Genomic DNA, 56,363 nt, shown 5'->3' on the forward strand with positions numbered 1-56,363 from the left:
CACGTACTCGTCGAGCTGGGCGATCCGCGCCCGGGAGGCGTCCACGGCACCGGCCTTCACCTTGCTCGCCAGCGCCTCGTAGATGGGCAGCGGGGTCGAGCCGGTGGCCACGCCCAGCAGGGCGTCGGGCTTGTGCCTGAGCAGCCGTGCCATGGCCTCGGCGATCAGTTCGCCGCCTGCCTGGGCGTCCGGGACGATGACAACTTCCACGCTGGGCCTGCCGATCTGGAAGAGGGGACTCAACTGGGGGACCCGTAGGGCATATGTGGTTTAGACCAATCTAGCAGAGCAGTCCCTGCCGGGCGCGGGCATTCGCACGCGCGCACGGGCCGGGCGGGCTAGGCTTCGCGGTGAGTGCGAAGTGTGTGGGCGGATGTGCGACCGAGGGGTCCGAAACAAACATCCACCGACGCATGGACACACGCGCGCGGATGCACGAGCATGGTCTAGTCCACCATGCGCAGGTAAAGCATCTCGGTACCATCGCACGTGACAAGCCTCCGCCTTCCCCGCACAGGAAGGCGGATCGAGGAACCGGCGCTCTCTGCCCTGACTGCTCCGGGTCCTCTCCTTCGGCCGACCGGGACCGCACACCCCGCGGCCGTTGTTGCTCCGGGCTGCGGTGCCGGGAGGGTTGAGGGTCCCTCCCAGGCGCCGCGGCCCGCGGGTGTTTCCGGGGCCTTCCTCGCGGGATGTTCCGCTCGGACCGGGCACGGAGCCGGGCGGTGTCCACAGCGGTCCGCGGGCCGCGCGGAGGAACGTTTCGGGTAGGACCCCCGCCCGCGGGTACGCTCGCACACGTGCCCTCCATGAACGACCTCGTACGCCAGCACACCGCTCTCGGTGACTCCGACCTCGAGTGGCTGCACCTGCTGGTCTCGGAGTGGCAGCTGCTCTCCGACCTCTCCTTCGCCGACCTCGTGCTGTGGGTGCCCACCCGCGACGGCACCCGCTACGTCTCCGTCGCCCAGATGCGGCCCAACACCGGCCCCACCTCGTACCAGGACGACATGGTCGGCCATCTCGTGCCGCGCGGCCGCAGGCCCATGCTGGACGCCGCGCTCGACGAGGGCCGGATCGTGCGCGAGGGCGACCCGGAGTGGCGCGAGGAGGTCCCGGTCCGGGTCGAGTCCATCCCCGTGCGCAGGGAGGGCCGCGTCCTCGGGGTGATCGCCCGCAACACCAACCTGCTGACCGTGCGGACACCGAGCCGGCTGGAGCTGACCTATCTCCAGAGTGCCTCCGACCTCGCCCAGATGATCGCCGCGGGCTCGTTCCCGTTCCCCGACCAGCAGGTCGACATGGACGCCTCGCCCCGGGTGGGTGACGGCCTGATCCGGGTGGACGCGGACGGCATCGTCCAGTACGCGTCCCCGAACGCCCTCTCCGCGTACCACCGGCTGGGTCTCGCCGCCGACCTGGTCGGCCACAACCTCGGACTGACCACCGCCGAACTCGCCCCGTCCCGGGGCCCGGTGGACGAGGCGCTCGCCAAGGTCGCCAGCGGCTGGGCGCCCCGGGAGTTCGAGATCGAGAGCAACGACGGGGTCATCCAGCTGCGCGCGATCCCGCTCAAGCCGAAGGGCACCCGCGTCGGTTCGCTCGTCCTGCTGCGCGACGTCACCGAACTGCGCCGGCGCGAGCGCGAGTTGATCACCAAGGACGCCACCATCCGGGAGATCCACCACCGGGTGAAGAACAACCTCCAGACGGTGGCCGCCCTGCTGCGCCTCCAGGCCCGCCGGATCGACTCGGACAAGGGCAGGGAGGCCCTGGAGGAGGCGGTGCGCCGGGTCGGTTCCATCGCGATCGTGCACGAGACGCTGTCCCAGAATCTGGACGAGCGGGTCGAGTTCGACGAGATCGCCGACCGGGTGCTGGCGATGGTCGCCGAGATCTCACCCGGCAAGGTCACCGGCCGGCGCACCGGCCGCTTCGGCATCCTGGACGCGGAGGTCGCGACCCCGCTGTCCATGGTCCTCACCGAGATCCTGCAGAACGCCCTGGAGCACGGCTTCCGGGAGGGCGACCGGGGCACGGTCGAGGTCGCGGCGGTCCGGGGCGGCACCAGCAAGGAGGCCCGCCTCCTGGTGACCGTCCAGGACGACGGGGTCGGCCTGCCCGAGGGCTTCGACCCGCACCGCTCGGGCAACCTGGGCCTGCAGATCGTACGGACCCTGGTTGAGGGCGAGTTGGGCGGCTCCTTCGACATGGTGCCGGCCCCCGGGCGCGGCACCCAGGTCCTTCTCGACATCCCGGTGGTGACCCAGAAGTGACGAGGCGTCGGCGGCGCCCCGCCGGCCGCCGACGGCCCGCGCGGGCGCACAGCGATGAGCCCCGGACCACTGGGTGGTCCGGGGCTCATCGCTCACGTTGCTCTGCGCATCGGGGGTACTGCGCGCTGCGGCTCGGGGGCGGGAGATGCGTACTCGCCGTACGCGCCGCCGGGCTCAGGCTGTTGCGGGGTGGAGCGTCAGGCGGAGGCCTGACGGGCTCGGTTGCGGGCGGCGCGGCGCTTCATCGCGCGGCGCTCGTCCTCGCTGAGGCCACCCCAGACGCCGGAGTCCTGACCGGACTCGAGCGCCCACTGCAGGCACTGCTCCATGACGGGGCAGCGGCGGCAGACGGCCTTGGCTTCCTCGATCTGCAGCAGCGCAGGACCGGTGTTGCCGATGGGGAAGAAGAGCTCGGGGTCTTCCTCGCGGCAAACGGCGTTGTGACGCCAGTCCATGGCTGCTACCTCTCCTTGGTATTACATTCAGGGTGCTTGTGAATGTGAACGCTTTCACGAATCCCTCAACAAGTGAAGGGCCGACAGCCAGGTGACCTGACGTGGTCCTGTGATGTGAGGAGGGGTTCCGGCGCTCTGTGGGGGCCGATGTTGCGGGCCGTCCCGAGCGCCACGTAGAGACTCGCAAACCTCGGCGGCGGATACAACCCCTTCAAGAAAGTTTTTTTTGATTCCTCGGTGTCGGCTAGCTCACAGCCGTACTTCCATGGGGTGGATGCTGGCCTAAACGTTCGAGTGCAAGGACTTTGGCGTCTTCCACTCACACAATCACACGCAGTGCACGGCGTACGCCTGTGAACGAGACGCTCGTACGCAGCCCCAGGTGGTCACCGTCCATCTGCAGGGGCAGTGGCACCTTCGAATGCAAGGTGAAGTCCGTCAGGTCGTGCAGGCACAGAGCGTGCTTGCCGTGCGGCCCGCGCTCGGGGGACGAAGTGAGCAACTGGGTGCCATATCGGGCGACGGCGGCCGTGGACATACGGCTGAGGCCGAGTACGTCGAGCCCGGTGTCGAACGAGGCTTTAGGGGACGCGTACACCGGGCGATTGCCCAGATAGGTCCACGGGGCGGTGTTGCAGACTATGGACAGCACCAGACCGGTCACCGGGTCGGCGCCGGCCCGCTCCAGCGTGATCGTGCCCTGCCTGCGGTGCGGCTCGCCGAAGAACTGGCGCAGCGCCTGCCGCACATAGAGGGAGTGCGTGGAGCGCTTGCCGCGCTCGCGGTGCTGTTCGACCCGGCCGACCACACCCGCGTCGAAGCCGAGGCCCGCGTTGAAGGTGAACCAGCGTCCCGGGACGGCCTCGTCCTCGGTGCCCGGGGTGCCGGAGGCGATCCCCAGACCGACCGTGCGTTCCCGGCCCTCGCGCAACGCGTCCAGCAGGGCGCCGGTGGCCTCGACGGCGTCGTTCGGCAGCCCCAGGGCGCGCGCGAAGACATTGGTGGAGCCGCCGGGCACCACGGCGAGGCGCGGCAGTCTGTCCGGATCGGGGCCGTCGTGCAGCAGTCCGTTGACGACCTCGTTGACCGTGCCGTCGCCGCCGAGGGCCACGACCAGCTCGATCTCCTTGCCCTCCGCCGCCTGCCGCCCGAGGTCCCTGGCGTGCCCGCGGTACTCGGTGGTGACCGCGTCGAGCTTCATCTCGCTCGCCAGCGCGTGGATCAGCACATCGCGCGTGCGTGCGCTCGTGGTGGTAGCTGCCGGATTGACCACGAGAAGTGCACGCATGGGAAGCAGACTACCTACCGGGCGGTACTCGTCCCAGCGCGAGGTGGAGATCCACCGGTTTCACCCCGCACCCGTGATGCCGCACCCGGGACCCCGCGCCCGGCCGCCGCGCCATCGCCCGCACCCCGGCCGCTACCCTGCAGGGGTGAGCCCTGAGCAGACCCCCACCCCGGACACCGCGGACCGTACGGACGCCATGGACGCCGGCCCCCGGCCCAGCCGCCTGACCGGCGCCGCCGCCCTGGCCGGACTGGAGGGCGCCGCCCTCGTCGTGGGCGGGATCTACATGCTCGTCATGGGACTCACCGGCACCCCGGACGACCGCGGCCAGGCAGTCACCGGCGGAGTCACCCTCGCCGTGCTCGCGCTGCTCCCGCTGCTCGCCGCCCGCGGGCTCCTGCTGCGCCGCTCGTGGAGCCGGGGCCCGGCGGTCGTCACCCAGATCATGGCGCTGCCCGTCGCGTACAGCCTGCTCCAGGCCGACAGCGTCGCGATCCCCGGGGGGATCGCCCTGGCGGCCGTCTCCGTCACGGCGCTCGTCCTGCTGCTCCACCCCACGACGACCCGGGCCCTCGGCATCCGGGGTCCCGGCGCCGCCCAGGACGGGAAGCGGTCCTAGCCCGTCCCCTCCGGGACCCTCACTCCTCGACGAGGAGCTTCTCCCGAAGCTGCGCCAGCGTGCGGGCCAGCAGCCGGGAGACGTGCATCTGGGAGATGCCGACCTCCTGCGCGATCTGCGACTGGGTCATGTTGCCGAAGAAGCGCAGCAGCAGGATCCGCTTCTCCCGCGGCGGGAGGTCCTCCAGCAGCGGCTTGAGGGACTCGCGGTACTCGACGCCCTCCAGGGCCTCGTCCTCCGCGCCCAGCGTGTCCGCGACCGCGGGGGACTCGTCGTCGGTGTCCGGGACGTCCAGAGACAGCGTGGAGTAGGCGTTGGCCGACTCCAGGCCCTCCAGGACCTCCTCCTCGGAGATGGCCAGCTTCTCGGCCAGCTCGTGCACCGTGGGCGAACGCCCGTGCTGCTGCGAGAGCTCCGCGGTCGCCGTGGTGAGCGCGAGCCGCAGCTCCTGCAGGCGGCGCGGGACGCGCACCGCCCAGCCCTTGTCGCGGAAGTGCCGCTTGATCTCGCCCACGACCGTCGGTGTCGCGTACGTCGAGAACTCGACTCCGCGCTCCGGGTCGAAGCGGTCCACCGACTTGATCAGACCGATCGTCGCGACCTGGGTGAGGTCGTCGAGCGGCTCGCCCCGGTTGCGGAAGCGGCGTGCGAGATGCTCGACGAGCGGCAGATGCATCCGGACCAGCTGATTGCGCAGCTGGGCGTACTCGGCGGTGTCGGCGCCCAGCGCGCGCAGCTCGACGAACATGGCCCGCGCGCTGCTGCGGTCGCGCGGGTCGTACCGCGCGTGCTGGGTGTGCTGGGCGCTCGGCCCGTGCCGCGTGCCGCGCACGCTCTGCTCCGCGTCTCGCTCGTGCTCGCTCATGTTCCCGCCCGTCACCCTTCCCCGAGCTCTGCGCTCCTCACCCGCTCCCGGTGTCGCTGGAGCGGGTGGACCCCCGTGGGCGGGGGAGGCCCCGTCCCGGCCCGGCGGCACGTCCTGCGGATGCGGCCGGGCCTGCTCGGGGATGCCGTCGACGCCGGCCGCCGGCTCCGGGAGCCCGCCCGGAGCCCCGGAGCCTTCCGGTCCCCGGCCGCGCCCGGACCGGGGAGACCCCGCCGAGCCGGCAGCGGTCCCGTCACCGGCGGGAAGCTCCCGTGTGCCGCGCTCTTCGTCACGCACCGGCCCGTCCCCGTTCCTCACGCCGGCCCGGGTCCCGCGCCGCGCTTCTTGTAGAGACTGATCGAAACGGTCTTGTCCTCGGAGACGGTGGAGTCGACCTGGCCCGCGAGGGCGGACAGGACCGTCCACGCGAAGGTGTCACGCGAAGGGGCGTGACCGTCCGTGGTCGGCGCCGAGACGGTGACTTCGAGGGAGTCCTCGATGAGCCGGAAGACACAGCTGAGCACCGAGCCGGGGACGGCCTGCTGCAGCAGGATCGCGCAGGCCTCGTCGACGGCGATGCGCAGGTCCTCGATCTCGTCGAGGGTGAAGTCCAAACGCGCCGCGAGACCGGCCGTGGCCGTGCGCAGCACCGACAGGTAGGCACCCGCAGCCGGCAGCCGGACTTCGACGAAGTCCTGGGTCGCGGGCTCGCCTGCGATCTGGGACACCCTCACCTCCAAGGTGGTACATGCTCTTTCGGGGCCGGGGGTCGCCCCCCGGTGACGCGCTACTGGTGCAGCGGTGACGCTATCGCGCTCCCGGTGTCCGTGTCCCGGGGGCCCCGGCCCCTGCTGTCACTCATAGTAAGCACATGAATACGGAAAGTGGCTAGGGGTCTGCGAGCCCAATTCGGAAGAGGGCGCGCCGGGTTGACGTACCCAGGCGTCCGACTGTCGAACCGTCGGGATCCGGCGGGACGCGTGCGCGTGCCCGCCCGCCGCGTTCCGCACGGAGTCTCGCCCCGCGGGGCCCCGTCACGCGAGCCCCGTCCCGTTGGCCCCCGCCCCGCGTGACCTCGTCCCGCGTGCCCCGTCATGCGAGGACGTGGTCCACGAAGCACCAGCGCCAGCTCTCACCCGGTTCGAACGAACGCATGACCGGGTGACCGGAGTCCTTGTGGTGCTCCGTCGCGTGCCGCAGCGGCGAGGAGTCGCAGCAGCCGACATGCCCGCACGTCAGGCACAGCCGAAGCTGCACGGGGTGGGTACCGGCCGCGAGGCACTCCGTACAGGTGTCGCTGAGCGGTTCCGGTTCGGGGTGCGGCAGCGCGTCGGCGTGCGTGCACTGTTTCATGATTGCCAGGTTACGTCGGGCGTGCGGGAAGCCGCGCGGAATTCGAGGGCGGGCGGGAACACGATGGACATATTGCCACTGCTGTTGCTGGTGGCGGGCAGCGCGGCGGTCGCCGGCGCGGGCCGCCGGGTCCCGGTGCCCGCGCCCCTGCTCCTCGTCGCCGCCGGGCTCCTGGTCTCGTACGTCCCGGGTGTGCCCGACTACACCCTCGACCCCGAGGTGGTGCTGCCCCTGCTGCTCCCCCCGCTGCTGTACACGGCCGCCACCGACAGCTCGTACCTCGACCTCCGCGCGCAGCTGCGGCCCGTCGCCCTGCTGTCGGTCGGCTACGTGCTCTTCGCGACGCTGGCCGTCGGCTGGGCCGTCTACCTGATCGTGCCGGGACTGCCGCTCACGGCGGCGCTGGTGCTCGGCGCGGTGGTGGCGCCGCCGGACGCGGTCGCCGCCACGGCCGTCGCCCGCCGCGTGGGGCTGCCGTCCCGGATCACCACGATCCTGCAGGGCGAGTCGCTGGTGAACGACGCGACGGCGATCACCGCCTACCGGGTGGCCCTGGCCGCCGCCGTCGGCGAGGGGGCGACCTGGTCGGCCGGTGTCGGCGAGTTCCTGCTCGCCGCGGTCGGCGGCGTCCTGGCCGGCCTCGTCCTGATGGTGCCGCTGCACTGGCTGCGCACCCGTCTGAACGAGGCGCTGCTGCAGAACACGCTCTCCCTGCTGATCCCCTTCGTCGCCTACGGGGTCGCCGAGCAGGTGCACGCCTCCGGCGTGCTCGCCGTGGTCGTCGTCGCCCTCTACCTCGGGCACCGCGCGTGGGAGGTCGACTTCGCGACCCGGCTCCAGGAGGAGGCCGTGTGGAAGATGGTCGCCTTCCTCCTGGAGTCGGCGGTCTTCGCCCTCATCGGGCTCCAGCTGCCCGTCGTCCTCAGAGGGCTCGGCGCGTACGAGGGGATCAGCGCCGCCTGGTACGCGGTGGCCCTCTTCGTGATCGTGGTCGTCACCCGGTTCGTGTGGGTGTATCCCGCCACCTTCCTGCCGCGCCTGCTGTCGGCGCGGATCCGGGCACGGGAGGACGACCCCTCCTGGAAGGGACCGTTCGTCATCGCCTGGGCCGGGATGCGCGGGGTGGTCTCGCTCGCCATCGCCTTCTCGATCCCGCTGACCGTGCACGGCCAAGACCCGTTCCCCGAGCGCAACCTGATCCTGTTCCTGACCTTCACCACGGTCATCGGGACACTCGTCGTCCAGGGGCTCACCCTGCCCCCGCTGATCAGGATGCTGCGGCTGCCGGGGCGTGACGCGCAGGCCGAGACGCTCGCCGAGGCGAACGCCCAGGCACAGGCCTCCCGTGCCGCGGAGGAGCGGCTGGAGGAACTGCTCGCCGACGAGCGCAACGTGCTGCCCCCGCCGCTCGCCGAACGGCTGCGCACCGTGCTGGAGCGCCGCCGCAACGCGGTCTGGGAGCGGCTCGGCGCGGTGAACCCGGTGACCGGCGAGAGCGCCGACGACACCTACCGGCGGCTGTCCCGCGAGATGATCGGCGCGGAGCGCGCGGTCTTCGTGCGGCTGCGTGACCACCGGTACATCGACGACGAGATGCTGCGGGCACTGCTGCGCCGGCTCGACCTGGAGGAGGCGGCGGTCTACCGGGAGGCGGCCTGATCCGGCCGGCCGGTGATGACGGCGGTGACCGTGGTGCCGGCCGGGAAGGCGCCCTCGTCCGCGAGGGTGACGAGGCCGTGGAGCATCTTGGCGACGTAGAGCCGCTCGACGGGCAGCCCGTGGCGGTCCTCGAAGTCCGCCGCGAAGGACTCCAGTCCGGGTGTGGTGCGGGCGTAACCGCCGAAGGCGAAGCGGTCGTCGACGGACCAGTCGCCGCGCCGGCCGCCGAACGCCTCCCTCTGCAGGGCTTCGGTCGCCGCGTCCAGGAAGCCGCCCCCGACGACGGCGATGCCGACGGCCCGCTGGCCGGGGGAGAGCCCGGCGGCCAGCCCCGCGAGCGTCCCGCCGGTGCCGCAGGCCAGGGCGACCACGTCGGTGCGGCCGCGCAGCTCCTCGCCGAGGGCCACGCAGCCGCGTACCGCGAGGGAGTTGCTGCCGCCCTCGGGCACCACATGGGCGTCGGTGGCCTCCACGGAGCGCAGGATCCCGGCCAAGGTGTCCGGTTCGGCCTTGCGGCGGTACGTCGCCCTGTCCACGAAGCACAGCCGCATGCCGTCGGCCGCGCAGCGGGCCAGAGACGGGTTGAGCGGGCGGCCGGCGAGTTCCTGGCCGCGCACCACGCCGATGGTCGGCAGGCCCAGCAGACGGCCCGCGGCGGCCGTGGCCCGCAGATGGTTCGAGTAGGCGCCGCCGAAGGTCACCACCGCCCGGCCCCGCGCCGCCCGCAGGTTCGGGGCCAGCTTGCGCCACTTGTTGCCGACCAGCTCCGGATGGATCAGGTCGTCGCGCTTCAGCAGCAGCCGTACGCCGTGGCGCGTGAAGCGCTCGTCCGCGACCGCCCGCGACGGCGAGGGCAGCCGCGGCCGCAACATGGCCGGATCACGCGCCTCGGGAACGTCGGAGGTGTCGGGGCTGGTCACTCGGCCATTGTCGGACAGCGGCCCCGGCCGGAGCGCGGCCGGGTGCCCGGCCCGGCCCGGCCCGGCCCGGCCGGGACCGGGACCGGGCGGGGCCGGCCGGGACAGCCCGCCGCGGACGTGTCATTTCAGCCGCTCGTGGATCCGCTCCCGCATCGAGGCCATGGAGAAGCCCTTGGGGTCGACCTTGCCCGGCTGCCACTCCCGGTGCCCGATGACCGAGCGCTCCGTCCATCCGTGGTGACGGCAGATCGCCGCGCAGGCACGGGCGACGGCGTCCAGCTGGGCCTCGGGCCACGGGTCCTCCCCGTCGCCGAGGTTCTCGCACTCGAAGCCGTAGAAGTGACGGTTGCCGTCGGTGTTCGCCTCGTTGTCCCTGGGCGGGGCCTTCTCCGCGATGACCGCGCGCAGCACGTCGTCGTCCCCCGAGCCCGCGTGGTTGGCCCTGCCGTATCCGACGAGGTGGATCCTGCCGTCCTTGGTGACGACCCCGTGGCACAGCGGGCCGGGCAGGTGGGGGTGGCCGTCGCGGCAGACCTTCACGGTCCGCGCGGAACCCGAGGTCGCCGTGTGATGGATCATGACGCCGTGCACCGGCCCCCAGGGGCCCTGCCGGTCGCGGTTGTGGTGCTTCCAGTCACCGACCTCGACGACGGTGACGCCTTCTTCCTCCAGCCGGTCCAGGAACCGTGCCGCGGACATGGGTGGGGCCATGACCGCCTCCTTCGTGCCGCGCGACGGCCACCGGTCGTGACCGCCTCGTACGCGGCTTGTCCCCCGCCGCGGTGGCCGGGACGCGTCGTTCGCACGGCGTGCGAGCCGATCCGGTCAGCGAACGGCGGACGGACGGGAAAAGAACGGCTTTCTGCCCATTCCCCCGTGATCCAACCCCGCTCATTCGTGTAATAGCACCGGCACGCACGGTGATGGAAAGCTGGTTTCCGCAGATCAGCGCACGACCGGGAGGACACATTTCATGTCGGTAGGCGAAGAGGTCCGCGCCGAGCAGGGCAAGCCGCAGCAGAGTCTCGGCACATCGGCCGCGCGGAACCTGGCCACCACCACCAAGTCGGCACCGCAGATGCAGGAGATCAGCTCACGCTGGCTGCTGCGGACGCTGCCCTGGGTGAACGTGCAGGGTGGCACGTACCGAGTGAACCGGCGGCTCAGCTACTCCGTGGGCGACGGCCGCGTGACGTTCGTGAAGACCGGTGACCGTGTGCAGGTCATCCCCGCGGAGCTCGGCGAGCTGCCGATGCTGCGGGACTACGAGGACCAGGACGTGCTGGGCGAGCTCGCCCAGCGCTGCCGGCAGCGGGAGTTCGCGCCGGGCCAGGTGCTCGCCTCGTTCGGCAGCCAGGCCGACGAGGTCTTCCTGCTCGCGCACGGCAAGGTCGAGAAGGTCGGCACCGGCCCCTACGGGGACGACGCGGTCCTCGGAGTCCTGGCGGACGGCGCGTACTTCGGCGAGCAGGCACTCATCGACCCGGACGCCATCTGGGAATACACCGCCCGCGCCGTCACCGCCTGCACCGTCCTCACCCTGCCCCGCCGGGACCTCGAACAGATCGCGGAGCGCGCCGACTCGCTGCGCGACCACCTCCAGCGGCTGCGCACCATTCCGGCGCAGCGGACCAACAAGTACGGCGAGAAGGCGATCGAGCTGGCGGCGGGACACACCGGGGAGCCGGACATCCCCGGCACCTTCGTGGACTACGAGTCGGCGCCCCGCGAGTACGAGCTGAGCGTCGCCCAGACCGTGCTGCGCATCCACACGCGCGTGGCCGACCTCTACAACCAGCCGATGAACCAGACGGAACAGCAGCTGCGGCTCACCGTCGAGGCGCTGAAGGAGCGCCAGGAGCACGAGCTCATCAACAACCGCGAGTTCGGGCTGCTCAACAACTGCGAGTACGAGCAGCGGCTGCAGCCGCACGACGGCGTCCCCGGCCCGGACGACATGGACGAACTGCTCAGCCGCAGGCGCGGGTCCAAACTGTTCCTCGCCCATCCGCGCGCGATCGCCGCGTTCGGCCGCGAGTGCAACAGGCGCGGTCTCGTCCCCGAGAGCGTCGAGATCGCGGGCAACCGCATCCCGACCTGGCGGGGCGTGCCGATCTACCCGTGCAACAAGATCCCGGTGAGCGACGCCAGGACGACGTCGATCATCTGCATGCGTACCGGAGAGGCCGAGCAGGGCGTCATCGGACTGCAGCAGGCCGGGATCCCCGACGAGATCGAGCCGAGCCTGTCGGTGCGCTTCATGGGCATCAACGAGCAGTCGATCATCAAGTACCTCGTGACGGCCTACTACTCGGCGGCCGTCCTGGTGCCCGACGCCCTCGGAGTCCTGGAGAACGTCGAGATCGGCCGCTGGCGGTGACGCTCCGCACGCCCGGCGTCTTGTGCCCGCCCGCCGGGGCGGGCGCACTCCGGGGGGAAGCCGCGGCACGGCAGGGGGACTTCGCCGTACGCCAGGTCCCGGAGGGGGCCGCATGACCGAGCTCACGGCCGGGACACCGCAGACCACGACCGAGACCCCCGGAAGGCGGACCCCGATCGAAGGACGCAGCCCCACCGAACACCAGGGCGCGCTCGCGCGGCAGGGCGCGAGCGAACGGCACGGGCCGCCTGCCCAGCGGCAGGCCCCGGCCGCGGAGACCTCCCCGGGGCAGGAGGCGTGGCGTTCCTCCGACGGACAGGAGGCCCCGCGGATCCTGGAGGACGCGCGGGCGTCGGTCGACCCCGCACTGCGCGGGGCCGTCGACTCGCTGCCGGGCTCGATGCGCCGGATCGCGCGCTACCACTTCGGCTGGGAGCACGCGGACGGCAGACCCGCGGCCGGCCACGCCGGCAAGGCGATCCGGCCCGCGCTCGTCCTCGCCGCGGCCCGGGCACTGGGCGGCAGGCAGGCACCGGCCGTACGGGCGGCGGCGGCCGTGGAGCTGATCCACAACTTCACCCTGCTGCACGACGACGTCATGGACCGCGACACCACGCGCCGGCACCGCCCCACCGCCTGGGCGGTCTTCGGGGACGCCGACGCGATCCTCGCCGGGGACGCACTGCAGGCACTGGCCCACCGGCTGCTCGCCGAGGACCCGCACCCCGCGTCCCCGGCCGCCGCCGCCCGGCTCGCCGCCTGCGTCGTCGAGCTGTGCGCGGGACAGCACGCGGACACGGCGATGGAGCGGCGCGGTCCCGGCGAGGTCACGCTCGACGAGTGCCTCGCCATGGCCGAGGCGAAGACGGGGGCGCTGCTGGGCTGCGCCTGCGCGCTGGGGGGTCTGTACGCGGGAGCGGACGAGGAGGACGTCGAGGCGCTCGACGCGTTCGGCCGTCAGGCCGGGCTGGCGTTCCAGCTGATCGACGACGTGATCGGGATCTGGGGGGACCCCGGCCGTACCGGCAAGCCGGCCGGGGCGGATCTCATGGCCCGCAAGAAGTCGCTGCCCGTCGTCGCGGCCCTCGCCTCCGGCACTCCGGCCGGTGACGAGCTCGCCGCGCTGTACGCGGCGCCCTACGAGGAGGGGGATCTGGAGCGCACGGTGATGGCCGTCGAGCGAGCGGGAGGCCGCGACTGGGCGCAGACCGAGGCGGCCGACCGGATGGCCCGGGCGATGCAAGAACTGTCCAGGGCGGTTCCGGAACCGGAGCAGGCGGGAAGCCTATGGGCACTGGCGGAGTTCGTGACCCGGCGCAGCAGCTGAGCCGGGGGGCGGATCGAGCCGGTGAGACCCCGGCGCCACCGGGACCGTACGGCACCTGACCTCCGTACGGCCCCCGGCGGCACCGGCCGGCGGGTCCCGCACATCCCCACGGCGTGCGGGGCCCGTCACCTAGGACAGCCCTTAAGCTTCAAGCGCCATACAGGCGTGGTCGGTTGAGGCGAAGGGGCGGGGACATGGGCGTGGCGATCCGGACGGCGGGGGAGGACGACCGGGAGCTGGTCGTCCGGCTGCTCGACGAGGCGTTCCACGACGACCCGGTGAGCGGCTGGGTCTTCCCCGGCGAGGAGTACCGCCGCCGCACGCACCACAAGCTGATGCGGGCCTTCCTCGACATCGTGCTCGCCGAGGGCCGCGTCGACGTCACCGAGGACGGCACGGCGTGCGCCCTGTGGCTGTCCGTGCCCGCCGGACAGCCGGACGAGCGGGCGGGGGAGACCGGCGGACCCGACGAGGCCGTCCTGCTGCGCGAGTCCGTCGACCCGGACAACGAACGGGTGGAACTGGTGGGGCGCCTGACGAGCACGGCGCACCCGGCCGACCGCGCCCACGAGTACCTCTGGATGATCGGCGTCGCTCCGGGACACCAGGGCGAGGGACTCGGCACCGCACTCGTCCGGCACGTCCTCGACCGCTGCGACCGCGAGGGGCTGCCCGCCTATCTGGAGGCGAGCAGCGCCCGCAGCCGCAGGCTGTACGAGAGCCTCGGCTTCGCCTTCACGGGCCGCACGGTCGACCTGCCGGACGGCCCTCCCATGTGGCCGATGTGGCGGGAACCGCGAGCCTGACCCCGCCCGGACCGTAGCGTGGTGCCATGACCGAACCGCTGCTGCACATCACCGAGCGCTCGTTGTGGGAGGCGGCCCGGACGGCCGGTACGTACGAGTGGTCGACCCGGGGCCGCGGCCTTCGGCAGGAGGGCTTCGTCCACTGCTCGCTACGCCACCAGCTCCCGGCCGTCGCCGCCTTCCTGTACGGCTCGTACACGGGCCCGGACGACCTGGTCGTCCTCGTCGTCGACGCCGGCCGGCTCGACGTGCCCGTGCGATACGAGGCCGCCGAACCGGGAGGCGAGGAGTTCCCGCACGTGTACGGGCCGATCCCCGTGGAGGCCGTGGTCGACGTGGAGGCCTGGGACCCCCGCTAGCGGACCGCTCAGCGCTCCGCCGCCGGGCGTTCCTTGAAGCGCAGCAGGTTGCCGGCCGGGTCGCGGAAGGCGCAGTCGCGGACGCCGTAGGACTGGTCCGTCGGCTCCTGCAGGACGTCGGCGCCGGACGCGCGGACGCGTTCGAACAGGGCGTCGCAGTCGGCGGTGGAGAAGATGACCCCGCGCAGGACGCCCTTGGCGAGCAGCTCCGCCATCGCCCGCTTGTCGGCGGGGGACGCGTCCGGGTTCGCGGCGGGCGGCTCCAGGACGATCTCCACGCCGGGCTGGAGCGGGAAACCCACCGTCACCCAGCGCATCCCCTCGAACGCCACGTCGTTGCGGACTTCCAGCCCCAGCACGTCCCGGTAGAACGCGAGAGCCTTGTCGTGATCGTCCACGGCGATGAAGCACTGGGACAGTTTCAGGTCCATGACCTCACGCTAAAGCCACACACCCGGTTCCGCCCGGGGTTCGCGGCGTCGGTCGGGGCGGGTGAGCCGCTGGGCCACGCAGGAGGGGATCGGCGCCCCGTGCTCGTGCGACCGGGCGCGGTAGGCGCTCGGAGTCTCCCCGACGAGCTCGGTGAAGCGGGAGCTGAACGACCCGAGCGACGTACAGCCCACGGCCATGCACACCTCGGTCACCGTCAGATCGCCGCGCCGCAGCAGCGCCTTGGCCCGCTCGATCCGCCGGGTCATCAGATAGCTGTACGGGGTCTCGCCGAACGCGGCCCGGAAGCTGCGCTGGAAGTGCCCGGGCGACATCAGCGCGGCGCGCGCGAGCGACGGCATGTCGAGCGGCTCCGCGTACGCGCGGTCCATCCGGTCGCGCACCCGGCGCAGCCGGACCAAATCCTCCAGCGTCATGCCCCCAGCATGGCACGCGCCACCGACAGGGGACGCGGTCGCGCTGCCTGCCCGCCGGACGAAAAGACCGCACCCGGTCCGTGACGGACGCCGTGTTCGGCGGCCCGCGGACCGGGTGCGGACGGGGAGACCCGACGATCAAGGAAATCGCAGGTCGGCAAAGAGCCTGGGATCAGGCCTTCTTGGTCTCCCAGAAGATCTTGTCGATCTGGGCGATGTAGTCCAGAGCCTTCTGTCCCGTGGCCGGGTCGGTCGAGCCCTTGGCGGCCGAGAGGGCCTTGAGGGTGTCGTTGACCAGCTGGTGCAGCTCCGGGTACTTCTCGAAGTGCGGGGGCTTGAAGTAGTCGCTCCACAGCACCGAGACGTGGTGCTTCGCGAGCTCGGCGCGCTGCTCCTTGATGACCGTGGCACGCGTCTGGAAGTGCGGGTCGTCGTTGGCGGCCATCTTCTCCTGGACGGCCTTCACCGACTCCGCCTCGATGCGGGCCTGGGCCGGGTCGTACACACCGCAGGGCAGGTCGCAGTGCGCGCTGACCTTGACCTTGGGGGCAAACAGGCGGGAGAGCATTGAGCTGTCCTTCCTCGTGATCGTCTTCTCAGGTGGGACATTACTCCGTGGGAGACGGGTTTTCTCGGGTGCCCCCATGGGCTTAGGACAAAAGTCCGGGGTGAGACTGGGACTGGTGGAGGATCGGACCGGGGAGGTGCCGGTGATGCCGGAGCTGTCGCAGGAGACCGAGCGCGGGAGGTCCCTCCTGCCGTTCGGTACGGCTGAGGTGACGGGACCGTCGATGGTGCCCACGCTGCACCACGGGGACCGGCTCGTCGTGCGCTACGGCGGCAGGGTCAGGCCCGGTGACGTGGTCGTTCTGCGTCATCCGTTCCAGCAGGACCTGCTGGTCGTCAAGCGGGCCGCCGAGCGGCGGGAGGGCGGCTGGTGGGTGCTCGGTGACAACGCCTGGGCCGGCGGTGACAGCACCGACTACGGCACCGTCCCCGAGGAACTGGTGCTCGGGACGGTGCGGTTCCGGTACCGGCCGTGGAAGAAGGGTCAGCGTTCTCCGCTGGCGCTGCTGGGCTGGGCGTTCTCCGCGGCGAGGCCGGTGCTCTGCGACCGGTCGGCCTCCAGGCGCTTGCGGGCGCGGTAGGCCGCGACGTTGGCACGGGTCGCGCAGCGGTCCGAGCAGTAGCGCCGGGAGCGGTTGGTCGAGGTGTCCAGGTAGGCGTTGCGGCACGGCGGTGCCTCGCACAGACCCAGGCGGTCCACCCCGTACGCGGTGAGGTGGAAGGCGAGACCCATCGCGGCGATGGCCGCGTAGCCGGCCGTCGCGTTCGACGGGTGGTCCGCCAGGTGCATGTGCCACAGCGGGCGGTCGTCGTCGTCGCGGTGGTCGTGCCCGGAGATCTGCGGACTCACCGGGAACTCCAGCAGCAGCGAGTTCAGCAGGTCCACGGCGAGGGTCTCGTCCCCCGTGTCCGCCGCCTCGAAGACCCCGCGCAGCCTGCCGCGGACGGAGCGGAAGCGGGTGACGTCCGCGTCCGTCGCGCGCCGGGCCGCCGAGGCGTTGCCCCCGAAGAGGTCGCGGACGGCCTCCACCGAGGTGAGCGCGTCCTTGCCCCGGGCCGGCTCCTCGCTGTTGACGAGACGTACGGCGTAGTCCGAGTAATAGGCCAGTTCCACTTGTAGTCCTTACGAGGGCGCTCTATTGTCACGGGTGCGGTCGGGTAAGAGACGACCGCGCTTTCAGGGTATTACGCGGGCGGTGAAGAACCGTGACGAACGGAAGAAGGGGCTTCTCATGACCACGACCTCCACCACCACGACCGGGTCCGCGCCGCACGGTGCCGACTGGGCCGCCTGGCAGACGAGCTGGGACCGGCAGCAGGAGTGGTACATGCCCGACCGCGAGGAACGCTTCGGGATCATGCTCGACATGGTCGAGGCGCTGGCCGGCCCCGAGCCGCGCGTCCTCGACCTGGCCTGCGGCACGGGCACGATCACCGCCCGGCTCCTCGACCGCCTCCCCGGCGCCACCAGCACCGGCGTCGACCTCGACCCCGCGCTCCTCGCCATCGCGGAGGGCACCTTCGCGGGCGACGACCGGGTCTCGTTCGTGACGGCCGACCTGAAGGACCCCGAGTGGCCGGCCGAGCTGCCGTACGACACGTACGACGCCGTCCTGACCGCCACGGCCCTGCACTGGCTGCACACCGAACCCCTCGCGGCCCTCTACGGTCAGGTCGCGGAACTCGTCCGCGACGGCGGCGTCTTCATGAACGCCGACCACATGATCGACGAGACCACGCCCCGGATCAACGCGGCCGAGCGGGAGCTGCGGCACGCCCGCATGGAACAGGCCAAGCGGGACGGCGCCCTCGACTGGTCGCAGTGGTGGGCGCTGGCCGCCCAGGACCCGGTGCTCGCCGGGCCGACCGCGCGCCGCTTCGAGATCTACGGCGAGCACGCCGACGGCGACACGCCCTCCGCCGCGTGGCACGCGCGCGTGCTGCGCGAACAGGGCTTCACGGAGGCCCGCCCGGTCTGGTGCTCGCCGTCGGACGCCCTGGTCCTCGCCCTCAAGTGACCCGGACACCCGGATGACGCGCACCCACCGGTGACACGGCGCCAGCAGGGACACGAGAGTGACACGCCCCTGCGGGGGCACGGGCGCCCGAGGCGAAACGGATGCCCAGGGTGGAGCGGCGGCCGGACGGTCCGTCCGGGCCGCGCGGCCCGGACAGGCGGAGAGGGCGGTACGGGAATCCCGTACCGCCCTCGCACACGCGCTTGCGCGGACCCGTCACAGCACCTTGGACAGGAACGACTGCGTCCGCTCGTGCTGCGGGTTGGTCAGCACGTCACGCGGGTTGCCGGACTCGACCACCACGCCGCCGTCCATGAAGACCAGGCTGTCGCCGACCTCACGGGCGAAGCCCATCTCGTGCGTGACGACGACCATCGTCATCCCGGACTCGGCGAGGTCGCGCATGACGTCGAGGACGTCACCGACCAGCTCCGGGTCGAGTGCCGAGGTCGGCTCGTCGAACAGCATCAGCTTCGGGTCCATCGCCAGCGCACGGGCGATGGCCACCCGCTGCTGCTGGCCGCCGGAGAGCTGCGAGGGGTAGTTCAGCGCCTTGTCGGCGAGACCCACCCGCTCCAGGAGCTGGCCCGCGCGCTCCCGGGCCTGCGACCTGGAGACGCCCTTGACCTGGACCGGAGCCTCCATGACGTTGTCGAGCGCCGTCATGTGGGGGAACAGGTTGAAGCGCTGGAAGACCATGCCGATGTCCCGGCGCTTCAGCGCGACCTCGCTGTCCTTGAGCTCGTACAGCTTGTCGCCCTTCTGGCGGTAGCCGACCAGCTCGCCGTCGACGTACAGCCGCCCGGCGTTGATCTTCTCCAGGTGGTTGATGCACCTGAGGAACGTGCTCTTGCCGGAGCCGGAGGGGCCGATGAGGCAGAACACCTCGCCGGTCTTGACCTCCAGGTCGATGCCCTTGAGCACCTCCACGGCCCCGAAGGACTTGTGGACGCCCTCCGACTTGACCATCGCCGTGCCGGGCGCTGACTTCGTCAGGGGGGAGTTCGTCTTCCCGGTCATGCGACACCTCCCCTCGAGCGGCTGAGCGACAGCATGTTCGCCTTGATCTTCTGGAACGGTGTGGCCGGCAGGCTGCGGCTGGAGCCTCGGGCGTAGTAGCGCTCCAGGTAGTACTGGCCGACGCTGAACACCGAGGTCAGCAGCAGGTACCAGGCCGCGGCGAGGAACAGCATCTCGGCCGGTGCGCCCGACGTCTGGCCGATGTCCTGGGCGACGCGGAACAGTTCCGAGTACTGGATCACCGAGACCAGCGAGGTCGTCTTCAGCATGTTGATGACCTCATTGCCGGTGGGCGGCACGATCACCCGCATGGCCTGCGGGATCACGACCCGGCGCAGGGTCTTGCTGTGGCTCATGCCCAGCGCGTGGCTGGCCTCCGTCTGCCCCTCGTCGACCGAGAGCAGGCCGGCGCGGCAGATCTCCGCCATGTACGCGGCCTCGTTGAGGCCGAGTCCCAGCAGCGCCGTGAGCAGCGGCGTCATGAAGCTGGACCAGTAGTCCTTGTAGATCGGGCCCAGGTTGATGTACTCGAACACCAGGCCGAGGTTGAACCAGACCACCAGCTGGACCAGGACCGGGGTGCCTCGGAAGAACCAGATGTAGAACCACGCGATGGACGAGGTCACCGGGTTCCTGGACAGGCGCATCACCGCGAGCATGATGCCGCCGACGATGCCGATGGCCATGGCCAGGACGGTCAGCAGCAGCGTCTTGAGGACGCCGGTGACGATGCGGTCGTCGAAGAAGTAGTCCGGGATGACGCCCCAGTTGATCTTGCCCTGGGAGAACGCGTAGACCACGGCGACCAGGATCGCGATCGCGGCGACCGCGGACACGTACCGCCCGTAGTGCCGGACCGGGATGGCCTTGATGGCCTCCGGGCCGGCCGGGGGAGTGTCCTCCGGGCCCGTCGTCTTGTCGATGTCAACAGTCACGGATGTTGCCTTTCAGTGCCCCGGCCGCCGGGTCACTTGCCGCCGTTGATCCGGGCCGCCTTCACGGCACCGTCCGCGACACCCCACTTCGAGATCACCTTGTCGTAGGTGCCGTCCTTGATGACCGCGTCGAGCGCGGCCTGCAGGGCGTCCCGCAGCTGGGTGTTCGACTTGGCGACCGCGATGCCGTACGGAGCGGCCTCGACCTGCTCGCCGACGATCTGGAAGTCCTTGCCGCCGCCGGAGGTCTTCACCGCGTACGCGGCGACCGGGAAGTCGGAGGAGCCGGCGTCCGCGCCGCCGCCGCGCAGGCGGGTCTGGGCCTGCTGGTCGTTGTCGAAGGCCTCCATGGCGATGGTCTTGCCCTTGGGGCACTTCTGGGCCTCGGACTTGGCCAGGTCCTCGGAGACCGTGCCGCGCTGCAGCACGATCTTCTTGCCGCACAGGTCCGACCAGGTCTTGATGCCCTGGTCGTCACCCTTCTTGGTGTAGATCGAGACACCGGCGGTGAAGTAGTCGACGAAGTCGACGCCCTCGCCGACCTTCTTGCCGGTCTCGGAGTCGAGGCCCTCCTGACGGTCCTTGGTGTCCGTCATGGCCGACATCGCGATGTCGTAGCGCTTGGAGCGCAGACCCGTGATCAGCGTGTCGAAGGTGCCGTTCTGGAACTCGAACTTCACGCCGAGCTGCTTGCCCATGGCGTCGGCCAGGTCGGGGTCGATGCCGACCGTCTTGCCGGAGCTGTCCTTGAACTCGACCGGCGCGTACGCGATGTCCGAACCGACCTTGATGACGCCCTTGTCGCGGATCGCCTGGGGCAGCTTGTCGGCCAGCGGGGCCGAGCCGGACTGCGTGCTGCTGCCCGAGTCCTTGTCCTTGGTCTGGTCACCGCAGCCGGTGAGCAGCAGGGTGCCGGCGACCGCGATCGCAGCGACCGCGGCTATCCGGGACTGCGCAGTCGTACGACGGGTGGTGCTTGCGGTCATGAGGGTTCCTCCGGCGGATGAGGGAGTTGCCGATGGGTCGACGAGAACACACACCTTCGGGTGTCGCGACCTCGTGTGATGACGGCATCTTGCCATTCGGACTCAGCCATTCAGGGGGCTCGCTATGTCAAAATCGGATAACGGGTCACCCCCGAACCGCTACAGGTCGGTACACACGACCGGACCTTATGCGGGAATCCCGTCTTCCGACCGGAAGATCTTCGGTGCCGTGCGCGAAGTGATCACCGGCATCTGCGCACGTGCCGTGTCCGTGGAAATGTCATGGACTTGTCCGCATATCCGGTGAGGAGTCATGTCCCCGACGTGTGACCTTCGTTATGGACTCGTCCACCGCGCGGTCCGTCCGGTATGAAGGTTCCTTACACCCCTCATCCGGGGCTCAGGGCGCGTGTGCGGCGCGCCCGTCGCGTATGTGCCCGTACGTACCCCGTACGCATCAGCCACCAGGGTCATACGCGGTGCCCGCCCACACCTCAACCAGGCGTGGTCACCCTCAAACCTTGAAGACTTAAGGGGTAAAACAAAGTGGCAGCGGAGATCGTCAATCCTCGCAGCGACAGCAATACAGGTCATGAAGGCGACGCGGAGCCGGTCAATTCCGTCGCCACGGTCGACGGGGCGGACGGCGTGGATCTCGCTTTCGACCCCGCTTTCGCGCTGCACCGCGGCGGCAAGATGGCCGTGCGGGCCACCGTGCCGGTTCGCGACAAGGACGACCTGTCCCTGGCGTACACACCCGGCGTCGCGAAAGTGTGCAGCGCGATCGCCGAGCAGCCCGAGCTGGTCCATGACTACACGTGGAAGTCGTCCGTCGTCGCCGTCGTGACGGACGGGACGGCCGTGCTCGGGCTCGGAGACATCGGACCGGAGGCCTCGCTCCCCGTGATGGAGGGCAAGGCGATCCTGTTCAAGCAGTTCGGCGGGGTCGACGCGGTGCCGATCGCCCTGGCGACCACCGACACCGACGAGATCATCGAGACCGTCGTCCGGCTCGCGCCGTCCTTCGGGGGAGTGAACCTGGAGGACATCTCGGCGCCGCGCTGCTTCGAGATCGAGCGCAGGCTCCAGGAGCGGCTGGACATCCCGGTCTTCCACGACGACCAGCACGGCACGGCGGTCGTGACCCTCGCGGCCCTGCGCAACGCCGCCCGGCTCACCGGGCGGGCGCTCGGCGACCTGCGCGCCGTGATCTCCGGAGCGGGCGCGGCCGGTGTCGCCATCGCCAAGTTCCTGCTGGAGGCAGGGCTCGGCGACGTCGCCGTGGCCGACCGCAAGGGTGTCGTGTCCGCCGACCGGGACGACCTGACGCCGGTCAAGCGGGAACTCGCGGAGATCACCAACAAGGCGGGGATCTCCGGTTCGCTGGAGGACGCGCTGGCGGGCGCCGACGTGTTCATCGGCGTCTCCGGCGGCACGGTCCCTGAGTCGGCGGTGGCCTCCATGGCCGAGGGCGCGTTCGTGTTCGCCATGGCCAACCCGACGCCCGAGGTGCACCCGGACATCGCCCACAAGTACGCGGCCGTGGTCGCGACCGGGCGGTCCGACTACCCGAACCAGATCAACAACGTGCTCGCGTTCCCGGGGATCTTCGCCGGTGCGCTCCAGGTCCGGGCCTCCCGGATCACGGAGACGATGAAGATCGCGGCCGCCGAGGCGCTTGCGGCGGTAGTCGGTGACGATCTCGCCGCCGACTACGTGATCCCCTCGCCGTTCGACGAGCGGGTCGCCCCCGCCGTGACGGCGGCGGTGGCCGCGGCCGCGCGGGCGGAAGGCGTGGCCCGCCGCTGACGGTCCGCCGGTCTGCCGGTCCGCCGGTCTGTCGGCCCGTCGGGTCCGCCGGTCCGCCGGTCCTCCGGTTCGCGGTCCGTGGGTCCGGTCGGTTCGATCGGTTCGTGGTCCCGCCCGGGTCTTTTGGGCGGGACCACTTCTTTACCCGGGCATTCGTCCGTTCGGGTGGGGTGGCGGGACGCGTGTCACACCGGGGGCTGGTTCCGCCGGCGGTGGCGGAGACCTAGGGTCAAGGTCATGTTCGCTGCCTACGCCGCCCGAATCGACCGTGACCAGCCGTTGAACGGCCTCGAGTTGGGGGAGCGGCCCGCCCCCGAGGCCCGGCCCGGCTGGACGACCGTGAACGTCAGGGCCGCCTCCCTCAACCACCACGACCTGTGGTCGCTGCGCGGAGTCGGCCTCGGTGAGGACAAGCTGCCGATGATCCTCGGCTGTGACGCCGCCGGGATCGACCAGGACGGCAACGAGGTCGTCCTCCACTCCGTCATCGGGCAGACCGGCCACGGCGTCGGTCCGGCCGAGCCCCGCTCCATCCTCACCGAGCGCTACCAGGGGACCTTCGCCGAACAGGTCTCCGTACCGACGTGGAACGTCCTGCCCAAGCCCAAGGAGCTCTCCTTCGAGGAGGCCGCCTGTCTTCCCACGGCCTGGCTGACGGCGTACCGCATGCTCTTCACCAACGCCGGGGTGCGTCCCGGAGACTCCGTGCTCGTCCAGGGCGCGGGCGGGGGTGTGGCCACCGCCGCGATCGTGCTCGGCCGGGCCGCGGGGCTGCGGGTCTTCGCCACCAGCCGCGACGAGGCCAAGCGCAAGCGGGCTGTCGAACTCGGGGCCGTGGAGGCGCTCGAACCCGGTGCGCGGCTGCCGCAGCGGGTGGACGCGGTCATCGAGACCGTCGGCGCGGCCACCTGGTCCCACTCGGTGAAGTCCCTGCGTCCCGGCGGCACGGTCGTCATCTCCGGGGCGACGAGCGGCGACCGTCCCTCGCACGCCGAGCTGACCCGGATCTTCTTCCTCGAGCTGAGGATCGTCGGGTCGACGATGGGCGGCAAGGACGAGCTGGAGGACCTCCTCTCCTTCTGCGCCGCGACGGGGGTGCGGCCCGTCATCGACGAGGTCCTTCCGCTCGACCGGGCCCGTGAGGGCTTCGAGCGGATGGAGTCGGGCGGACAGTTCGGCAAGATCGTGCTGACGACGCACTCCTGACGCCTCGCGCACCGTCCTCCGGCACCGGTCCCTCCGTCCTTCTGCCTTCCTCTCCACCTCTCCACCTCTCCACCTCTCCACCTCTCCACCTCTCCACCTTCGTCACTTCTCCACCTTCGTCTCCACGCGGCAGGCGGCGGGCCCGGTCACGGGCCCGCCGCCTGCCTGCTTCCCGGCACCCGGAGTCCGCGTCCGCGCTCGGCCCGACCCATCCTGTCAACCACGGTTGACGCTGCGCGGATGTCAATGTAAGTTGACACGCATGACCGAGGCAACGGATCTCGCCGAGCGCGCGGGTGACCGCGATCCGCGGATCGGGCTGCGGGCGGTCTCCGCGTTGCGGAGGCTGCTGGAGCAGCTGGAGGCGGTGCAGGTGCGCAGTGCGCGCAATCAGGGCTGGTCGTGGCAGGAGATCGCCGCGGAGCTCGGTGTGAGCAGGCAGGCAGTGCACAAGAAGTACGGGAGGCAGTGATGTTCGAACGCTTCACCAAGGACGCCCGCGCCGTGGTTCTGGGCGCGAGCGAGCACGCGGAGTCCTCGGGTGCGGAGGCGGTCGAGGAGGAGCACATGCTCCTCGCTCTCCTCGACCGGGAGGCGAGCCGGGCGTCGTTCGCCCTCGCGGCGCTCGGCGTGGACAAGCGCCGCGCGTCGGTACGGGAGGCGCTCGCCGACGCGCGCCGTCGCGGAGGGCTGTCACGCGCGGACGCCGACGCGCTCTCCGGTCTCGGCATCGATCTGACGGAGATCGTGTCCCGTGTCGAGGAGGCGCACGGAGTCGGCGCGCTCGGCTCCGGCCGGAAGGGAGCGGGCCGGTGGCCGGGACGCCGCCCCTTCGCCCGGGGGGCGAAGGACACGCTGACCCGGTCCCTGCGCATCGCCCTCGCCCGGCGCCACCGTCACATCGGGGACGAGCATCTCCTCATGGCACTCCTCATCCACCCCGGAGTCCCCGCCGAGGTGCTCGCCGATCACGGGGTGACGTACGAGTCGGTCACCCGTGTCCTGTACGGCGGGGGAGAGGGCCTGGCCGAGGCGGGGTGACGGCTCCGGGCGCCGGGGAGGCCCCGGCTCCCAGAGCGTCGGGCACCACAGGCGCGAGGGGAGTCTCATGCCTTCGGTGACCGGAGTGCCGCCCCTATGTGCGCCGCCGCCGTCGACAGGTGGCGCCTCGCCTCGCGCAGCTGGCCCTCCGTCACGCCGTGGTCGCGGGCGGCGTCACGGATGTCGTCCCTGAACCGGTCCAGCAGCCGGTCGAGGTCACGGGCCGGATCACCGGTGGAACCCTCGTGGACCCAGGCGGGCTCGTAACCGGCGGGGAAGTCGTCCGGCGTGACCGTGTACCCGGGTTCGGCGGAGGTCGTGCTCCTGGGGGCGGAACCCTTGTCCTGAGGGCTGCCGCCCCCGGAGTGCTTGTCTCCGGCGTGCGAGGTCCCGGAAGCCCTGCCTCCGAAGTCCTTGCCGAAGTCGGTCCCGAAGTTCTTGCCGAAGTCGCCGAACTCCTTGGCCAGCTCGGCCAGTCCTTCCCGGACCCCGGTCGGCCAGTCGCCGCGGGCGAAGTGGTCCTGGACCTGCTCCTGGACCCGCCTGGCCATGCGCTGCATCTCCTCCGCCGCCAGCGTCCGGGCGCTGTCCTGCGCCTCCTTGGCCTGGCGCCGGGCCCGCTGGGCCTCCTCGCGGGCCCGCCGGCTCTCGTCCTTCGCGCGCCGGGCCTGCTCCTTCCACTCCTGCTTGACCTTCCGCATCTCCTCCTTCGCGGCCCGCCAGTCCGTCTCGCCGGACTCCTCGGACGCGCCCCCGCGCCCCTCGCCCGCCGCGCCCGTGCGGGAGCCCCGCCGGGCCTCGGAGGCCGCCGCCCGCATCTCACGTCGCAGATCCCCGGCCGCGCCCCGTACATCGGCGCGGATCTCGGCGGCCAGCTCGGCGACCGACTCGCGGATCTCCAGCTCCAGGTCGGCCAGCTCGCCGCTGCGGTCGGCCAGCTCGGCCCGGCCGGCGTCCGTGATCGCGTACACCTTCCGGCCGCCCTCGGTCGTGTGGGTCACCAGACCCTCGGCCTCCAGCTTCGCCAGCCGGGGGTAGACGGTGCCGGCCGAGGGTGCGTACAGCCCCTGGAAACGCTCCTCCAGCAGACGGATCACCTCGTACCCGTGGCGGGGGGCCTCGTCCAGCAGCTTCAGGAGGTAGAGGCGCAGTCGGCCGTGGGCGAAGACGGGGGGCATGTCAGAGCACCTTCTTGTGGGCCGGGATGTCGTGGGCCCTGTCGGCGGGGGCGTCGTGGGAGTCGGCGGGCGGGGTGGTGCGGGGACCGCCGGGACGGTCGTCCGGGTCCGTGTCCCATGGCTCGTCCTCCGCCGGTGGCCTCCGCAGCAGGGCGATCGCCCCTGAGACGGTCGTCGCCCTCAGCCTGCCGGTCCCGGCTCCCAGCTTCCCGCTGATGTGGTTCGCGCCCCACGAGCCGCATCCGGTCCGGCCCCAGTGGCCGCCGACCCGCAGGTCGTCGAAGGTGCTGGAGACCGTGCCGCTCGCGCTGTTCACCTCGACGCGCGCGTCCGCCGTGCGGGGGACGCGGATCGCGATCTCGCCCGAGACGGTCGTGAGGGCGACGTCGGCCGGGCCGCCCGTGGCATCCAGGTCGAGGATGATCGAACCGCTCACCGAGTCGGCCTTCACGGACGGGCAGCCGCCCTCGATGACGGTGAGGTCCCCGGAGACCGAGTTCAGCCGGAGATCGCCCGTGACGGCCTGGGTCTCCACGCTCCCCGAGACGGTCGTGGCGCGGACCGGGCCCGAGAGTCCGACCAGTGTCGTGTCACCGGTGGCACCCTTGATGTCCGCGCGCCCGTCCAGCCCCGAGACCATCGCGCCGGCCCCGACCACGCCGACCTCGACCCGCGTCGCCGCGGGGACCGCGAGGGAGACGACCGCGCTGCGCCGCCTGCCCTTGCGGTCCAGCCACTTCAGGAACCCCTTCCAGGGCAGGTCCTCGTAGGCGACGGTGAGGGTGCCTCCGCGCTGCGTCACCGTGAGCGGGGGTCCCTCTATCGCGGACACCTCCAGCCGGGCGGAACCACCGTCGGTGCCGACCACGTTGACCGTTCCGTCGACGATGCGCACGTGGAGTGCCGTCACGGGGGCGTCGAAGGTGAGCTTCCGCGGCTCTGCGACGGACCACTCGGACATGGTGCGGACCTCCTCGGCCGGCTGAACCCGATGGGACATGAGGCGTAACGCGCCATATCGCGTCTCCCACAACACACGATATATCGCGATTGCGGGAAGTCAAGACTGTCCGTCATGTCCGTCGCCGGGGGATCCGCGGGACCTCTCCGGGCGATCGTCCGGAGAGGTCCCGGCGGTCGGAAAAGGGGACGGGCCGCCGTCCCCGGAATCCGGGTCTGGTGGCCGTCCCCCTGGTCGTGAGTGGCGCGCCGCCTACTCGTCCTCGTCGTCCAGCCGTGCCAGCCAGGTGGCCAGCCGCTCCACCGGAACCTCGAAGTCCGGGTTCAGGTCGACGAAGGTGCGCAGGTGCTCGGCGAGCCACTCGAAGGTGACCTCCTCCTCGCCGCGCCTCTTCTCCAGCTCCTCGATGCCGCGGTCGGTGAAGTACATGGGTGGTGCTCCGAAGGTGAAAGGGACGGGAAAGGGGTGGGCGTCTTCCCTGGAGGGAAGGCAACGTAGACCTTCCTCCCGTGCGGGACGCGGGAGGACAAGGAAAAGGATAGGCGGGGGCGGCCGGAGCCCGGAGGGCCTCTCGCGCCACCGCCACCCGGGAGTTACGGTCGGTCAGGCGGTGCCTACGGGGTTCGGGGGAACGGGGTGACGGGGGATGTCATGGGTGACGGAGTGACCCGGGTCGCGCGGATCGCGATGCCGGACGGGACGCCCGTGTGGGCGCGCATCTCGGCGGCCGAAGAGCTGGACGAGGAGCCGACGGAGCCGTCCGGCGGACTCGCGTACACGGACACGGGGTTCGGCGAGCGGATCGAGGCGCACGTCGAGAGCCTGAACGCGGTGGTCACGAGCGTCGCGCGCTCACTGGCGGACCCGCTGAGAGCGGTCAAGCCGGACGAGGTCAGCGTCGAGTTCGGGATCGAGCTGACCGCGAAGGCCGGCAAGGTGGTCGGCCTCCTCGCGGACGGCGAGGCCAAGGCCGGCATCACGGTCACCCTCACCTGGAACGGCGGCCCACCGGATCTCGACCCCGACGCGGACGCGAACGCGGACGCCCGTACCGGCACCGACGGCCGTACCGGCACCGACGGCCGCACCGGCACCGACGGCCGCACCGGCACCGACGCGCGCACCTCTGCCGGGACCGGTGGCGGCGGTGCTCCGTCGGTCCCCTCGGCGCGCGCGGGCGCGTCTCCCGGCGCTTCGGCGCATGGGGGTGCCGCGGACGCCGCCGGCGGGGGCGTGGCGTGACGGGCGAGCACGCCCCGGGCGCATCGAGCGAGCGCGACGCCGCCCACCGTGCGCTGCGTGATCTCGTCATGGCGGCGACGGTGCGCATCCATCGCGCGGGGTCCGGGTATGCCCTGGACGAGCCAGGCACGTTCCTCGGGAGCGGCTTCTTCATCGCGCCCAACTGGGTTCTCACCTGCGCGCACGTGACACCGAGCGGCAAGGGGGGTGAGGTCACCGTGGTCTACGAGACCGGGCCCGGCCGTGGCACGTCCGCCGTCGCCGGAGAGGTGACGGCGGTCCTGCCCGACCACGTCCGGCAGCCCCCGCGGGGCAGCTGGCCCTCCCCGGACCTCGCCCTGATCCAGCTGCGCGAGCCCGTCGACCACCACTGCGCCTACCTCACCGAACGCCCGGCCGCCTACTACGGCGAGGCGACCGTCTTCTTCTCCGGCTGGACGGTCGTGGACGGCCGGCTGCAGCGGCTGAACGGGACGCTCCAGGTCCAGGGCACCCTCGGCGGCTGGTCCTCGGACGAGCAGATACGGCTGGGCGGGGACGTCCTCCCGCCCGGTGTCTCCGGGGGGCCCGTGGTCGACCCCGTACGCGGTGAGGTGGTCGGTGTGCTGAAGTCGCGGGCCGACCGCGGGCCCGGCGGCACCTCCACCGGTGTGGAGCAGCTCCGTTCGCTGCCCGTCCCGGCGGACGGGGTCCGGGCCGAGCACGACGACCTCTACCAGGCCGTCTTCCACGCGCATGACCGCTACCACCGCGACCGGCAGCGCCACCCCGACTCCGACCGCAGTACCTGGGCCGACGTCCAGAGCCAGCTCGGCGCGCGGCCCGGCCGCACGCTCGGCCCCGACGAGCGGACCCAGCTGCTCGGCCGCCTCGCCGACCTGCCGCCCCCGGTCAGCACCCGCGGCCTGCTCGACGTCCTGGAGGAGCTGCTGGACCGGCAGGCCTCGATCCCGCACCCGGCCCCCCGCGGCTGGCGCGACGGTCTCGGGGCGCTGTACGAGAGCGCACGCGGCACCAGTGGGCTGGAGGTCGTCCTCGACTACGCGATGCGGGTCATGTCGGCCGAGCGGCCCTTCGGTACGCCCGGCACCGAGAGCGCGGAGCAGGCGCTGTGGGAGTGGGTGCGGCAGGCCGCCGAGGGCCTCGGGCTGCGCTACCGCAGGCATCTCGCGCAGCAGCGCATCGATCTGCTCCGGTCACCCCGGCGTCCGGCCGTGGTGCCACCCCGGCTCTTACCGGGACCGGCGGAGGCCGGCGTGGACGTCGTACCCGGGGCGCCCGTCCCGTCCGCCGTGCCCGGTACACCTGCGGCGCCCGGTGCGTCCGTCGTGCCCAAGGCATTTGCGGCGCCCGGTGCCCCCGCCGTGCCCGGGGCACCCCAGGGGACCGGTCAGGCTCTCTCCGCCCCGCGTGACGGGGAGGACGACGGGCGGACCGCCGCGGAGCCCCACCCGGACGCCGCCGCCCACCCCGGGCCGCACCGGTTCGTCCTGCTCGAACTGGCGCGTCGCGGCTGGGAACCGGACCGCTGCGACTGGCGTGTCGCCGTCGCCCACCCGGCCGGTGACGTGGTCCGCGTCCGGGAGGACCAGCGCACGCACCTCGCGGAACTCCCCGGCCGGCTGGCCGCACCCCTCGCCGAGGCGTTCCGCCGCTGCGACGAACCGGGACGGCCCGCCGTCCTCCAGGTCGCGCTGCCCCACCCGCTGCTGGGACTCGACGTCGACGCCTGGCAGGTCGTGCCCGGCGAGCCCCCGCTCGGCGCCCACCGCCCCGTCGTGGTCCGCTGCGCCGACCGCGACCAACTGCCCGCCGACGACGACCCGTTCTCGCCCGTACCCGGCGGATTCGGCGGTGACGACAGCTGGGACGGCGGCGCCGGCGACGTGGACGACGCCGAACGGCAGGCCCGCTGGCGGTGGATCCACGCGCACGGAGCGAAGGCCGAAGTGCTCGACTGCGAGGACGGGTTGCGGGTACCCGTGCCGCCCGCGGACGTGCTGAGGGGGCTGCCCCACGGCACGGTCCCGGTGCTCTGCCGCTACGGCGACCACCGGTTCGAGGACGACGCGGCCGCACTCGTCCGGATCGTGCGCGGCGGCTTCGGGGTCGCGGTGTGGCGGCGCTGGAGGGGGAGACCGGACGCGGTCTGCGGCGAGTTCCACCGCAGAGCCGGGGACACGGTCGCGGGCGCGGGCAGCGCGGAACGGCTCCCCCAACTCGTGTACGCCTTACGGGCGGGGGTGCGCGCCGGCCGCGCGGAGACCTACTGGGCCGACGGCATCGCCCTGTTCTACGACGACGCGCGCCCCCTGCCCGGGGCCGGCGACCTCCTGCAGGCGCCGTGAGCGCCCGGCGGACGCCGGGGGACCGGTGCGCGCGGGAGCCGGGGAGCGAGGGAACCGAGGAGCCCGGGGGCGCGGGAAGCGGGAGCGGGACGAAGGCGCGGGAGGTGCCGTGACCGGCCCCAGGGTCGCTCACGCCGGGCCCTTACGGGGTCCGGCGAGGGTCGATACCGTGATGCACGATCGACGGCTGCCGTGGCGGACCAGTGACGACGAGGACTGGGCAATGACCGAATCCAGCGAGTGGCTCATCTACCGAGGCGCCGGTGAACCCCACGGCGGCATCGACCGGTTGCCCGCGCCGCCGCCCTGGCGGGACTTCGCGAGCCGGGAGGCGGCACCGGCCGGCGCCGACGGCTCCCAGGACCGCAGGCTCGGCGCCCACCGGCACCTCGCCGAACTGCACCGGCCCGGCGCCGAGGAGCTGGAGATGATCAACGCGGCGCTGTATCTGCGCCGCCCGTTGCTGGTCACCGGCAGCCCCGGCGCGGGCAAGAGCACGCTCGCGCACTCCGTCGCGTACGAACTCGGCCTGGGCGACGTCCTGCGCTGGTCGATCGTGAGCCGCTCCACGCTCCAGGACGGCCTCTACCACTACGACGCGATCGCCCGGCTCCAGGACGTGCAGATCGCCGCGCAGGGCGCACGGGGCGCCGCGGCGGAGGGCGGCGGCACGGCGGCCGGTGCCCCCGGAGCGGTCGAGGGCATCGGGAGCTACATCCGGCTCGGTCCGCTCGGCACCGCGCTGCTGCCCTCCGACACCCCGCGTGTCGTCCTCATCGACGAGCTGGACAAGAGCGACATCGACCTGCCGAACGACCTGCTGAACGTGCTGGAGGAAGGCGAGTTCGCCATCCCCGAGCTGGAGCGGATCGCCGACCGGCTGCCCGGGGGAGAGGCCCAGGTGCTCACCGCCGACGGCACCAGGGTGACGGTCCGGGACGGCCGGGTGCGCTGCCGGGCCTTCCCCTTCGTGGTGCTGACCAGCAACGGCGAGCGCGACTTCCCGGCCCCGCTGATGCGCCGCTGCATCCACCTCGAACTGGGCCGGCCCGACCACAAGCGGCTCGCCACCTTCGTACGGGCCCACCTCGGCGACGAGGCGGCGCGCGCGGGCGACGACCTCATCGCGCACTTCCTGGAGCGCTCCCGCAGCGAACTGGTCGCCGCCGACCAGCTGCTGAACGCCATCTACCTCACCGACGCGGCGGCCCCGCCCAGCCGCGACCGGCTCGCGGACCTGCTCATCCAGCGACTCGACCGTCCGAGGTGACCCGCTGATGCCTGATGCGGCGGCGCGGCACGGCCCCGTACCCGCGGACGGGCCGGACACCCCCGCGCCCGGGCCCCCCTCCGCGTCCGGACCCTCCTGCGAGCCCGGCGACCTCGTCGCGGAGCTGGTCGTCCGGCTGCGCGGGATCGGGCTCGACCCGGACGCCGAGGAGCTGTGCGACACCCTGTGGCTGGCCCGCTGGGCGCGCCCCACCGGCGGCGCCGAGCCGGTGGAGTCCGGCCGGCCCGGCTCCGTACGGCCGGCGCGGGACGACGCGCGGCCCGGCGGCCGGACGGCGGGCGCCGCGGCGCTCCCGTCCCGACCGGAGCCGGGGCGGACCCGGCCCGCCGTCCCGGAGCCGCAGGCGCACAGCGCGTCGGCCGACCGGAACGTGGCCCTGTATCCCGTACCGCACACCGCGCGCCGGCCCGGGGCGCGTTCCGCGGCGCCGGACACGGAGCCGGGGACCGGTGGCGCGCACCGGGCGACGGGGCTGCCTGTCGGCGTGCCCGCCGCTCCCGCGTTCCCCGCGCCCCTGGAACTCCAGCGCGCCCTGCGCCCCCTGCAGGGCTACCGCAGCGCCGCTCCACCCCTGCGTTCGGTGCTCGACGAGACGGCCACCGCCGAGCTGAGCGCACGGACCGGCGGCCTCGTCCTGCCCGTCTTCCGCGCGGTGACCCGCGCCGACGCACGGCTCCAGCTGGTGATGGACACCTCGTCGTCCATGCGGGTGTGGGACCGGATGTTCGCCGAACTCGAGCAGGTCTTCGGCCAGCTGGGGGCCTTCTGGGACATCCAGGTCAGCCATCTGCACCAGGGCCCGGACGGCGAACCGGCCGTCAGCCGCAGCCCGGAACTCTCCGCCGCGCCCCTGCACTCCGCGGACCGGCTGAGCGACCCGACCGGCCGCCGGATCACCCTGCTGGTCAGCGACTGCGCCGGCCCGCTGTGGCACAGCGGCCGCGCCCACCGGCTGCTGCACCACCTCTCCCGGCAGAGCCCCGTCGCCGTGCTGCAACCGCTGCCCCAGCGCATGTGGCAGCGCACCCGACTGCCGGTCACCTACGGCGAACTGAGCCGCGGCGAGGGCCTGGGCGGCGCGGCCGCACTGCGGGTGCGCACGACGGCGGGCCCGGCCCCCGAGGCCCGCCGGGGCGCGGCCCCGGTGCCCGTGCTGCCGCCGGAACCGGTGGCGCTCGGTGCCTGGGCCCGGCTGCTGTCCGGCGCCGGTGCCGGACCGGTGGCGGGCGCCGTCGGCTGGGTGCGCGCCGACCATCCGCCCACGCCCGCCGCCCCGCCCGGACGGCGGCCCTCCGCGCTCGAACTCGTCAGCAGGTTCCGCTCCAGCGCCTCGCCCGCCGCGGGCCGGCTCGCCGTCTACCTGGCGGCGGCCCCGCTCTGCCTCCCGGTGATGCAGCTGGTGCAGCGGACCATGCTCCCGGGCTCCGGGCCCTCCGAACTCGCCGAGGTGCTGCTCAGCGGACTCGTCTCACGGGCCAGGGAGGCGCACGGGCACGACGGCGTCCAGTGGTACGAGTTCGCCTCCGGCGTCCAGGAGTCGCTGCTGTCGCCGCTGGGCCGCGACGAGGCCGTCCTGGTCCTCAAGCACTGCTCGGAGTACATAGAGCAGCGGTTCGGCAAGGGCGGACCGAACTTCCCCGCCCTGGCCCTCGCCCAGCTCGGCAACGGCGGCTCGGGGCGCCCCTACGCCCCCGTCACCGGCACCGCCTACCAGGGCGCGAACGGCGACGACGCGGACGGCGGGGGCGACGGCCACCGCGGCGGGACGGTCCTCGTCCCGCAGCCGTTCGCCGAGGTCGCCGCGCGGGTCCTGGAGCGGTTCATGCCGCTGCCCGAGCAGTTCGCGCTGTACGGAAGCCGGGGACGGCCGAACCCCGAGGAGGACCGCCCCCCGCACGCGGCGGTCACCCGGGCCCGCTCGCTGGTCGGGCAGTTCGACCAGGACGGGATGGTGCAGGACCTGATCGACGCCGTGCAGCTGCTGCGCGGCGCCACCGAGCACGAGAGGCCCGTCGGCGCCGACCCCGAGCTGTGGGCCGAGTTCGCCCACTGCCTGCTGCGCCTGTGGGAGGTGCAGGGCGGCGGCGACATGCTGCGCGAGGCCGAGGCGGCCGCCGAGCGGGCCGTCGCCCACCCCCGGGCACTGCGCGAACGGGCCGTACTGGCACGGGTGCTGCACGCCGCCGCCACCGACCGCAGGCGGCGCGGCGACCGGCGGGGGGCGCTCGACCTGCTGCGCCGCGCCGACCGTGAGTACGCGGTGGCCTGCGCCGCGCCCGACCTGGAGACGGACCAGGCGCTGCGGCTCACCCTGGAGCGGGTCGGCGCGCTGGAGGCGCAGTGGCGGCTCGGCCGCGACAGCGCGCTCCTCCAGGGCGCCGTCGGCATGCTGGAGGCCTTCGCCGACGCCTGGCCGGACCGGCGCCTCAGGCCCCCGGGACTGCCGCTGGCCCACGGCCGCGTCCTGCTGAGGCTCTCGGGCGCCACGGCCGACCCCGAACAGTCCCGCCTGTACGCGCAGCAGGGCGCCCAGTCGCTGCGCGACGCCCTGGACGGCGGCCCGGACGCGACGGCTCCCGCCCCCGGCGGCCCCGCCCGCGAGCGCGTCCGCACCCTCCTCGACCTGGTCGACGCGCTCCTCAGGTCGGGCGGCTCCCTGAACGACGCCCAGGCCCGGGTCGACGAGGCGCTGGACCTCACCCGCGAGCAGAGTCTGCGCGCCTCCCTGCTGGTGCGCGCCGGACGGATCAGCGCGGCCCGTCATGCCGAGTCGGGCGATCCGCGGGCGCTGCAGGACGCCGCCGAGCACTTCGCGCAGGCCGCCCGGGGCGTGCCGCGGGACGCGCCCGCGCACGCCGACGTCCTCGCCGAGTGGGGCGAGGTGCTGCTGCGCCGCGCCGCGTCGGAGAGCGGTCCCCGGGCGCAGGAAGCGGTCTCCCGGGCGATCCGGGTGCTGCGGGACTGCCGTACGGAGACCCCGGCCGGCAGCGCGCGGCTCGCCCACCGGCTGCTGCTGCTGGGCCGGGCGCTGATGCTCAGGTACCGGGCCCGGGGCGACCGCGTCGACCTGCGGGAGGCGGAGCACCTGCTGGGGCTGGCGGCCACCGAGGCGGAGGATCCGGTGCTGGCCGCCCGGTGCTGGCTCGAACTCGGCCAGACCCAGTTCGAGGCGTTCCAGAGCCTGGGCCGGCCCGCCCGGCTGGACGACGCGGTCGACGCCTTCAGGGGCGCGGTTCAGGCGGCCCGCGATGCGGAGTCGGAGGCCGAAACGGACCGCCGGCGCCAGGAGGCGGTCGAGCTGGGCGCGCAGGCGCACCACTGGCGGGGTATGTCCTATGAGGCGGCGTCGCGTCCACGCGCCGCCCGCGAGGCCTACCGGGCCGCCCGGACCGAGTGGTCCCGGCTGCCGGACGACACCGTGGGCACGAGCGAGCCGACCGCCCGGCAGACGGCCCAGCGGCTGGCCGAACTGGAGTGACCGAGGAAAGGGAGGGTGAGGGTGAGCAGGACCGTGCACGAGGAGCCGACGCGGCCCGCGTCGGAGGCCGCACCACCGGCGGCGGGGGCCGAGGACCCCCTTCCCGACCTGCTGTCGCTGGACCTGGCCGATCTGCGGACGGTCCGGCACCCCGTCCTGGGCGAGGTGCTGGAGGAGCTGCGGGAGCGGGCGCGGCAGCCGAGCGAGGTGCTGTGGGGGTTCAACAGCGCTCTCTGACAAGGCCGCGCAACGGCCGACCGGCGAGCCTCACCGATCTCACGGATCTCACGGATCTCGCGGATCGCACCGATCGCACCGATCTCATCGATCGATGAGCGACAGATCCGGTCGCCGTGACAGTTGAATCGGACATGTTCGATCGGGCCAAGTTTGTGGTGGGCCCCTGCCCGGGAATGCCGCATCGTACGGGCAGGGGGCCGCGATCCGGGGCCCGCCGCGGATCGCGGGAGCGCGCGCTGTACACCATGGGGGTGCCGGAGTGTCTCAAGAGGCTGCTCCCCCTCCGATACCCGAAGGGCCTTTCCCCTTCCGGCAGTTCGTCGTCAAGGTCCACGGCCGCTGCAACCTCGCGTGCCGCTACTGCTACCTCTACGAGGGCCCCGACCGCACCTGGCGCACCCGCCCCGCCGCGGCACCGCCCGGCGTCCTGGACCGCACCGCCACCCGCATCGCCGAACACGCGGCGGCCCACGAGCTGACCGGCGTCTCCCTCGTCCTGCACGGCGGTGAACCCCTCCTCGCGGGCGCCTCCGCCCTCGGCCGCTTCACCGGCCTGGTACGCGAGCGGGTCCCCGGCTCCTGCACCGTCCACGCGGTCGTCCAGACCAACGCCACCCTCCTCACCGAGCCCCGGCTCGACACGCTCGCCCGCCACCGCATCCGCGTCGGCATCAGCCTCGACGGCGGCACACCCGCCCACAACACGCTCCGCGTCGACCACGCCGGACGCCCGTCCTGGCCCGCCGCAGCACGCGGGGCCCGCCTGCTCGCGCGGCGCCACCCCGAGGCGTACGCCGGGATCCTCACCGTCGTCGACCCCGACCAGGACCCGGTCGGGACGTACGAGTCCCTGCTCGGCCTCGGCCCGCCGGCCCTGGACCTGCTGCTCCCGCACGGCAACTGGACGGCCCCGCCCCCGCGGCCGGCCGGCGGCGGAGCCACTCCGTACGGGGACTGGCTGTGCGCCGTCTTCGACCGCTGGTGGGGCGCCGGGCGCCGGGAGACCCGGGTGCGGCTCTTCGAGGAGTGCCTGGCCCTGCTGCTCGGGCTGCCGGCCGCCACCGAGTCGCTGGGTCTCGACCCCTTCGAAGCCGTGGTCGTGGAGACCGACGGGTCCATCGAACAGGTCGACTCGCTCAAGTCCTGCTACGACGGAGCGGCGCACACCGGCCTCGACGTGTTCCGGCACGGCTTCGACGAGGCGCTGCGCCACCCCGGCGTCGCCGCCCGGCAGGCGGGCGCCGCCGCGCTGGCGGCGGACTGCCTGGTCTGCCCCCTGCTCACCGTGTGCGGCGGCGGCCAGTACGCCCACCGCTACCGCGCGGGACACGGCTTCGCCAACCCGTCCGTGTACTGCGCCGACCTGCGGCGTTTCATCCGGCATGTGGCACACCGCCTCTCCACGGAGTCGGCACGCGCGCCGACGGCTGCGGTCTCCGTGCCCCCGGCCGCCTCTCGCGAAGGGAGCATCAGGTGATATTCCCGGCGGTCCCAGACCCGGCCCTCGCCGAACTCGGCCGCACAGAAGGCAGCCCCGCGACCCTCGCGTTCCTCGCTCGCGACCAGGACACCCGGCGCCTCCTCCTGCTCCGCGCGCTGCTGGACGCTGCCGAGACGGCCGACGCGGATATCTGCCCGGCCGGTGCCCGGACCCGGCTGCGGGACGACTGGGAGCTGCTGGCGGAGGCCGACCGGGCACGGCCCGGGCCTGAGGCGGAGTACGGCCCGGCCCGGGGCGAGCACTCCGAAGAGGGCCGTGCCCGAGGGCCCGCGCCCCGCCCCGACGGCATGTCGCCCGCCCGCGCCCGGCTCCTGCACCCCCTGGTGGGACCGCTCGTCCGGCGCTGCCTGCGCGGACTCGACACCCGGGACCAGGACGGGCACCCGCCCGACCGGCGGTCCCGCGAACTCGGCAGGGGCCTCGCGCACTTCGGTGCCGTCGCCGCGGTGGCGGCCGCCCGGGCCGGGATCGGCTTCTCCGTCCGGCTGACCGCCCGTGACGGAGTACTCGCCCTGCCTTCCCTGGGGGCACTGCACACCGCCGTCTCCGGGGACGCCCCCGTCGACGTCGTCCACCGGCGCGGCACGCTCACACTGCGTCAACCCGGCGCGGCCGACGCCGTCGTCCACCTGGAGAGCGACACCGGCGCGTGGTCCGGCGCTCCCGCCTGGACCTCCGCGTACGCGCTGCCCGGACTGCTGCCCGGCGCCGGACCCGTGCCGCTGGACGATCTCGACCCCTACCGCACCGATTCCGGCGGGCCCCACCGGCAGGGCCTCGGCGGTCCGGTCACCCTCGATCACGCCGAACGCAAGCGGTGGCTGCAGTCCTGGTCGGGCACCGCCCACCTGCTCCGGCTCGGCGGGGAGCACCGCCTGGCGGAGGCCCACCACCTGCTGCGCTGCCTGGTCCCGCTGGCCGCACCCCCCGGCCCGTCGCGAGAGGGACACGACACCGGCGGATACAGCGCCACCCGGCGGGAGGCGTTCGGCGCCGTGCTCAGCAGCACCCCGCCCACCCCCACAGGCTTCGCCGCCACCCTCGTTCACGAGCTCCAGCACACCAAACTCGGGGCACTCGGCGACCTCGTGACCCTGCATCACGCGGGTGACGAGGCACGGTACTTCGCGCCCTGGCGGTCCGACCCCCGCCCGTACGGCGGACTGCTCCAAGGGGCCTACTCCCACCTCGCGCTCGCCGACTTCTTCCAGCGCTGCGCCCTCGCCCTCGGCCACCCCCCGCACCGTGAGTCGGCGTGGGCCCAGCACGCCCGCTACCGGGAACAGGTCGGCGCCGTGCTGCCGGCGATCGTTGGGTCGGACGACCTCACCCCGCAGGGCCGGCGGTTCGTGGACCAGATGGTCGCCGTCTACGAGCGGCTGGCCGAGCACCCCCCGCCCCGCGGCCAGACCGCCCGGGCACAGGAGTACGTCAGGGCGGCCCGGGGGCTGTGGCTCCAGCGGCACGGGGGAGAGTTGCGCCAGTCGCGTGACTGAAGTCGCCGATCGTGGTGCCGAAGCGGCCGATCCGGGCGAAGATCGTCGTACCGAGGGGAAGGCACGCCTTCCGTCGGCGCAAGCGACGGCTGCGCCCGGTGCCTATCGCGGTACCGTGCCAGGTTCTAAAATCACGTGCGGGGAGGCCGCTGCATGTCTGGAGCTCGTACGCCGGTCGGGTCAACCGAGAGGGGGGCCGCGAGGCAGACCGTCACCATCAGCTTCGCCGGATTCAACCGGGCCTGGGCGGCCTGGATCGGGGACCGGCTCGAGCGGCGCGGTCATCGCGTCGTCTACTCCCGGTGGGACTCCCCGGCGGACGTACCCCTCGTCGACCTGCTGCGCGACCTGACCCTCGCCTCCGGACGCATCCTCGTCATCGTCAGCGAGTGGTACTTCCAGTTAGGGCCGCGCACCCACGACGAGTGGAACACGGCGCTGCGCGAGATCGTCGCCCCCGATCCGTCCCGCTTCGCCGCCGTCTCCGTCACCACCGCCACACTGCCCACGGCGACCGCCGTGCTCGCCGCGGTCGACCTGACCAACATGGGCCCCGAGGAGGCCGAGCGCCGTCTCCTGGACCGCCTCGACCTGCCCGGCGACCCGCTGGAGGAGAGCGACGGGGCGCGGCGCGGCCCGCGCTTCCCGGCCGCCATGCCGGAGGTGTGGGGCGGCGTCCCCCGCCGCAACACCCGCTTCACCGGCCGCGAGGCCCTGCTCAACGAGGCCTACCACCTGCTCCAGGGCGCCGACGCGGGCGCCGGAGTCGTCACCCTGCACGGCATGTCGGGAGTCGGCAAGACGCAGCTGGCCGCCGAGTACGTCTACCGATTCGGCTCCGAGTACGACGTCGTGTGGTGGGTCAACGCCGAGAAGCGGGTCACCTACCGCCGCCTCCTGGCCGAACTCGCCCCGCGCCTCGGCCTGTCCACCGGCGCCGAGTACGGCGAGCGCCTCAGGGCCGTACGGGACTCCCTGCGCCGGGGCGAGCCCTACGGCCGCTGGCTGCTCGTCCTGGACGGCGCCGACGAACCCGACCAGATCTGGGACCTCGTCCCCACGGGCCCCGGCCACGTCCTGATCAGCTCCCGCAACCCCGAGTGGGGCGAGCACAACAGCCGGCTGCTGGAGATCCCGGTCTACAGCCGCGACGAGTCGGTGGCCTTCATCCGCCGCCGCGCCCCCCGCCTCTCGGAGCTGGAGGCCGACCAGCTGGCGGAGGCCCTGGAGGACCTGCCGCTGCTCCTCGACCAGACCGCGGGCTGGCTCAACGACTCCGACCTGTCGGTGCAGGAGTACATCGAACTGCTCGACGGCGGCATCGACCAGGACGTCGTCAAGATCTCGGCGGACTTCCCCGTCGCCTTCCAGACCGCCTGGTCGATACTGCTGAACAAGCTCAAGGACACCGTCCCCGAGTCCGTCGACCTGCTGCGGCTGTGCACGTTCTTCGCGCCCGGCTTCATTCCCGTACGGCTCCTCAAGGAGATGCCGCACGACGAGCTGCCCGAACAGGTCACCGGGCTGCTCAACGACCCGCTCCTGTGGAACAAGGCGATCAACCAGCTCCGCCAGTACTCGGTGGTCCGCCTCGAGTCCCACGAGGCGACCGGCGACGAGGCGGCCTCCGGGGAATCCCTGTACCTGCACCGGATGGTCCACCAGATCGTCCGCAAGGACATGCCGGACGAGGACCTCAGGGAGTTCATCGACGTGGTGCGCCGCGCCCTCGCGGCAGCGGACCCGGGGCGGCCCACCGACACCCGACTGTGGGACCAGTACGCGGAGATCGTCCCGCACCTCAAGCACGCGGACGTGCTGAAGAGCAGGAACCGGGACGTGCAGCGGCTGGTCCTCAACTGCCTGCGCTACATGTGGTTCACCGGTGAGTACTCGGCCGGCATCAAACTCGGCGAGCGCGCCATGAAGGCATGGAAGGAACTGCTCGGCGAGACCCACCCCAGGATCTGGGAACTCACCCACCACTACGCGAACCTGCTCCGCTCGGTCGGCGACTACGAACGCACCGAGGCCATCGAACGGGCCGCCGTCGACCACCTGCGCGAGCAGCGTGGCGTGGACGACCTGGACCACCTGCGCGCGGCCAACGGCCTCGGCGCCGACCTGTGGGGCCTCGCCCGCTACGACGAGGCGCTGGAGCACTACCAGTGGCTCTTCAACGCCTACCGCGACCTGCTCGGCGAGCAGGACTCCCGGACCCTGAGCACCCTCAACAACCTGGGCTTCTCACTGCGCCTGCTCGGCCGCTACGAGGAGGCGCTCGGCATCGACCGGCGCACCCTGGAGGCCCGGCGCCTCCTGCTGCGCGGCCGGCACCCGTGGACCCTGTTCTCCGAAGTGTCGTACGCCATCGACCTGCGCCTGCTGGGCCGCTACAGCGAGGCCGAGTCCGTGCAGGCGAAGAACGTCCGCGAGCACCGCATCGTGATGGGCGCCGACAACCCGCAGACCCTGCGCGCCGAGCACAACCTGGCCATGTGCCAGTACCGCGGCGGCGACCGCGCCAAGGCCGGGTCCCTGTTCACCCGGGTACTGGAGCGCTGCGAACGCAAGCTCGGCGAGACGGACCCGCAGACGCTGGCCTTCGCCGTCAGCCAGAGCTGCTTCGCCCGCGAGCACGGCGACATCGACCAGGCGAGGGAGGCGAGCGAGTCCGTCATCGCCCGCTACGAGGTGATGCTCACCGACGGGCACCCCTTCGTCGCCGGCGCCCGCGCCAACCACGCCCAGGTGCTGCGCATGGTCGGCGAGCGGGAGCAGGCCCACGCGCTGATCGAGCAGTCGGTCGCCGAGATGACCACCGCCGTCGGCGAGAACCATCCCTGGACGCTGGGCTGCGCCATCAACGCCTCCGCGATGCGCAACCTCGTCGGGGACACCGAGGCCGCCGCCGAACTGAGCCGGATCACGGTGACGCGGGCCACCGAGTCCCTCGGCCGCACCCATCCGCTCACCCTGTCCGCGCGCGTCGCCCACGCGGCCGACCTGCGCGGTCTGCGGGACCACCAGAGCGCCGAGAAGGTCGAGCAGGGCGCCCTCTCCGACCTCGCCGCCACCCTCGGCCCCCAGCACGCCCACACCATCTCGGCGCGCTCCCGCAACCGCCCCTACTGGGACTTCGAACCCCAGTCGACGTGACGCGTCCGCCGCACGGTGACACACCGAAGGGCCCGCCCCCGAGTGGAACTCGGAGCCGGGCCCTTCGTGTCGCGTGTCCGCGTCCGGGGACTACGCCTCGAACACCTCACGCACCAGCTGCTCCTGCTCGGCCTGGTGACGCTTGGCCGAGCCGACCGCCGGGGACGAGCCGTGCGGGCGGGAGATGCGGCGCAGGCGCTCGCCGTGCGGGACGTCGGCGCCGACCGCCAGGTCCAGGTGGTCGATCAGGTTGAGGGCGATGAAGGGCCACGCGCCCTGGTTCGCCGGCTCCTCCTGGGCCCACAGGTACTTCTCGGCGTTCGGGTACTTGGCGATCTCCGCCTGGAGCTCCGCACCCGGCAGCGGGTACAGGCGCTCGAGACGGATAATCGCCGTCTCGGCAGCGGCGGCGTCCGTGGTGCCGCGCTTCTTCCGCTCGGCCTCCAGGTCGTAGTAGAGCTTGCCGGCGCAGAAGACGACCTTGCGGACCGCAGCCGCGTCCACCGACGTGTCGCCGATGACCGGGCGGAAGCCACCCGTCGTGAACTCCTCCGTCTTCGACGCGGCGGCCTTGAGGCGCAGCATCGACTTCGGGGTGAAGACCACCAGCGGCTTGTGGTGCGGGTTGTGCACCTGCCACCGCAGGAGGTGGAAGTAGTTCGACGGCAGGGTCGGCATGGCGACCGTCATGTTGTTCTGCGCGCAGAGCTGCAGGAACCGCTCGATACGGGCCGAGGAGTGGTCCGGGCCCTGGCCCTCGTAGCCGTGCGGGAGCAGCAGGGTGACGCCGGACGTCTGGCCCCACTTCTGCTCGGCGGCGGAGATGTACTCGTCGACGACCGTCTGCGCGCCGTTGACGAAGTCGCCGAACTGCGCCTCCCACATCACCAGGGACTCGGGACGGGCCAGCGAGTAGCCGTACTCGAAGCCCATGACCGCGTACTCGGAGAGCAGCGAGTCGTAGACGTTGTAGCGGGCCTGGTCCTCGGAGAGGTACAGCAGCGGGGTGAAGTCCTCGCCGGTCTCCCGGTCGATGAGGACCGCGTGGCGCTGGCCGAACGTGCCGCGGCGGGAGTCCTGGCCCGAGAGGCGCACCGGGGTGCCCTCCAGGAGCAGGGAGCCGATGGCCAGGGTCTCGCCCATGCCCCAGTCGATCGTGCCGTCCTCGACCATGGTCGCGCGGCGCTGCAGCTGGGGCAGCAGACGCGGGTGGACGGTGACGTGGTCGGGGATGTTGACCTGCGACTCGGCGATCCGCTTGACGACCTCCTGGGAGATCGCGGTGGTCACGGCGACCGGGAACTCGGCCTGCGCGTCCGGCACCTGGGCGGCGGCCGGGTGGGACGTGGCCTCGCGGACCTCGGTGAAGACCTTCTCCAGCTGGCCCTGGTAGTCCTGCAGCGCCTGCTCGGCCTCTTCCAGGGTGATGTCGCCGCGACCGATGAGGGACTCGGTGTACAGCTTGCGCACCGAGCGCTTCTTGTCGATCAGGTCGTACATCAGCGGCTGGGTGAAGGCCGGGTTGTCCGACTCGTTGTGACCGCGGCGGCGGTAGCAGATGAGGTCGATGACGACGTCCTTGTTGAACGCCTGGCGGAACTCGAAGGCCAGGCGAGCGACGCGGACGACGGCCTCGGGGTCGTCGCCGTTCACGTGGAAGATCGGCGCCTCGATCATGCGGGCCACGTCGGTGGCGTACATGGAGGAGCGCGAGGACTCCGGGGCGGCGGTGAAGCCGACCTGGTTGTTGATGACGACGTGGACCGTGCCGCCGGTGCGGTAGCCGCGCAGCTGCGACATGTTCAGCGTCTCGGCGACGACACCCTGGCCCGCGAAGGCCGCGTCACCGTGCAGGGCGACCGGCAGGACCGTGAAGTCCGTACCGCCCTTGTTGATGATGTCCTGCTTGGCGCGGGTGATGCCCTCGATGACCGGGTCGACCGTCTCCAGGTGGGACGGGTTCGCGGCCAGCGAGACCTTGATCTGCTCGCCGTCCAGGCCGGTGAAGGTGCCCTCGGCGCCCAGGTGGTACTTCACGTCGCCGGAGCCGTGCATCGACTTCGGGTCGAGGTTGCCCTCGAACTCGCGGAAGATCTGCGCGTACGACTTGCCGACGATGTTGGCGAGGACGTTGAGGCGGCCGCGGTGGGCCATGCCGATGACGACCTCGTCCAGGCGCGACTCGGCGGCCGAGTCCAGCACGGCGTCGAGCAGCGGGATGACGGACTCGCCGCCCTCCAGGGAGAAGCGCTTCTGGCCGACGTACTTGGTCTGCAGGAACGTCTCGAAGGCCTCGGCCGCGTTCAGCCGGCGCAGGATGCGCAGCTGCTCCTCGCGCTCCGGCTTGGAGTGGCCGCGCTCGACCCGGTCCTGGATCCACTTGCGCTGCTTCGGGTCCTGGATGTGCATGAACTCGATGCCGGTGGTGCGGCAGTACGAGTCGCGCAGCACGCCGAGGATGTCGCGGAGCTTCATCAGGGACTTGCCGCCGAAGCCGCCGACCGCGAAGTCGCGCTCGAGGTCCCACAGGGTGAGCCCGTGCTCGGTGATGTCCAGGTCGGGGTGCTTGCGCTGGCGGTATTCCAGCGGGTCGGTGTCGGCCATGACGTGGCCGCGGACCCGGTAGGAGTGGATCAGCTCGAAGACCCGGGCGGCCTTGGTGACGTCGTCGTCGTGCGAGGCGTCGATGTCCTTGAGCCAGCGGACCGGCTCGTAGGGGATGCGCAGCGCCTCGAAGATCTCGTCGTAGAAGCCGTTCTCGCCGAGGAGGAGGTTGGCGACGACCCGCAGGAACTCGCCGGACGCGGCGCCCTGGATGACCCGGTGGTCGTAGGTCGACGTGAGCGTCATGACCTTGGAGATGCCGAGGCGGTTCAGGGTGTCCTGGGAGGTGCCCTGGAACTCCGCCGGGTAGTCCATGGAGCCGACGCCCATGATGACCGACTGGCCGGGCATCAGGCGCGGCACCGAGTGCACGGTGCCGAGGCCGCCGGGGTTGGTCAGGGAGACCGTGACACCGGTGAAGTCGTCCATCGTCAGCTTGCCGTCGCGGGCGCGGCGGACGATGTCCTCGTAGGCCTGCCAGAACTCGAAGAAGTTCAGCGTCTCGGCCTTCTTGATGCCGGCGACGACGAGCTGGCGGTCGCCGTTCGCCTTCACCAGGTCGATGGCGAGGCCGAAGGTGACGTGCTCGGGCTTGACGAGGGTCGGCTTGCCGTCCTTCTCCGCGTAGTGCCAGTTCATCGACGGCATGGCCTTGATGGCCTGCACCATCGCGTAGCCGATCAGGTGCGTGAAGGAGATCTTCCCGCCCCGGGCCCGCTTCAGGTGGTTGTTGATGACGATGCGGTTGTCGAAGAGCAGCTTCACCGGCACCGCGCGCACGGACGTGGCCGTGGGCAGCTCCAGGGAGGCGTTCATGTTCTTCGCGACGGCGGCGCTCGGGCCGCGCAGCGTCACGTACTCGGGGCCCGCGGGGGCCTCGGTCGCGGGCTCGGCCTTCGGCTTCGCCTTGGCGGGCGCGGCGGCGGGCTTCGCGGGGGCCGCGGCCGCGGGCCTGGCGGCCGGCGCCGCCGCGGGGGCGGTACGGGCCGGGGCGGCCGTGGCCGGAGCCGGGGCGGCGGGCGCCGCGGCCGGTGTGACGGGTGCGGCCGGGGCCGCGGCGGTGGTGCCCGCGGCCCCCGCGGCCGCGGTACCCGCCGGAGCCGGCGCGGCGGCGCCGCCCGGCTTGTAGTCGGCGAAGAAGTCCCACCAGGCTCGGTCTACCGAATTCGGGTCCTGGAGGTACTGCTGATAGATCTCGTCGACGAGCCACTCGTTGGGACCGAACGCAGCCGCGGGGTTCTTCCCGGCTTGGTCCTCGGTCGAGGTACTCGAGTTACTGGGGGACTGTGACGACACGGCGGCAACCGCCCTCTTCCGCTTCACAAGGTGATGGACAGCGGGAATCAAGGCTACGCCCCCATGACCGGCAGATGCAGACCGGGCCGTGCATCGTCGCGTAAGTCACATCGGAAAGCGTGTTTCGGCGACGGAAATGGCGGGAAACAACCGAGGTTTTGCCCGGTTCACCTGGGGAAAGGGTGCACGAAATCAGGGCCGCGGGCCTGACCGGCGCGGGCCTGTGGCTGATCACACGTGTCCGTCTGCGGGAATGCTCGTGGATCTTGCGGCTCCGGTTCGAACCATACGTCAATGGGGCAGTGCGGGGAGCCCCGGGAGAGTGACGAGGATCCGGCAGCCGCGCGGGGATTCGGCCACCCCGATCCGGCCGCCGTGCAGATCCACGGCCCAGCGGGCGATGGCCAGCCCGAGCCCCGTACCGCCGTCGCTGCCGGGGCCGTGGGGCGCGGAGACGGCGCCGCGGTTGAACCGCTCGAAGACCCGGTGCCACTCCGACTCGGGGATGCCGGGCCCCTCGTCCAGCACCTCCAGCGCGAGGGACTCCGGGAGAGCGCCCCGGCGGGCCCGCACCGTCACCCGGCCGTGCGGCGGGCTGTGCTTGACCGCGTTGTCGATGAGGTTGGCGACGACCTGGTGGATGCGCTCCGGGTCCGCGTGCGCCGTGAGCTCGGGCGGCGACACGTCCAGCGCCAGATGCACGTCCGTACGGGTGTGGCTGCCGGAGCCGGAGGCGAGCTCCGCGCGCGCCGAGGAGACCATGTTGGCCTCCTTCAGGACGCCGGACAGATACGGCCAGACCTCGAAGCGGCGCTGTTTCAGCGGGACGACCCCGTTGTCGAGCCGGGAGAGGTCCAGCAGGGTCTCGACGAGCCGCCCCAGCCGCTCCGTCTGCCGCAGGGCCGTACGCATGGTCTCGGGGTCGGCGGCCGATATGCCGTCGACGATGTTCTCCAGGACGGCGCGCAGCCCCGCGATGGGGGTGCGCAGCTCGTGCGAGACGTTCGCCACGAGCTCCTTGCGCTGGCGGTCCTGGGCCTCCAGCTCGTCGGCCATGAGGTTGATCGTCATCGCCAGGTCGCCCAGCTCGTCGCGGCGGCCGTCGCGGACCCGGCGCGTGTAGTCGCCGTGCGAGATGGACCGCGCCACCGCGTTCATCTCGTCCAGCGGGGCGGTGAGCGAGTGGGCCACGAACTGCGTGATCAGCAGGGTGGCGATCACCGAGAAGACGGTGATGAAACGCAGCTCGGTCTCGGTGCGCACCGCGATCATCAGCAGACCGGTGGTGATGAAGACCGAGACGACGACCAGCGTGCCGAGTTTCGTCTTGATCGAGAAGGGGCGCAGCCCGCCCCGGGGCCGGCCGCCTGTGCCCGGTCGTCCTCTGCCGCTCATTGTTTCCGTCCCCCTGTCGGGTCCGCCGGACCGGCGGGACCGTCGGGCACCGGGAGAGGACCCCGGCTCAGGGGGCCGGGGTCTCCAGCGCATAGCCCACTCCGTGCACGGTGCGGATCCGCTCGGCGCCGATCTTCCGGCGCAGTGCCTTGATGTGGCTGTCCACGGTCCGGGTCCCGGAGGCGTCCGCCCAGTCCCAGACCTCCGCGAGCAGCTGCTCGCGGGAGAGTACCGCGCGCGGCGTGTTGGCGAGGCAGACCAGCAGGTCGAACTCGGTGGGCGTCAGGTGAACGTCCTCGGAGCGCACCCGGACCCGGCGCTGGGCGTGGTCGATCTCCAGCTCGCCGAGGCGCAGGATGCCGCTGCGGGGCGTGGAGGCGGCCACGACGGCACGCTCCACGCGGCGCAGCAGGACGTGCACGCGGGCGGCCAGCTCGCGCATGGAGAACGGCTTCGTCATGTAGTCGTCGGCGCCGACGCCGAGCCCGACCAGCATGTCCGTCTCGTCGTCCCGCGCGGTGAGCATCAGCACCGGCACCGGGCGCTGGGCCTGCACGCGACGGCAGACCTCCAGGCCGTCGAAGCCGGGCAGCATGATGTCGAGGATCAGCAGGTCGGGCTGCCATGCCTCCGCGGTGTCGACGGCGGCGGGGCCGTCCCCCGCCGTCTGCACGAGGAAACCCTCGGCACGCAGACGGGCCGCGATGGCGTCGACGATCGTCTGGTCGTCCTCGACCACCAGCACCCGTCGCTGTGCGCCTGGCGTCGCCGCCGCGCCGTTGTGGGAGGTGTGTGTCTGCTCCATCGCCCGCCCCTGAAGTGTGCTTTCCGGAATCCGTGGGGTGATCCCATGACTGCGTTTGACGCTTGAATGATCCGCGTCAGGCAAGCAGAGTACGGGCAGTCACCGCGCCGCGGCTATCCAGGCCCGACCGCGAGATGAACGACGTCCGGAACGCCCCGGGCAACGGGGATCTCTTCGGTACGCACCTGTCGGAACCCGGCATTCCGCAAGGTTCCTTCAAATTCCGGAGAGGGCTGGGCCGACCACACGGCGAGCACCCCTCCTGGGGTCAACGCCCTTGCGCAGCTTGCCAGTCCGGCCGCCGAGTAGAGGTTCTCGTTGTCCTCGGTGACCGTCCAGCCGGGCCCGTTGTCGATGTCCAGGCACAGCGCGTCGTACGTGACGGACGTCTCATTGACGAACGCGGTCAGGTCCGCTTCCACGATCTCGGTGCGCGGATCGGCGAGGGCCTGCGCGGAGAGCGCGGACAGGGGGCCGTCGCGGTGCCAGTCGATGACGGCAGGTTCGCGCTCGACGACCGTGACCCGCCCCCAGCGCGGGTCGGCGGCCGCGTGTGCGAGCGAGAACCCGACGCCGAGGCCGCCGATCAGCACACTCGGCGCCGGCCGTCCGTCCAGGGCGTCGAGCGCCGCCTCGACCAGCAGCCGCTCCGAACGGCCGTCGGAGGTGTCCATCAGGAAGCACCCGTTGGCGATGATCTGCAGCAGCTCCCCGTGGCGCCGCAGCACGACCTCGCCGTACGGGCCCTCGCGCCGGTCGACGACCACCGGGCCGGCGGTGTCGTACGGGTCGCTGCGGGAGGTGTCGTACGAGGTGGGCATGGCCCCATCCTCGCAGCCGCCGGGCGGGCACCGGCCGGATTTTCCGCGCGGCGGCGGGCCCCCGGCCCGGACCCCGCCCGGCCCGGACCCCGCCCGGGCCGGGCCGCGTCAGAGGTCCAGACCACTCTGCACCTCGCCCTGCCCCGCCCCGGACAGAGCCCCCGGACGCCCGCGCGCGGCGGCGTGGTTCCCCGGGGGCGGGTAGAAGGGGAGTACCGAGAGAACGACCGACAAGGAGAGCCATGTCGAAGCCGCCGCTTCCCGAGGAAGCGATCGCCATGCTGAGCCGTCCCAACCCGGCCGTCATCACCACCCTGCGGTCGGACGGCCAGCCGGTGTCCACCGCCACCTGGTACCTGTGGGAGGACGGCCGGGTGCTGGTCAACATGGACGAGGGCCGCAAGCGGCTGGCACACGTCCGCGACGATCCCCGGGTGACGCTGACCGTGCTGGACAAGGACGACTGGTACAGCCACGTGACCCTGATCGGGCGGGTCGCCGAGATGCGCGACGACGGGGATCTGGCCGGCATCGACCGGCTCTCCCGTCAGTACCTCGGGAAGCCGTACGCGCAGCGGGACCGGGGCCGCGTCGACGCGTGGATCGAGATCGACCGCTGGCACGGATGGGGGAGCTTCCAGGACAGCGGGCAGGCGGCCGGATAGGCCCCGCCAGGTCCCTGACCGGCCGGTCACTCCCGATCGCTCAGAGCGAACACCCTCAGGGGAACAATGCACGGCTCACAAGCATTGAGTCGGCATAGCTCAACTTGATGGTCGAGAGGGAGATCATGGCTGCTGCTGAGTCCACGTCGTCCACACCGCTCATCCTGCCCGTGCTGCCGCTCGACGACGAGGTCGTGCTGCCCGGGATGGTCGTCCCGCTGGACCTGAGTGACACCGACGTACGGGCCGCCGTGGAGGCCGCCCAGGCCGCCGCGCGGAACACGCCCGGCAAGCCGAAGGTGCTGCTGGTGCCGCGGATCGACGGCGACTACCCGGGCACCGGCGTGCTCGGCACCGTCGAGCAGGTCGGCCGGCTGGCCGACGGCGACCCGGGCGCGCTGATCCGCGGCCGGGGCCGCGTCAGGATCGGCGCGGGGACCACCGGTCCCGGTGCCGCCCTGTGGGTCGAGGGCACCCGGATCGACGAGACCGTGCCCGACCCGCTGCCCGGCCAGGTCGCCGAGCTCGTCAAGGAGTACAAGGCGCTCGCCACCAGCTGGCTGCGCAAGCGCGCCGCCTGGCAGGTGGTGGACCGCGTGCAGGCGATCGACGACGTGTCGGCGCTCGCCGACAACTCCGGGTACTCGCCGTTCCTCACCACCGAGCAGAAGGTCGCGCTCCTGGAGACCGCCGACCCCGTCGCCCGGCTCAAGCTCGCCACCGAGCAGCTGCGCGGACACCTCGCCGAGCAGGACGTCGCCGAGTCCATCGCCAAGGACGTGCAGGAAGGCGTCGACAAGCAGCAGCGTGAGTTCCTGCTGCGCCGCCAGCTCGAAGCCGTGCGCAAGGAACTGCGCGAGATCAACGGCGAGAGCGGCGAGGACGAGCCCGACGACTACCGCTCCCGCGTCGAGGCCGCCGACCTGCCCGGGCACGTCCGCGAGGCCGCGCTCAAGGAGGTCGACAAGCTGGAGCGGGCGAGCGACCAGTCGCCCGAGGGCTCCTGGATCCGCACCTGGCTCGACACCGTGCTCGAACTCCCGTGGAACGAGCGCACCCACGACGCCTACGACATCCGGGGCGCCCGCTCGGTGCTCGACGCCGAGCACGCGGGTCTGGAGGACGTGAAGGAACGCATCACCGAGTACCTCGCCGTCCGCAAGCGCCGCTTCGACCGGGGCCTCGGCGTCGTCGGCGGGCGCCGCGGCGGTGCCGTCCTCGCCCTCGTCGGCCCGCCCGGCGTCGGCAAGACCTCGCTCGGCGAGTCCGTCGCCCACGCCATGGGGCGCGAGTTCGTCCGCGTCGCCCTCGGCGGCGTCCGCGACGAGGCGGAGATCCGCGGACACCGGCGTACCTACGTCGGCGCACTGCCCGGCCGCATCGTCCGCGCGATCAAGGAGGCCGGGTCGATGAACCCGGTGGTCCTGCTCGACGAGATCGACAAGGTCGGCTCCGACTTCCGCGGCGACCCGGCCGCGGCCCTGCTGGAGGTCCTGGACCCGGCGCAGAACCACACCTTCCGGGACCACTACCTGGAGGTCGAGCTCGACCTCTCCGACGTGGTGTTCCTGGCCACCGCGAACGTCCTGGAGGCCATCCCGGAGGCGCTGCTCGACCGCATGGAGCTGGTCCGCCTGGACGGCTACACCGAGGACGAGAAGGTCGTCATCGCCCGCGACCACCTGCTGCCGCGCCAGCTGGAGCGGGCCGGTCTCGACCAGGACGAGGTCACCCTCGACGAGAGCGCCCTGCGCCGGCTCGCCGGTGAGTACACGCGCGAGGCGGGCGTCCGCAATCTGGAGCGGGCGGTCGCACGGCTGCTGCGCAAGGTGGCCGCCCAGCACGAACTGGGCGACCGGGAACTGCCGTTCACCGTCACGGACGGTGACCTGCGCGGACTGATCGGCCGGCCGCACCACGTGCCGGAGTCCGCCCAGGATCCGGCCGAGCGCCGCACGGCCGTCCCCGGCGTCGCCACCGGGCTCGCGGTCACCGGCGCGGGCGGCGACGTCCTCTACGTGGAGGCGTCGCTGGCCGACCCGGAGACCGGCGCGGCGGGTCTCACCCTGACCGGGCAGCTCGGTGACGTGATGAAGGAGTCGGCACAGATCGCGCTGAGCTTCCTCCGCTCGCACGGCGCGGAACTGGAACTGCCCGTCGGCGACCTGAAGGACCGGGGCGCGCACATCCACTTCCCGGCGGGCGCGGTCCCCAAGGACGGTCCGAGCGCCGGCGTCACCATGACGACGGCCCTCGCGTCGCTGCTCAGCGGGCGGCTGGTCCGTACGGACGTGGCGATGACCGGCGAGGTCTCGCTGACCGGGCGGGTGCTGCCCATCGGCGGGGTCAAGCAGAAGCTGCTCGCCGCGCACCGGGCCGGGATCACCACGGTGATCATCCCCAAGCGCAACGAGCCCGACCTGGACGACGTCCCGGCCGAGGTCCTGGACACGCTCGACGTCCACGCCGTCACGGACGTCCGCCAGGTCCTGGAACTGGCCCTCGCCCCGGCGGAGGTTCCCGCCGGGGTGTCACCGGACGTGGAGGCCCCGGCAGCGGCGTGACGGACGCTGCCGGCCCGAAGGCCCGGACCCCCGCCGAGGGGATCCGGGCCTTCTCACGCGCTCCGCATGCGCGGGCCGGGGGCGCCGGGTCTAGCCGTTGGCCAGTGCCTGCACCCGGTCCAGCGCCCCGTTGCTGTGTCTTGCCGGGGGGCGACCCCCGGACCCCCGGCCGGGGTACGGGCGGGTCTAGCCGTTGGCCAGTGCCTGCACCCGGTCCAGCGCCCCGTTGCTGTGTCTTGCCGGGGGGCGACCCCCGGACCCCCGGCCGGGGTACGGGCGGGTCTAGCCGTTGGCCAGTGCCTGCACCCGGTCCAGCGCCCCGTTGAACTTGTCGTGGTCGCCGACGGTCGGGCCGGAGGACGTGTACTGCCACATCGTGTAGTAGCCCCAGCCCGCCGGGAGGGTGCCCGGGGACGTGTTGTAGCGGGCGATCCACAGGGGGTTGGCGGAGGCGAAGCCGCCGTAGTTGCCGGTGCACTGGGTCCACCAGCTGGTGGCCGTGTAGATCACGGCGTCCCGCCCGGTCCGGGCCTTGTACTGGTTCAGGAAGGAACTGATCCAGCTGACCATCCCGCTCTGGGTCTTGCCGTAGCAGGCGGCCCCGTACGGGTTCCACTCGATGTCCAGGGCGCCCGGCAGCGTCTTGCCGTCGCGGGACCAGCCGCCTCCGTGGTCCACGAAGTAGTTGGCCTGGGTGGCGCCGCTGGTCGTGTCGGGCGTGGCGAAGTGGTACGAGCCGCGGATCATTCCGACGTTGTACGAGCCGTTGTACTGCTGGGCGAAGTACGGGTTCGTGTAGTACGTCCCCTCCGTCGCCTTCACATAGGCCCACCTGACCCCGCTGTTCCACAGGGTCGACCAGGCGACGTTGCCCTGGTGGCCGCTGACGTCGACGCCCTCCGTCTGGGTGGCGTCACCGCTGGTGGGCGTACCGCCCTGGCCGTCGTGGGCGGCGACTCCCATGCCCATGTGGGCGGAGCCGCGCGAGGGGGTGGTGGCGCTGCCTCCCGGCTCCGGCGCGGCCGGGGCCGGGCGGGTGAAGAGGAGGGAGAAGGCGGCGAGCAGGACTCCGACCGCGAGCAGGCGCAGGCGGTGGACCGTTCCGGATCTGTGCACGGGCATTTGCGTGCCTCCGAAGGGGCTCGGTGGAGCTCGGTGGGGGGAGAACTCGGACATGCGGGCCTGTGGGGGCCAGGTCCTCGTCGACCTGCTGGGGGTGGCGTGGGCATGCCATGTAATTGCCTGATGAAGAAGCTACGCACGTAGACCACGCACTGGGAAGGGCCCCCGGAGTCTGCCGTTGGTCTACGCCTGCGAAATACTGGCGGAGCTGCGGCAACGAGGAGTTCTGGCAGAAACTTTCAGAACCGGGAAACCAAGTCAGGGGTGCTGACGTGCACGAGGGCGCAAACGGCGCGGAGCGCCACGCCGAACCCGAGGCGACGGGAAGTGGTGTGGACCAGGAATTCCTCGCACTGGAACGCGAGTTGACGGTCTTCCTGCGCCGCGCCCGGGCCTCCTCCGGCGAGATGGCCCGCGAGGTCCACCCCGACCTGGAGTCCTCCGCGTACGGACTCCTCGTACGGCTGGAGGAGTGCGGCCGGCAGCGGGCCACCGACCTCGCCGGCTACATCGGCGTCGGCAAGGCCACCATGTCCCGCCAGCTGCGCGCCCTGGAGGACCTCGGTCTGATCGCCCGCGAGCCCGACCCCGCCGACGGACGGGCCTGGCTCGTCCACCTCACCGACGAGGGCCGCGCCCGCTTCCGCACGGTCCGGGACGCTCGCCGGAACCGGTACGTGCGCCAGCTCAAGGGATGGGACCCGCGCGAGGTCGCCGAGCTGGCCCGGCTGCTGCACGAGCTGAACCGCAGCGTGGAGCGGTAGCCGCCCTCCGTCCCCGCGGTAGGCGCCCTCCGTCCCCGCCCCGCGGCACAGCGGTGGCGGCCTATGGAGCGTCACGCGCACCGCGCCCCGTACCGTCGCGCCGTCACCACTCCACGTGGACGACCGTCGCGTCGTCGTGCCGCTTGCTCCGCCGCAGACGTATCCGCTCGGCGTCCGCGCGTTCCAGTGCCCGCACGCGGCCGACCAGGGCCCGCGCCCCCTCCTCGCGGACGATGCCGAGGCACTCGGCCCAGTCGCCCTCGCCGAACGTGTCCACCCAGCGGGTCGCGCCGTCCGTGAGGGCGGTGAGCGACCGGACCCCGGCGCGGGGCAGGACGCCGGCCGTCGCACGGGAGACGACCGAGGGGTCGGCGGCGGCCGTGAAGAAGCCGCCCTCCTTGTTGCGCACCGTGGCGTCGGCGACGGCGTCCGTCGCCAGCAGTTCCCGGGGCAGCCGGGCGAGGCGGTCGTCGAGCAGGGCGGTGACCGACCCGTCGGCCGCCTCCACCAGCAGGACCGAGTCGGAGAGCACCAGGTACTCGACGTGATCGGCGGACCAGCGGACCAGGACGACGGTTGCCTGGGGCGTGCGCGGGTGAGAAAGGTCACAGGTGGAGGCGTGTGCCTCGGCTGTCCGAGCGATCGCCCGCGCGAGCACCTGGGGCAGCGTCAGATCCCGGTCGGAAACGGACAGCTCGGTCAGTGAGCCGCCCAGCCGGGAGCAGAACCAGGGCACCGTGTGGAGGCAGCCGACCTCGCCCCCGGGTGGAGTCACGCCGTCGAGGACGACCAGTGAACCGCCCTGTCCGGAGGCGGGAAGTCCGACGGATGCGAAGTCCTCATTGGGGCGGGCCGGGTCGCCGGGCTCCGAGACGAGTTCAGTGCGCATTCGGCCAGTCTGCACCAGCCCTTCACAAGGCCCGTGGGAGGCCGGTATCGGCCGCCGGACGGCCGCGCACCGGCAGGTCGCGCCGGGTTTGCCACGGAATGCTCGACTCCGGTGACGCGTGGCGGCGAATCCTGCCAAAGCATGTCGCCGACGTCCAACCGGCCCGCCGCGCAGGGCCGTCGCCCGTGCCACGGGAACTTGCCCGCCAACTCCTCGCCGATGTTCACTCCTTCGGGTGGCGGGTCAGGCGATGCGGGACCACTGCCCACCGGCACTGGGAGGGTCGAAAAGCCGTACCGGTAGACGTTCCTCCAGTTGACGGGACGTCACCCGGGCCCATGGGTACACGAGTCAGGAATGCGAGCACCGGTGCAGAAGACGCGGCCTCGGCGCACAGGTAAGCGGAAGACCTCCGAGGGGAGCGCGGAGCACACGCCGGGCGCTGCCGGACAGGAGACCGGAGGCAAGGGACGCCCCGCCCACGTACGCAATCGGCTGATCGTCGCCGTCGCCGTGGTGGCCGCCGCCGTCGCCGGTGCCGGAGCGCCCGCGGTCGTCGCCGCGTCGGGACAGCTGGGCGACTCGCAGAACCTGGTGACGCTCGCCGGGCAGACCCAGGAGGCGCTGACCCTCGCGCACTCCCTCGCCGACGAGCGGGACGAGGTCACCTCCTACATCGCGGCCGGTCGCCCCAAGGCCAAGGCGCCCTCCGCGCAGCGCGGCGACCGGGTCGACCGGCAGATCGAGGAGCTGCGCACCGACGCCTCCGCCGGTCTGCGCGAGAACCTCGACGACATCGCCTCCGTACGCAGGGCGGCGCTCATCGGGAAGGGCGGCGCCCTCGAGACGCACCGGGCGTACTCCTCCGCCATCACCGACCTGCACCGCCTCGCCGAGGATCTCGCCGAACAGCTCCCGCCCCGTGCGGGCTCCGGTGCCCACGCCCTCGCGGACCTCGACACCGCCGTCCAGCAGGCCGCCGCCGCCCGGGGGCTGCTCCTCGCGGCGCTGAACGTCCCGCGCTCCGAGCAGACCGTCGTCGACCCGGTCACCGGCCTGCCGAGCACCGAGAAGACCTCCTCGGCGGCCGACGCCAAGCAGCGCGACGCCCTCAGCGCCGCCGCCCAGCAGGCCGGGGTCCGCTCCGACGCGGCACTCGCCGACTTCCGCGACAGTGCCCCCAAGGCCGCCCGCGCCTCCTACGACTCCACGGTCACGGGACCCGAGGTCACCACCGCCGAGAAGTACCTCGCCGGGCTCACCGACCAGCCGACGCTCTCCGGCGCCGAGCTCGACTACGGCGCCGGGAAGGTGGAGGCCGCCCTCTCCGCCCGCGTCGACCTGATGCGCGGCGCCGAGGCGTCCCTCAATGACCGGCGCACCAAGGCCGTCGAACAGCTGCGGGACGACGATGTCACCGCCCTGGAGATCCGGGTCGCGGTCATCGGCGCCCTGCTGCTCGTCGCGGTCGGCGTCGCCATGGCCATGGCCCGTACGCTCACCCGCCCGCTGGCCGTCCTGCGGCTCGGCTCCGCCCGGCTCGCCGCCGACCCGGGCACCGGCGAGCCCCTCAAGTTCACCGGCCGCAACGACGAGTTCGCGCAGGTCGTCCGCTCCGTCAACGCGCTGCACGCGCACGCCGCCGGGCTGCAGGAGCGGATCGCCACCCTCGAAGCCGACCGCAAGCACCTCGTCGGGCAGCGCCAGTCGATGGCCGAAGAGCGCGAGCGGCTGCGGACGGAGCTAGCGGAGGCCGCCGGCCGTCTGAAGAAGGCGCGCGGCAGCATCC

At 72.3% G+C, this 56,363-nt stretch carries 49 protein-coding genes (2 of these 49 cut by a window edge); 25 read left to right on the top strand and 24 right to left on the bottom strand.

The window, feature by feature from the left end:
• Nucleotides 1–210, bottom strand: the start of a protein-coding gene (gene nagB, locus ACFY93_RS20055; protein ID WP_391361072.1) for a glucosamine-6-phosphate deaminase. 576 nt of this gene lie to the left of the window's left edge; the window shows 210 of its 786 coding nt (coding positions 1–210); its start codon is at nucleotides 208–210; its stop codon lies beyond the left edge, outside the window.
• 599 nt (nucleotides 211–809) lie between these two features.
• On the opposite strand from nagB, the gene ACFY93_RS20060 reads away from it, so the two are divergent.
• On the top strand, nucleotides 810–2,276 hold the full coding sequence (locus ACFY93_RS20060) for a histidine kinase N-terminal domain-containing protein (protein WP_391361073.1): 1,467 nt from the start codon (nucleotides 810–812) through the stop codon (nucleotides 2,274–2,276).
• 197 nt (nucleotides 2,277–2,473) lie between these two features.
• Here ACFY93_RS20060 and ACFY93_RS20065 read toward each other — a convergent pair whose 3' ends face one another.
• A complete protein-coding gene (locus tag ACFY93_RS20065; RefSeq protein ID WP_016639615.1) occupies nucleotides 2,474–2,731 on the bottom strand; it encodes a WhiB family transcriptional regulator in 258 nt (85 codons plus the stop codon).
• Between the two features lie 319 nt (nucleotides 2,732–3,050).
• Entirely contained in the window at nucleotides 3,051–4,019 is a 969-nt protein-coding gene (locus tag ACFY93_RS20070; RefSeq protein ID WP_391360656.1) for a diacylglycerol kinase family protein, read from the bottom strand.
• 145 nt (nucleotides 4,020–4,164) lie between these two features.
• On the opposite strand from ACFY93_RS20070, the gene ACFY93_RS20075 reads away from it, so the two are divergent.
• Complete coding sequence (locus ACFY93_RS20075; RefSeq protein WP_391360658.1) at nucleotides 4,165–4,638, top strand: hypothetical protein; 474 nt, start codon at nucleotides 4,165–4,167, stop codon at nucleotides 4,636–4,638.
• A 19-nt stretch (nucleotides 4,639–4,657) separates the two neighbouring features.
• Here the strand turns inward: ACFY93_RS20075 and ACFY93_RS20080 are convergent, their stop codons facing one another.
• From ACFY93_RS20080 to ACFY93_RS20090, 3 genes are all read right to left on the bottom strand, one after another.
• Nucleotides 4,658–5,800: a SigB/SigF/SigG family RNA polymerase sigma factor gene (locus ACFY93_RS20080; protein WP_391360661.1), complete on the bottom strand. Its 1,143-nt coding sequence runs from the start codon at nucleotides 5,798–5,800 to the stop codon at nucleotides 4,658–4,660.
• A 17-nt stretch (nucleotides 5,801–5,817) separates the two neighbouring features.
• Nucleotides 5,818–6,231 carry an anti-sigma regulatory factor gene (locus tag ACFY93_RS20085; RefSeq protein WP_391360663.1) on the bottom strand — a complete coding sequence of 138 codons (414 nt, stop codon included), beginning with the start codon at nucleotides 6,229–6,231 and terminating at the stop codon, nucleotides 5,818–5,820.
• A gap of 364 nt (nucleotides 6,232–6,595) precedes the next feature.
• Entirely contained in the window at nucleotides 6,596–6,856 is a 261-nt protein-coding gene (locus ACFY93_RS20090; protein WP_391360664.1) for a UBP-type zinc finger domain-containing protein, read from the bottom strand.
• Between the two features lie 63 nt (nucleotides 6,857–6,919).
• Between ACFY93_RS20090 and ACFY93_RS20095 the strand changes: the two genes are divergently transcribed.
• The gene (locus ACFY93_RS20095; RefSeq protein WP_391360667.1) at nucleotides 6,920–8,515 is read left to right on the top strand and encodes a Na+/H+ antiporter; all 1,596 of its coding nucleotides are present in this window, start codon (nucleotides 6,920–6,922) and stop codon (nucleotides 8,513–8,515) included.
• Here the strand turns inward: ACFY93_RS20095 and ACFY93_RS20100 are convergent.
• Nucleotides 8,497–9,387, bottom strand: a complete 891-nt coding sequence (locus ACFY93_RS20100; RefSeq protein ID WP_391361075.1) for a pyridoxal-phosphate dependent enzyme — start codon at nucleotides 9,385–9,387, stop codon at nucleotides 8,497–8,499. The genes ACFY93_RS20095 and ACFY93_RS20100 overlap by 19 nt on opposite strands.
• A gap of 168 nt (nucleotides 9,388–9,555) precedes the next feature.
• The gene (locus ACFY93_RS20105) at nucleotides 9,556–10,146 is read right to left on the bottom strand and encodes an N-acetylmuramoyl-L-alanine amidase (RefSeq protein WP_391360670.1); all 591 of its coding nucleotides are present in this window, start codon (nucleotides 10,144–10,146) and stop codon (nucleotides 9,556–9,558) included.
• A 262-nt stretch (nucleotides 10,147–10,408) separates the two neighbouring features.
• On the opposite strand from ACFY93_RS20105, the gene ACFY93_RS20110 reads away from it, so the two are divergent.
• From ACFY93_RS20110 to ACFY93_RS20125, 4 genes are all read left to right on the top strand, one after another.
• Nucleotides 10,409–11,815 carry a family 2B encapsulin nanocompartment shell protein gene (locus tag ACFY93_RS20110; RefSeq protein WP_391360672.1) on the top strand — a complete coding sequence of 469 codons (1,407 nt, stop codon included), beginning with the start codon at nucleotides 10,409–10,411 and terminating at the stop codon, nucleotides 11,813–11,815.
• A 112-nt stretch (nucleotides 11,816–11,927) separates the two neighbouring features.
• On the top strand, nucleotides 11,928–13,142 hold the full coding sequence (locus ACFY93_RS20115; protein WP_391360674.1) for a family 2 encapsulin nanocompartment cargo protein polyprenyl transferase: 1,215 nt from the start codon (nucleotides 11,928–11,930) through the stop codon (nucleotides 13,140–13,142).
• Between the two features lie 194 nt (nucleotides 13,143–13,336).
• On the top strand, nucleotides 13,337–13,948 hold the full coding sequence (locus ACFY93_RS20120) for a GNAT family N-acetyltransferase (protein ID WP_391360677.1): 612 nt from the start codon (nucleotides 13,337–13,339) through the stop codon (nucleotides 13,946–13,948).
• Between the two features lie 26 nt (nucleotides 13,949–13,974).
• On the top strand, nucleotides 13,975–14,307 hold the full coding sequence (locus ACFY93_RS20125; protein ID WP_391360679.1) for a DUF952 domain-containing protein: 333 nt from the start codon (nucleotides 13,975–13,977) through the stop codon (nucleotides 14,305–14,307).
• Between the two features lie 8 nt (nucleotides 14,308–14,315).
• Here ACFY93_RS20125 and ACFY93_RS20130 read toward each other — a convergent pair whose 3' ends face one another.
• The 3 genes from ACFY93_RS20130 to sodN all read right to left on the bottom strand — a co-directional run bounded on the left by ACFY93_RS20130 (nucleotide 14,316) and on the right by sodN (nucleotide 15,741).
• Nucleotides 14,316–14,738, bottom strand: a complete 423-nt coding sequence (locus ACFY93_RS20130) for a VOC family protein (protein WP_391360681.1) — start codon at nucleotides 14,736–14,738, stop codon at nucleotides 14,316–14,318.
• Between the two features lie 9 nt (nucleotides 14,739–14,747).
• The gene (locus tag ACFY93_RS20135) at nucleotides 14,748–15,173 is read right to left on the bottom strand and encodes a helix-turn-helix domain-containing protein (protein WP_391360684.1); all 426 of its coding nucleotides are present in this window, start codon (nucleotides 15,171–15,173) and stop codon (nucleotides 14,748–14,750) included.
• 172 nt (nucleotides 15,174–15,345) lie between these two features.
• Entirely contained in the window at nucleotides 15,346–15,741 is a 396-nt protein-coding gene (gene sodN, locus ACFY93_RS20140) for a superoxide dismutase, Ni (protein ID WP_215207465.1), read from the bottom strand.
• 145 nt (nucleotides 15,742–15,886) lie between these two features.
• Between sodN and sodX the strand changes: the two genes are divergently transcribed.
• Entirely contained in the window at nucleotides 15,887–16,321 is a 435-nt protein-coding gene (sodX, locus tag ACFY93_RS20145) for a nickel-type superoxide dismutase maturation protease (protein ID WP_391361077.1), read from the top strand.
• Here the strand turns inward: sodX and ACFY93_RS20150 are convergent.
• Entirely contained in the window at nucleotides 16,225–16,854 is a 630-nt protein-coding gene (locus ACFY93_RS20150; protein WP_391360688.1) for a CGNR zinc finger domain-containing protein, read from the bottom strand. The genes sodX and ACFY93_RS20150 overlap by 97 nt on opposite strands.
• Nucleotides 16,855–16,972: 118 nt before the next feature.
• Between ACFY93_RS20150 and ACFY93_RS20155 the strand changes: the two genes are divergently transcribed.
• Entirely contained in the window at nucleotides 16,973–17,758 is a 786-nt protein-coding gene (locus ACFY93_RS20155) for a methyltransferase domain-containing protein (RefSeq protein WP_391360689.1), read from the top strand.
• Nucleotides 17,759–17,974: 216 nt separating this feature from the next.
• Here the strand turns inward: ACFY93_RS20155 and ACFY93_RS20160 are convergent, their stop codons facing one another.
• Genes ACFY93_RS20160 through ACFY93_RS20170 form a run of 3 tightly spaced genes read right to left on the bottom strand, consistent with a single transcriptional unit; the run spans nucleotide 17,975 to nucleotide 20,699 of the window.
• Complete coding sequence (locus tag ACFY93_RS20160) at nucleotides 17,975–18,778, bottom strand: ATP-binding cassette domain-containing protein (protein ID WP_391360692.1); 804 nt, start codon at nucleotides 18,776–18,778, stop codon at nucleotides 17,975–17,977.
• On the bottom strand, nucleotides 18,775–19,713 hold the full coding sequence (locus ACFY93_RS20165; RefSeq protein ID WP_391360694.1) for an ABC transporter permease subunit: 939 nt from the start codon (nucleotides 19,711–19,713) through the stop codon (nucleotides 18,775–18,777). The genes ACFY93_RS20160 and ACFY93_RS20165 overlap by 4 nt, the downstream gene beginning before the upstream one ends.
• A gap of 32 nt (nucleotides 19,714–19,745) precedes the next feature.
• A complete protein-coding gene (locus tag ACFY93_RS20170) occupies nucleotides 19,746–20,699 on the bottom strand; it encodes a transporter substrate-binding domain-containing protein (RefSeq protein WP_391360696.1) in 954 nt (317 codons plus the stop codon).
• Between the two features lie 546 nt (nucleotides 20,700–21,245).
• Between ACFY93_RS20170 and ACFY93_RS20175 the strand changes: the two genes are divergently transcribed.
• The 4 genes from ACFY93_RS20175 (at nucleotide 21,246) to ACFY93_RS20190 (ending at nucleotide 24,755) form a co-directional block, all read left to right on the top strand.
• Complete coding sequence (locus ACFY93_RS20175) at nucleotides 21,246–22,508, top strand: malic enzyme-like NAD(P)-binding protein (protein WP_391360698.1); 1,263 nt, start codon at nucleotides 21,246–21,248, stop codon at nucleotides 22,506–22,508.
• Nucleotides 22,509–22,745: 237 nt separating this feature from the next.
• Nucleotides 22,746–23,714, top strand: a complete 969-nt coding sequence (locus ACFY93_RS20180) for a zinc-binding dehydrogenase (RefSeq protein ID WP_391360700.1) — start codon at nucleotides 22,746–22,748, stop codon at nucleotides 23,712–23,714.
• A 262-nt stretch (nucleotides 23,715–23,976) separates the two neighbouring features.
• Complete coding sequence (locus ACFY93_RS20185; protein WP_010984411.1) at nucleotides 23,977–24,186, top strand: helix-turn-helix domain-containing protein; 210 nt, start codon at nucleotides 23,977–23,979, stop codon at nucleotides 24,184–24,186.
• On the top strand, nucleotides 24,186–24,755 hold the full coding sequence (locus tag ACFY93_RS20190; RefSeq protein ID WP_391360702.1) for a Clp protease N-terminal domain-containing protein: 570 nt from the start codon (nucleotides 24,186–24,188) through the stop codon (nucleotides 24,753–24,755). Before ACFY93_RS20185 ends, ACFY93_RS20190 begins: the two co-directional genes overlap by 1 nt.
• 65 nt (nucleotides 24,756–24,820) lie before the next feature.
• Here the strand turns inward: ACFY93_RS20190 and ACFY93_RS20195 are convergent, their stop codons facing one another.
• The 3 genes from ACFY93_RS20195 to ACFY93_RS20205 form a co-directional block, all read right to left on the bottom strand.
• Nucleotides 24,821–25,933: a helix-turn-helix transcriptional regulator gene (locus ACFY93_RS20195; RefSeq protein ID WP_391360705.1), complete on the bottom strand. Its 1,113-nt coding sequence runs from the start codon at nucleotides 25,931–25,933 to the stop codon at nucleotides 24,821–24,823.
• A gap of 1 nt (nucleotide 25,934) precedes the next feature.
• Nucleotides 25,935–26,894, bottom strand: a complete 960-nt coding sequence (locus tag ACFY93_RS20200) for a DUF4097 domain-containing protein (RefSeq protein ID WP_391360706.1) — start codon at nucleotides 26,892–26,894, stop codon at nucleotides 25,935–25,937.
• Between the two features lie 252 nt (nucleotides 26,895–27,146).
• The gene (locus ACFY93_RS20205) at nucleotides 27,147–27,323 is read right to left on the bottom strand and encodes a DUF6104 family protein (RefSeq protein ID WP_391360709.1); all 177 of its coding nucleotides are present in this window, start codon (nucleotides 27,321–27,323) and stop codon (nucleotides 27,147–27,149) included.
• A gap of 222 nt (nucleotides 27,324–27,545) precedes the next feature.
• On the opposite strand from ACFY93_RS20205, the gene ACFY93_RS20210 reads away from it, so the two are divergent.
• The 8 genes from ACFY93_RS20210 to fxsT all read left to right on the top strand — a co-directional run bounded on the left by ACFY93_RS20210 (nucleotide 27,546) and on the right by fxsT (nucleotide 41,649).
• Nucleotides 27,546–28,136, top strand: coding sequence for a CU044_2847 family protein (locus tag ACFY93_RS20210; protein ID WP_391360711.1), 591 nt, complete (start codon nucleotides 27,546–27,548; stop codon nucleotides 28,134–28,136).
• On the top strand, nucleotides 28,133–30,484 hold the full coding sequence (locus ACFY93_RS20215) for a trypsin-like peptidase domain-containing protein (RefSeq protein WP_391360714.1): 2,352 nt from the start codon (nucleotides 28,133–28,135) through the stop codon (nucleotides 30,482–30,484). The genes ACFY93_RS20210 and ACFY93_RS20215 overlap by 4 nt, the downstream gene beginning before the upstream one ends.
• A 223-nt stretch (nucleotides 30,485–30,707) precedes the next feature.
• The gene (locus ACFY93_RS20220) at nucleotides 30,708–31,754 is read left to right on the top strand and encodes an AAA family ATPase (protein ID WP_391360717.1); all 1,047 of its coding nucleotides are present in this window, start codon (nucleotides 30,708–30,710) and stop codon (nucleotides 31,752–31,754) included.
• Nucleotides 31,755–31,761: 7 nt separating this feature from the next.
• Nucleotides 31,762–35,253 carry an SAV_2336 N-terminal domain-related protein gene (locus tag ACFY93_RS20225; protein WP_391360720.1) on the top strand — a complete coding sequence of 1,164 codons (3,492 nt, stop codon included), beginning with the start codon at nucleotides 31,762–31,764 and terminating at the stop codon, nucleotides 35,251–35,253.
• A gap of 21 nt (nucleotides 35,254–35,274) precedes the next feature.
• Nucleotides 35,275–35,490 carry an FxSxx-COOH cyclophane-containing RiPP peptide gene (gene fxsA / locus ACFY93_RS20230; RefSeq protein WP_391360723.1) on the top strand — a complete coding sequence of 72 codons (216 nt, stop codon included), beginning with the start codon at nucleotides 35,275–35,277 and terminating at the stop codon, nucleotides 35,488–35,490.
• Between the two features lie 262 nt (nucleotides 35,491–35,752).
• Nucleotides 35,753–36,970 carry an FxsB family cyclophane-forming radical SAM/SPASM peptide maturase gene (locus tag ACFY93_RS20235; protein ID WP_391360726.1) on the top strand — a complete coding sequence of 406 codons (1,218 nt, stop codon included), beginning with the start codon at nucleotides 35,753–35,755 and terminating at the stop codon, nucleotides 36,968–36,970.
• A complete protein-coding gene (locus ACFY93_RS20240) occupies nucleotides 36,970–38,490 on the top strand; it encodes an aKG-HExxH-type peptide beta-hydroxylase (protein WP_391361080.1) in 1,521 nt (506 codons plus the stop codon). The genes ACFY93_RS20235 and ACFY93_RS20240 overlap by 1 nt, the downstream gene beginning before the upstream one ends.
• Before the next feature lie 153 nt (nucleotides 38,491–38,643).
• A complete protein-coding gene (gene fxsT / locus ACFY93_RS20245; protein WP_391360729.1) occupies nucleotides 38,644–41,649 on the top strand; it encodes an FxSxx-COOH system tetratricopeptide repeat protein in 3,006 nt (1,001 codons plus the stop codon).
• Nucleotides 41,650–41,739: 90 nt separating this feature from the next.
• On the opposite strand, the gene ACFY93_RS20250 is transcribed toward fxsT, so the two are convergent.
• The 4 genes from ACFY93_RS20250 to ACFY93_RS20265 form a co-directional block, all read right to left on the bottom strand.
• Nucleotides 41,740–45,549 carry a multifunctional oxoglutarate decarboxylase/oxoglutarate dehydrogenase thiamine pyrophosphate-binding subunit/dihydrolipoyllysine-residue succinyltransferase subunit gene (locus tag ACFY93_RS20250; RefSeq protein WP_391360732.1) on the bottom strand — a complete coding sequence of 1,270 codons (3,810 nt, stop codon included), beginning with the start codon at nucleotides 45,547–45,549 and terminating at the stop codon, nucleotides 41,740–41,742.
• 291 nt (nucleotides 45,550–45,840) lie between these two features.
• The gene (locus ACFY93_RS20255) at nucleotides 45,841–46,944 is read right to left on the bottom strand and encodes an ATP-binding protein (protein WP_391360735.1); all 1,104 of its coding nucleotides are present in this window, start codon (nucleotides 46,942–46,944) and stop codon (nucleotides 45,841–45,843) included.
• A 67-nt stretch (nucleotides 46,945–47,011) separates the two neighbouring features.
• On the bottom strand, nucleotides 47,012–47,749 hold the full coding sequence (locus ACFY93_RS20260; RefSeq protein ID WP_391360738.1) for a response regulator: 738 nt from the start codon (nucleotides 47,747–47,749) through the stop codon (nucleotides 47,012–47,014).
• Between the two features lie 113 nt (nucleotides 47,750–47,862).
• Nucleotides 47,863–48,570, bottom strand: coding sequence for a spermidine synthase (locus ACFY93_RS20265; RefSeq protein WP_391360740.1), 708 nt, complete (start codon nucleotides 48,568–48,570; stop codon nucleotides 47,863–47,865).
• Nucleotides 48,571–48,812: 242 nt separating this feature from the next.
• Between ACFY93_RS20265 and ACFY93_RS20270 the strand changes: the two genes are divergently transcribed.
• Nucleotides 48,813–49,235: a TIGR03618 family F420-dependent PPOX class oxidoreductase gene (locus ACFY93_RS20270; RefSeq protein ID WP_391360743.1), complete on the top strand. Its 423-nt coding sequence runs from the start codon at nucleotides 48,813–48,815 to the stop codon at nucleotides 49,233–49,235.
• A gap of 125 nt (nucleotides 49,236–49,360) precedes the next feature.
• Nucleotides 49,361–51,799, top strand: a complete 2,439-nt coding sequence (gene lon / locus ACFY93_RS20275) for an endopeptidase La (protein WP_391360746.1) — start codon at nucleotides 49,361–49,363, stop codon at nucleotides 51,797–51,799.
• A gap of 282 nt (nucleotides 51,800–52,081) precedes the next feature.
• Here the strand turns inward: lon and ACFY93_RS20280 are convergent, their stop codons facing one another.
• Nucleotides 52,082–52,921: a GH25 family lysozyme gene (locus ACFY93_RS20280; RefSeq protein ID WP_391360749.1), complete on the bottom strand. Its 840-nt coding sequence runs from the start codon at nucleotides 52,919–52,921 to the stop codon at nucleotides 52,082–52,084.
• Nucleotides 52,922–53,193: 272 nt separating this feature from the next.
• Between ACFY93_RS20280 and ACFY93_RS20285 the strand changes: the two genes are divergently transcribed.
• On the top strand, nucleotides 53,194–53,685 hold the full coding sequence (locus ACFY93_RS20285) for a MarR family transcriptional regulator (protein ID WP_391360750.1): 492 nt from the start codon (nucleotides 53,194–53,196) through the stop codon (nucleotides 53,683–53,685).
• Nucleotides 53,686–53,788: 103 nt separating this feature from the next.
• Here the strand turns inward: ACFY93_RS20285 and ACFY93_RS20290 are convergent, their stop codons facing one another.
• Complete coding sequence (locus tag ACFY93_RS20290) at nucleotides 53,789–54,574, bottom strand: protein phosphatase 2C domain-containing protein (protein ID WP_391360752.1); 786 nt, start codon at nucleotides 54,572–54,574, stop codon at nucleotides 53,789–53,791.
• A gap of 357 nt (nucleotides 54,575–54,931) precedes the next feature.
• Here ACFY93_RS20290 and ACFY93_RS20295 point away from each other — a divergent pair, with 357 nt between their 5' ends.
• Nucleotides 54,932–56,363: the beginning of a nitrate- and nitrite sensing domain-containing protein gene (locus ACFY93_RS20295; RefSeq protein ID WP_391360754.1), read on the top strand. It continues 1,682 nt past the right edge of the window; only the first 1,432 of its 3,114 coding nucleotides appear in the window; it begins with the start codon at nucleotides 54,932–54,934; its stop codon lies beyond the right edge, outside the window.

Origin of the sequence: Streptomyces sp. NPDC008313, assembly GCF_042956125.1 — a bacterium.
Taxonomy (GTDB): Bacteria; Actinomycetota; Actinomycetes; order Streptomycetales; family Streptomycetaceae; genus Streptomyces.

Bases quoted from the DNA above. Each gene is read 5' to 3' on its own strand.
- ACFY93_RS20060 (WP_391361073.1), top strand. From the start codon at position 810: ATGAACGACCTCGTACGCCAGCACACCGCTCTCGGTGACTCCGACCTC.
- ACFY93_RS20065 (WP_016639615.1), bottom strand. From the start codon at position 2,731: ATGGACTGGCGTCACAACGCCGTTTGCCGCGAGGAAGACCCCGAGCTC.
- ACFY93_RS20070 (WP_391360656.1), bottom strand. From the start codon at position 4,019: ATGCGTGCACTTCTCGTGGTCAATCCGGCAGCTACCACCACGAGCGCA.
- ACFY93_RS20090 (WP_391360664.1), bottom strand. From the start codon at position 6,856: ATGAAACAGTGCACGCACGCCGACGCGCTGCCGCACCCCGAACCGGAA.
- ACFY93_RS20095 (WP_391360667.1), top strand. From the start codon at position 6,920: ATGGACATATTGCCACTGCTGTTGCTGGTGGCGGGCAGCGCGGCGGTC.
- ACFY93_RS20100 (WP_391361075.1), bottom strand. From the start codon at position 9,387: ATGTTGCGGCCGCGGCTGCCCTCGCCGTCGCGGGCGGTCGCGGACGAG.
- ACFY93_RS20105 (WP_391360670.1), bottom strand. From the start codon at position 10,146: ATGGCCCCACCCATGTCCGCGGCACGGTTCCTGGACCGGCTGGAGGAA.
- ACFY93_RS20110 (WP_391360672.1), top strand. From the start codon at position 10,409: ATGTCGGTAGGCGAAGAGGTCCGCGCCGAGCAGGGCAAGCCGCAGCAG.
- ACFY93_RS20115 (WP_391360674.1), top strand. From the start codon at position 11,928: ATGACCGAGCTCACGGCCGGGACACCGCAGACCACGACCGAGACCCCC.
- ACFY93_RS20120 (WP_391360677.1), top strand. From the start codon at position 13,337: ATGGGCGTGGCGATCCGGACGGCGGGGGAGGACGACCGGGAGCTGGTC.
- ACFY93_RS20125 (WP_391360679.1), top strand. From the start codon at position 13,975: ATGACCGAACCGCTGCTGCACATCACCGAGCGCTCGTTGTGGGAGGCG.
- ACFY93_RS20130 (WP_391360681.1), bottom strand. From the start codon at position 14,738: ATGGACCTGAAACTGTCCCAGTGCTTCATCGCCGTGGACGATCACGAC.
- ACFY93_RS20135 (WP_391360684.1), bottom strand. From the start codon at position 15,173: ATGACGCTGGAGGATTTGGTCCGGCTGCGCCGGGTGCGCGACCGGATG.
- sodN (WP_215207465.1), bottom strand. From the start codon at position 15,741: ATGCTCTCCCGCCTGTTTGCCCCCAAGGTCAAGGTCAGCGCGCACTGC.
- sodX (WP_391361077.1), top strand. From the start codon at position 15,887: ATGCCGGAGCTGTCGCAGGAGACCGAGCGCGGGAGGTCCCTCCTGCCG.
- ACFY93_RS20155 (WP_391360689.1), top strand. From the start codon at position 16,973: ATGACCACGACCTCCACCACCACGACCGGGTCCGCGCCGCACGGTGCC.
- ACFY93_RS20160 (WP_391360692.1), bottom strand. From the start codon at position 18,778: ATGACCGGGAAGACGAACTCCCCCCTGACGAAGTCAGCGCCCGGCACG.
- ACFY93_RS20170 (WP_391360696.1), bottom strand. From the start codon at position 20,699: ATGACCGCAAGCACCACCCGTCGTACGACTGCGCAGTCCCGGATAGCC.
- ACFY93_RS20180 (WP_391360700.1), top strand. From the start codon at position 22,746: ATGTTCGCTGCCTACGCCGCCCGAATCGACCGTGACCAGCCGTTGAAC.
- ACFY93_RS20185 (WP_010984411.1), top strand. From the start codon at position 23,977: ATGACCGAGGCAACGGATCTCGCCGAGCGCGCGGGTGACCGCGATCCG.
- ACFY93_RS20190 (WP_391360702.1), top strand. From the start codon at position 24,186: ATGTTCGAACGCTTCACCAAGGACGCCCGCGCCGTGGTTCTGGGCGCG.
- ACFY93_RS20195 (WP_391360705.1), bottom strand. From the start codon at position 25,933: ATGCCCCCCGTCTTCGCCCACGGCCGACTGCGCCTCTACCTCCTGAAG.
- ACFY93_RS20200 (WP_391360706.1), bottom strand. From the start codon at position 26,894: ATGTCCGAGTGGTCCGTCGCAGAGCCGCGGAAGCTCACCTTCGACGCC.
- ACFY93_RS20205 (WP_391360709.1), bottom strand. From the start codon at position 27,323: ATGTACTTCACCGACCGCGGCATCGAGGAGCTGGAGAAGAGGCGCGGC.
- ACFY93_RS20210 (WP_391360711.1), top strand. From the start codon at position 27,546: ATGGGTGACGGAGTGACCCGGGTCGCGCGGATCGCGATGCCGGACGGG.
- ACFY93_RS20220 (WP_391360717.1), top strand. From the start codon at position 30,708: ATGACCGAATCCAGCGAGTGGCTCATCTACCGAGGCGCCGGTGAACCC.
- ACFY93_RS20225 (WP_391360720.1), top strand. From the start codon at position 31,762: ATGCCTGATGCGGCGGCGCGGCACGGCCCCGTACCCGCGGACGGGCCG.
- fxsT (WP_391360729.1), top strand. From the start codon at position 38,644: ATGTCTGGAGCTCGTACGCCGGTCGGGTCAACCGAGAGGGGGGCCGCG.
- ACFY93_RS20255 (WP_391360735.1), bottom strand. From the start codon at position 46,944: ATGAGCGGCAGAGGACGACCGGGCACAGGCGGCCGGCCCCGGGGCGGG.
- ACFY93_RS20260 (WP_391360738.1), bottom strand. From the start codon at position 47,749: ATGGAGCAGACACACACCTCCCACAACGGCGCGGCGGCGACGCCAGGC.
- ACFY93_RS20265 (WP_391360740.1), bottom strand. From the start codon at position 48,570: ATGCCCACCTCGTACGACACCTCCCGCAGCGACCCGTACGACACCGCC.
- ACFY93_RS20270 (WP_391360743.1), top strand. From the start codon at position 48,813: ATGTCGAAGCCGCCGCTTCCCGAGGAAGCGATCGCCATGCTGAGCCGT.
- lon (WP_391360746.1), top strand. From the start codon at position 49,361: ATGGCTGCTGCTGAGTCCACGTCGTCCACACCGCTCATCCTGCCCGTG.
- ACFY93_RS20280 (WP_391360749.1), bottom strand. From the start codon at position 52,921: ATGCCCGTGCACAGATCCGGAACGGTCCACCGCCTGCGCCTGCTCGCG.
- ACFY93_RS20290 (WP_391360752.1), bottom strand. From the start codon at position 54,574: ATGCGCACTGAACTCGTCTCGGAGCCCGGCGACCCGGCCCGCCCCAAT.